The following is a 54,854-nucleotide window of genomic DNA, read 5'->3' on the forward strand; positions in this document are numbered from 1 at the left end:
TAAGAAGATTGCTCCCCTATCCCCTGAAGAAGCAGCCTTACGAAGGTTGCCCATACACGATGTGCGCACAGTGGAAGCCCTCTTTCAACCTCGACAGCTAGAGGAGGGAACAGCGCAAAGCGGGCAGCATCTAGAAGAGCTGAAACGGGCCTTACAGGCCAGAAGCCGCCTTGACCCCATCACGGTGTTTAAGATCGGTGGGGAGTGGGTGTGCATTGATGGGCACCATAGGCTAGAGGCCTATAGACAAGCTGGCCGAAAGCGACTCACGCACATACCTGTCAAAATCTTCATTGGGTCTCTAGAGGAGGCCCTGTGCTTTTCCATTGCGGCCAATGCCCCCGACAAGCTCAACCTCTCACGTGCCGACAAGTACGAAGCCGCTTGGCGTTTGGTACTGCTAGGTCGTTTTTCTGCATCACAAATCAGCCGGACTTCTACAGTCTCAGAGCGCACAGTACACAACATGCGGAACAATCTACAGCGGTTGAGACATGAATACCCAGCCCTGAAGGGGGAAGAATGGACGTGGCAGAACGTGAAAGAGGTGTTCAGAGGTGTGGGTAGTGAGTATGGCGAACATTGGGAGGAAACGAAGGCTAAAGAAATCGCCAATGAATTAGCAAGGCGTTTCCATGGGGTGCCAGCAAAGAGGCCCAGAGTATTTGCAAAGGCTCTGTATCAGTATGACCCTCTGACCGCTCAGGCAATCTGCCAAGAGTTAACGGTTTTGTGCCGCAACCACCAAAATACTGCAGAGGAGAACCCTGATTTCTAAGTACTGCAACCCATAGGGGGGTGCATTTGCACCTCCCGCCTCACCCCTGCCAAATCATTTAAAGCGTTGTTTTACCAACATTCTTGCATCATTTTTCGGCCCAATCGAGCGTAACAATTTTCACGCTGATTTCAGGCCCCTTTCGTCTCTCAAGGAGCATAGCTTATGGTTCATGCACAAACACACGGAGAACGCCTCTTGACCGTTGCCGAAGCAGCGGCCTATCTTGGCCTCGCTAAACTCACCATCTACGATTGGGTTAGCCAGAGAAAGATTCGACACGTAAAAGTCGGCAGATTGACACGATTCAAACAACAAGACCTAGATAGCTGGGTAGCCGCCCACACCATCATGCCTATACCGCACGCCTCAAACTCTTGAGTGGGGTACTTTGATCCATGGGACTTACCAAACGCAAAGACAGCTACTATGTGGAGTTTCCCGTTTTGGATGATGGAAAGGTATTGAAATTGGCGCGCGGCATCAAAGGCGCAAAGCTGAAGCGATGGAAGGTTGGCTGTCTCAACAAGGGCGTTGCCCGCAACATGGAAGCAAAAATCAGAACCGATCTTCTGTTAGGAAAGATGGAAAGCCAGGAAGCTAAGCCCATTCTCTTCGGCGAGTGGGCCAAGACCTATCTAGCATTGGAAGAGGTTTCACGCTTAAGAAGTTACCAGGATCGAGTCGAAATTATGGAGCGACAACTTGTACCGTTCTTTGGGAAGCGGCTATTGACCCAGATCAAGCCAGAAGACGTGCGGGCATTCCGCGCCCAGCGTAAGCGCAGGGACGGAAAACCGGCTAGCCTTCAGACTGTGAACAATGACCATATTGTGTTGAAACACTGCCTCAATGTGGCAGCAAAACGCGGCCTCTTGGTCAGTAATCCCGCCGCTCTCGTGCCTCTACCCAATCCGCACAATGAGCGAGATCGCGTACTGAACGATGAAGAGTGGCAAAACCTTTTTCAAGCTGCTAAGCCCCATCTTCGGCCCATCCTCCTCGTTGCCTATCACCTAGGACAACGGCTGGGGGAAATCGTTCAGCTGACGTGGGATCGTGTGGATTTGAAAAGAGGGTTCATTACCTTGCGGGGAATGGACACGAAGACCAAGAAGCCGCGCCAGGTGCCGATGACTCCCGATGTGCGGACTACCCTACAGCAGCTAGCGCGGTTGAGAAGCCTTGCAACAAAGCATGTGTTCTTGTACAAGGGAAAGCCGATCAAGCGTATCAGTCGGGCTTTTAGAACTGCGATGGAAGGCGCAAAGGTGGAAAACTTCCGCTTCCATGATCTCCGACACTGCGCGGCAACCAATCTCAGACGCGCTGGGATAGACACAGCAACGGCTATGAATATCGTGGGGCACCAATCAGAGAAGATGTGGAAGCGGTATAATGCCATTCAAGAAGCCGACCTGGTGAAAGCTGCGCAAACCCTTCACAGTTACTTGCAGACTGCGGAGCTTAACACCTCTTTAACACCACGGACTGAAACGAAAACGGGTTAACCAACTAACCCATTGAAAAATAGGATCGCCCCCGTAGCTCAGTTGGATAGAGCAGCGGTTTCCTAAACCGCGGGTCGCACGTTCAATTCGTGTCGGGGGCACCAATTTTTCAACAGGTTAGCGAAACCTGCTCTGGTCGAATCCCCGCTTGTGCTAAATTTGTGCTAAACGGCCTTCCCGCATCGAAAATCGCCACCCCATCCCGCAAACTTTCCGGATAATGGTGCGCATACCGCTGCGTCATCATCGGCGACTTATGCCCCAGAATCCGTTGGACCTTGTACAAGTCCACACCCGCCTGCACCATGCGAGTCGCACAGGTATGGCGCAGATCATGGAACCGGAAATCCGACACCTGGCCATGCTTCAGCGCCAATCGGAAACTTCGGCGTAGGTTGGGAGCATCCAACGGTGTGTGAGCTGCGCTCGTAAACACTAAATCCGAATCCATACGCCGACCACGGGCTTTGTTCTGAAGCGCCTGCACGAGCGTGTGACTGAGTGGAATCGTCCTCCGCTCCCCGTTCTTCGATTTAAACACCGTAGCGGTTCGTCGATTAAGGTCCACACCGGCCCATGTGAGATTCAGAATTTCCCCACATCGCATACCAGTATGGAGCGCGAACACAATCACTTCCTGTAGCCACGGCGCTGAAGCCGCAAGGAGACGTCGTTCCTCCTCACACGTCAGCCATCGATCCCTCGTATTGTTCTCCCGTTCCATGGACACCCGGCACACCGGATTGTCCTTGGTCCATTCCCATTCGCGACACGCCAAATTGAAGGCCTTCTTCAGGAGCGCCAATTCGCGATTGATCGTGGCCGGTGTAACCCCATCCGCATACCGTTTGTTCTTAAAGGCTACGATCGTTTTGGGTGTCACTTGTTCCAACTTGGGATTGCCAAAATGCGCGGTCAGATTCGTGACCATGTTCACATAGCGCCGGTAGCCCGACCGTCGGCTGGCATGCTCGCGCAAATACCGATCCATCAACTCTCGAAATGTCCTGGCTTCCTCTTTGGGCTTGTCAAAGTACTTTCCTTCCACAATCTGCACCCTGACTTTACTGAGGATAGCTTCGGCCAACTTTTTGTCCGAGGTTTCGGTCGATCGGCGCACTTGCTGCCCTTGAAACGTAAATGACATCCACCAGATATTGTTCCGTTTAACGAGCCCCATGCTGCTCCTCCTTCGTGCGTGGGCTCGGTGTGATGGTTTCCCCGCCGCGAGTATAGACCTCGGATTTGGCCGCTTCAATGAGCTGGTCCACGTCGCGGGTGTCGTCATGAGTCGGCCCTGGGAAGGGCTTTCCAGGACTGGCCTCAAAACTGTTTAGCCAGGCCTCAATCGCCTCAGGTTCAAACCTGACGAGGCCATGAATGCGACGGCACGGAATCTTATTTTTGGAAACCCAGAGATAGAGTGTGGATTCTTTGATGTTGAGCCAAGCCGAAAGTTCTTTGACGGTAAGCATGTGCAGATACACCGGGGGAGTCTGCCGACACCCCCAGTCCCCCTAACATGGGCTGCCCGCGTGACCGCCGGCAGACCGGTGAAACCGAGTGGGTTGCTTGAGCAAATTGCGGTGTCGGTCTTTCCACCGAGCAATGCCCCTGACAATTTCGTTCAGTAGCCATTCTTCCCCTCCAGGGGTGGCACAAATGACCGCCAACATCGGCGTCAGGGTGTCACTCACCCATCGTTTCACGTTCTGCAGGGTCTGCACCTGCTGCTCCTGGGCTAATCGCCCCTTCTGAAATCCCTCCGTCAAGAGGGCGTACCACTCCAAGACTGGAGCCCGGTACCGTTCTTCATCCTCGGCATCCTTCGGGATCTGCCGGAAATCCACATACGATCTCAGTAAGCCGACCACCAACTCCTTCCAGTCGGCTTCGTCTAACGTGGCCAATGCTCGGGCACACTGTTCCGCCCGATCCTTCTTGAGCTCTAATTCCCACCGTGTCCCGTAGTCCTGCCAGTTCTCCTGGCCTTTGCTCTGGAGTTCCAATCGTTTGTCATAAATCCGCAACAGGGTCTGACTCTGTGGACTCCCGAAGTACATCGTCTCGCCAGTCGTGGCCCCTGTCCCGTGCGTCAGGTTCGAGACGATATGCCGGACCTGAGCCGCACGTGTGACACATTGGCCTATCGATACTGCTTCACGAATTGTCGCTACCGGCACCGTACCTGCTCGGTCATCCAAAGCACAGTCAATGCGTGTGACATGCCCCTGTTGGTCATGCACCCACTGCAGGAGCCCTCGGATTTGATCCAGTGTCAGGGCGGACGCCAGGCCGCCCGACAGATCCACATGGATTTCATTCGGACGCCGAGGGGCATTGGTGCCCAGTTTGCCGACCCCGCGCAGACCGTCCACCCTCATCCACGACAAGGGATAGCCTCGGAAGCCGCCTTTGGCTTTACCCCAATCACCACCGAGGACCTTCATGGTCTCTTGCGGATTGCTGGCCAGGACCGTAAACGCCAGCCAATCAATCGTCAGGGTGAAGCCAGAATCCATGGAACCTATCGAACTCCTGTACGGAGCGCTGTAGGTAGCGCCCCCGTGTTACCAAGACGGGGGCCATTCCGCTCCGCCCCGCAGCCTGTCGGCATGCGGCGCGGACCGGCTTTGCCTCCCACAGACGGACGACAGTGTTGCTGTGTGACGCGCTCCAACTCGGACATCGTTTCCTCTGTTTGGCCCTGTTTCCGTTCGTCTCACCCTATGCCAATCACCAGACCGAAGCAAAGGCCCCGGAAGGGGTCAGTAAGGGTCACGAGGGGACAGGAGAGGACAGATTTTCGAACAGATGAGACACGAAAGGAAGTAGGCATAAGGAGGCGTATGTGGGCTTTACTGCGCTGGTGGCGGCAATTGTGTGCATGGTCCTGAGCCGGAACATGCAGCAATCAAAAATCGACTGGTTTTGGGGCCGTGCGCGAAAAAAATTTCGGAGGGCATTGCCGTCGTTCTGGGAAAGGATCAAAGGAGAGGGAAGCCGTGAATTCAGCTCATCGTAAGGAAGCAGGATCGCTTGGTTAGGCTGACCGTTTCCAGCTTTCGACGATGAGGCCAGGAATGCGCTGGAAGTGCGCGAGGTTGTTCGTAATCAAAGGACGCTGCGCGTCCAAGGCGGTAGCGGCAATGAGCAGGTCTGCATCGGGCAACAAGGCCCCCTGTCGATGGAGATCGCCGTATAACGTCGCCGCACGCTCGACGACTTGGTCAGTGATCGGGAGAATGAGACTGGCTTGGCAGAGCAACGTGAAAGCCGCCTCTTGAGTCCGTGCCTGTTTCGCCTTCAGTCCCCGCAGGAGTTCGTAGCGCGTGATGATCGAGAAGGCCAGCCGCTGGTGCTCCCCCAGATAGTTCCGTACCCGCTGCACGACGAGGGGATGTTGTTTGAGAAGTTCGGAGAGAATATCGGTATCAAGGAGGACAGCCGGTTGCGGCATCAGGCAGCCGGCTCACGGAAGAAGTGTTGCCGATCTAACGCGATGGACTCGACCTGCGTGATCTCGTCGGCGCTCAGCCCTTGATAGACCAGCGCCGCACGCCGCAGAATTTCGTCCGCACCGAGCGCAAGGTCGGTGTCGACGGTGACCTGCACTTCGGCGTCATCAGCCAACGCAAGAGGTTCCAACGGCTGTAACACTCCGTCATGATAGCGGGCCTTGATTGTTTGTCGCATCGGAAAACCCTCCCCCTGCATTCGCCCATTGGCGGCAGTGCATCGGTAGATGCCTATTCTACTCAAACGGCGTCCAAATCTCACCACTTGTCGCAAGAACGCCCATTAGCCTGCAAAATGAGTTGGGCCGTCGCTGGCCCTGACTGACGGTCTCAGGGAAGGGAGGCACTCCAAATCCTGTGCTAAATTTGTGCTAAATAGTTTCAAGAAAGGATTCAATTTCTTGCACCAACTGACGGGACAGAATCTCCTCGAAGCGTTAGAAGCACCAAGAGTCCCCCAAATGTTCTTTCTCGATTTCTAATTCCAGCAAGTCAAATGAACGCCATGAATTACAAAGGTGCATCCCCGATTTATTGGAAGGCCTTTTTGATCCTTTTGACGATAGGCAGTCTTTTTAACATTGGAGGCTGTGTTGCGATTGGCCATGGCACATACAGCTGGCCAACTTTTGTTGGAGGTAGCGATGATGATGATGATGGGAAAAAGTATCCCATTCTCAATCTGCCAGGAATAGCGATTCAAGTAGTTGCTCACAATGGTGATTCATTCGGCTTGGTCGGACCTGTGGTCCCTTTCATTCCCATTTGGGAGCACACTGGTGGTTCTCCATTTTGGATAGGCGTCCATCTTAACCCGGAGGTTAAGGAATTCGTTTTCGATCCATTTCAGGTCGGTCTAGAGCTGGAGGGAGGGCAACTATTGCTTCCTGAAAGATTCACCGGACCATTCATGGCCACAGAAGACGATCCTACGATGTTTTGCTCCGGAATTTTTAATCCTGAATTTCACAAAAGCGAGCACGCCACTTTTTTCGTGATCGGCGAGATGTGCTTTGGGATTGCGTTCAACATCATCGCTCCAAAACCAGATGCCAAGTTTTCTGTGCTAATTGACGGTCTTGAGCAGAAAGAACGGTCTGTGAGTGTCCCGAAAATTACATTTGGCAAGAAGGAGCGAGGAGGCTGGTCCGTTTGCCTCAACGGCTCAATTTGCACAGAGCATTGGACAATGAGATGAAAGCCATTTGAGCAGTAGCAGCCTGAAAATTCGATTCGCATGCTGTGCTAAATTTGTGCTAAAAATTTTCAAAACCCACCTATACTCCTCGAATCCATCGAATCAATGGAAAGCGTCCAAGCACCTGTTTTCGCAGTTAAAATTGGGGAAACCATTGATACACCGAGCGTTTCAAAAACTGCCCAGGCCTGTTTCCTAAACCGCGGGTCGCACGTTCAATTCGTGTCGGGGGCACCAACTCCCCAATCTGTTCGCAGCTATTCCTTCTGTGCAGGAGTGGCCAGCCTGCGTCCAGCAGAGCCTCTCCTCATCTGATCTTCCAGCATGGTCAGCCGCCGTTCAAGGCGTTCGATGATGGTCAACAACTGCCGGTGGGACTGGCTGACGCTGTCTGGGGTGGGTTCGGTGGCGACGCTTTCCCTGTTCGAAAGCGTAGATTGTGTTGAGACCTTCGATTGTTCCAATTCCGCAATACGGCGCTGCAACTCCGCAATGACCTTCGCGGCATCCTGTCCAAACGCCTCCTGTTGGGCCGAACGTGTCACCTCTTCGACCCGTCTCTTCAGATCGGGGTGTGACGCCAGAAACGCCGGATAGTCGATCTCCAAGCTTCGTTCAGCATACCCGAACAATTCGCCTCGACGGGTTTGGTGTTGATGAGCCGGATCATCGAGGAAGATGGCAAAGTCCTGCTCACCGACGCTCTCCTCTTCACCCTATAGCCCTTAGGCCTTCCGGCTCAGCGCAAATTGTTCAGGCTGCACAGTTCTTTCCCCGTCCTTTCACCGAAGCTAGGAGGGCCGACGAAGCCCTCACCGCTTCCAACTGGTGAATCAACAGGTTAGCGCCGCCGTTTCCATCGCCCCAGCAGGTACTGGGCTTGCACTACCTGCCGTCCATAACAAAGGAGTGGCTGCCATGATTGAAGTACCTCTGATCCTTATAGCCTATGCGGTTGTGCCGTTCATTGCCATCCAGTTGATGGTGCAAGTTGACCGCCCGCATTCAAACGCGGATCAAAACGCATTTCCTCAGGTTGAAATCCTGTAAGCCGGCAGCGGCCGCCTTCTTCCCCTCACGTCTCCCGCTCCGGCCTCCATCACGAGACCAAGGTGATGTCCATCGGGCGTCTTACTGGGCTGCCTCTCTGGGCAGCCTCTCTGGAAGCTGCAGACGCGCTAGAAGGCTTCCTGTATAATGCAACCGTCCGATAGGCTGTGACGGTTCACGATATTCATCTCCGTAGTCTTTGACAACCTCTATGCAGCACATGCGCACGCAATCGATGACTTGGACGAAGGCCTTCTCCATCATCTTTCTCTGTATGGTCTTTACAACAGGCTGCCGAGGCTATGCCTTCACAGAGACGCCCATTACGGACGGCTTTCATGCGAAGCTTCCTGCTCCCTATACACGCGCGGTGGTGTGGGGTGGACGACCCGATACGGTCCAAAGTGTCAGCACTTGGCTCTTGAAGCGGGGTGTCTTGGTCGTGGACCAAACCAAGGTCCTGCAGGCGGCTGCCGATCAGAAGGTGAGTCTGTCGGGTTACCAATACATTGAAACCGACGTCTTGCGTATGGCGAAGTCGGTCGGGGCACGATTGGTCGTATTCACTAACGCCGATGTAGGTTCCTGGGAAGCCGTCAATTGGAGTTCGGGCCTGCCGCACGGGCAACGTGTCTATTCAGCGACAATTGCTCTTCGGGCCGTCGACGTCAATACCGGTGAGATCGAATGGAGCGGCAAGGCGCAGTCCACCGAACGATTCGGCAATCTGGAAGAAGGCATCGGTCTTCTGGCCTGTCACGCGTTGGCCACATCCTGGGGCCTGCGCAATCCCGGGTCGGTTGCCCCGGAAAGTGTCTGTCCGCCCGGCTCCGGCGTTATGGTGGTGCAAGGGGGCGCCACGAAATCCCAGTCTCCTGCCACCGGGCAAGCCAATCCGAACGCCACCCACCCCACAAACTACTGATCCACTCTCCGATCCGTATCTCCTCGCTCAAACTCACTCTTTTCTCGATTTCGCCGATCCGCGCGATATACTGATGAAGGTACGTAGATCATTCTCGACTATCGTCGCCCATCGGATCGATCCATGCGTTCTCCCTTGGCAGCAGTAATCGTGTGCCTCACGGTCTCCGCCGCGATGGCTTCGATGCCGGCCGACACCCGCCCCTTCTGGACGGAGCAGGCCCTCTTCCATTTCGGCGATGATGTGTTTTTTACCGGCCGGGCATCCTGCGCCCCCAGCGTGGAAGACGGACGGCAACGTGCGTTTGTGGCCGCCGTTCAAGAAATCAAAAACTTCACCCGTGCGCAGGAAATCAGTGGTTTCCCGCTGACCACCCAGATGATCTTCGAGGATCCTCATCCGTCGGATTGTGCGGCAGGTTCAGTGACGGTCTGGCGCCTGGTGCGCGCCCCCCAGGCAGCCTTAGAGTCTCTGGCAAAACGGTCCGGCCCTCGTCGACAAGAAGACCTTTCGCCGATCGTCGCGCAGATCCGCGCCATTCGAAACCTCACGCCCAGGATCGGCATGCTGCGAGACGAAGTCTGGCATCGTTATGGCCTCCCCCGCTCCATTTTGGCTTATCCCGACCGCGGCGAACTCGTGTGGGACTACTCGCAATTCGGACTGACCGTCGTCTTCAACCAAGAAGACGTCCTGACGCGCTGGCGTCTGCATGGCCCCAATCCACGCTCCAGCGACGACAAGGCAACTGACGCACAGGAGAAGGTCCACGGCGAGCAGACCTTGCCGACCATCGACCTCACCGCACGATTGCAACAACTTGAGGAGCAATTAGACCTCGATCGCCAACATCAAGCGCAGCGCTATTGCGCCCTCCGCTTTGCGAACGTACCGGACCAATATCGCCCTAAAGAAGGCAGTTGCGAGCAACGGGAATATGAACGGTTGAAAACGACCCCTCGCCCATACTAGCGCCCCTATCGAAGCCCGGGGCGGTCACGCCCTCAAAACCGCACGGAGGAATGCCATGGCCCCGACACCTGAGAAACCCACCACCATTCTCCTTGTCGACGACGATCCGACCACGCTCCTGCTCTGCGCAAAACCCTTGCAGCAGGCCGGATATCATGTACTGCAGGCGCCGGGAAGTGCCGAAGGCCTTAAGCTGTATGCCCAACATCCCTCGCCGATCCACCTGGTACTGGCAGATATTTTTCTCCCCCCACCGGGCTTCCAGCTCTCACGCGACAAGAACCCTTATCCCCGTGTGAACGGCCAGGAGATGGTTGAGCGCCTGCTGGATGGAAAACGTGAGGTGCGCATCGTTCTCATGTCCAGCACCCCGGCCCTCACGCTGATCGATCGCGGACTCATGCGCAGCGGTTTCTCCTTTCTGAAAAAGCCGTTTAGCAGCGAAGCCCTGCTGACGGCCGTACGAGAGGTGTTGGCCGGTCCACCCACCGCCGTTGCGGCCCCAAAGAAGGCGCCATCCGGAGGCGGAGAGGTTGAGTGGGTGGGATAAGTCCATCACCGGCACCCGGTTCAAACAGAGGGTAATAACCATGGCCCGAGCCAAATCCGCCGAGCAGTCACGTCAGCGAGTGAAACCGACCCTGGTGGAGGAGCTGTCGCGCGGGATCGACAAACTGCGTGAGCTGAGCACCCAAATCGACGATCTCAGCCGCGATGGGTTTCCTTACGGCGATGCAGTTCGTAGCCGGACGGAGTTATCCCTTCGAGAAACCATTCGGCGGCTGTTCGGCGAAAAATCGCCCGAATATCAAGCCCACAGACAACATGTGCTGCGCGTGGGAACACAGGCGGAGTCGAGCGAAAGCCTCGCGCTGTTGAAGGAATTGATCGGCCGACTGGAGCGGCAAAAAGCCGAACTCCTGGGCCTGACGCCTGACGTTGCGCCCTTGCCTCCTGCGTCCCCCCGGCTGACAGTCGCCACAGCCACGTCGGACGCTCCGCTTTCGACAGCCAACACGCCGACGGCGGAAACACAATCCTCCTCTCCACCCCGCTCATCCGATCTTCATTCCAATCTCGACACACCGCAACCCGCGCAGACGGACAAACCGGCTCCGTCACCAGCCCCCCCATCGTCCAACGCAGCACCACCTGCGCCCCAACCTCCTGCCGCGCCTGAACCCCTTGCGACAAGGGACACGCCTTCCCTTTCCGTCATGCCGCCCACGACCACACCTGCGGCTCCACCTGCTTCCACCTGTGAAGCAGCCACGCGCGCATCTGCACCCATTGCCCAAGACCTCAGCACACCTCCTTCCCTTGAGGGTTCGGCTACAACGCCCTCGGTCGCAACCGTCGTCGCCACTCAGCCGCAGTCAACGGCGGCTGCAGAAACCACCGAAAGTCCCTCACGGATTTCCCCTCCCCCCTCAACACCTCTCGCATCCCCACCTCCCATTACTCCTGCTGGAGAACCGCCTGACTCCACACTCGAACTGCTTCGAAAAACCTGCGGACGCTTCCATTTGATTGCACGGCAACTGCGCTTGCGAGGTGAATACCGCCCCACGTTAGAGATCAATGACGAATACGACCTTCAAGATCTCTTTTACGCCCTGCTCCGATTGCAGTTCGACGAAGTCGGCACGGAAGAGTGGAGTCCGCCCTACGCCAACGGTACGCAACGGACCACGTTTTTGTTGGATTGGGGGCAAACGGCCGTGGTCGTGAAACAAACACGTTCGGGGTTGAGCACGAAGGAACTCGTGGAACAGGTCAAGGCTGATACCGCTCAATATGCCGCTCGGCCCAACGGTCGGACGCTCGTCTGCTTCATCTACGATCCTGAAGGACGTGTCGGTAATCCGCGTGGACTGGAGGCGGACCTCACGAAGACCACCGATCGATTCACGGTGGAAGTCATCGTGGCCCCTAAATAAGCGATTCTGTTGACAGGCCTCGAACCAATCCGCTAGGTTGCTGAAGCTTACGGGAGATTTCATCCATGTCCGATCGAGCCTATGTCCTGATCAATGTTCATCCCGGACGAACGGTCGATGTCGTCAAAGCGCTCGGCGCGATCAAAGAGATCAAGCAGATCGATCCCTGCTGGGGCAAACCCGATATTTTTACCATCGTCGAGATTCCCCATCAGGATGCGTTGACTCAATTGGTGATCGACAAGATCCACGCGATCCCGGGCGTCGAACACACGGACACGCATATGGTGTATCGCCTCCAAGAAGGGAAACCCAAGTGAGACCGATCGCCTCTACCGGTCTGGCTCTCCTGGCCGTCTCCTGGATCACAGCCTGCGCCGGGGCTCCCGCTCATTCCGAACCGGACCTCATGGAAGTCACGCTCCCGGTTCCGGCTGAGCGCGTATCAACCGCCGTGGTCGATGTTTTGACGGAGGGAGGCTATCGGGTCGAGCGGGACGACGCCGGCAATATCACCACCGGGATGCGGCGTGAAATTCGGAGCCCCTGGAACGGGCTGTTGCGTTGGCGCTTCGGGGTCGGCAAGAACCGCGTGGAGGCGAGAGTGATTCCGCAAGATGAGGCGAACACTCGGTTACGACTTCAGGTCTTTCACCGCGGGAAAGACGGACTCTTCGATTCCTGGGAAGAGGCGGAAACGCCCCTCCCGCAAAGCGCCGAGAACGAAATCCGCTTGATCAAGAAGTCCCTTCGGCTGCTGTAGCCGTTCTCACTTCTCCTCGGCCTCCTCCCCCAGATCCAGTCCAAACCGTTCCGCCATCCGATAGAGGGTCCGCCGATCGATGCCCAAGATTTTCGCCGCCTTGACCTTGTTGCCCTTGGTCTCTTTGAGCACCCGCGCCAGATGGCGCTTTTCCACTTCATCCAACGTCAGGAGCACGTTCTGATCGGTGCCGACAAGGGAATCCTGCGAGACCGTCGTGGAGGCTGATTCGTTGCGAACGGCCTCAGGCAAGTCTTCCGGCAGCAACAACGGGCCGTGGCTCAGCGACACCGCCCGCTCAACCGCGTTTTCCAACTCTCGCACATTGCCCGGCCACCGATATCGCTTCAACAGCGCCATCGTTTCCGGCAGGAACCCTTTCACATGAAGCGATTGTTTGGCGTACTTCTGTAAGAAATGCTGGGCCAGCATGGGAATGTCCTCACGGCGCTCCGCCAAGGACGGCAACACGATACGCACGACATTGAGGCGATAATAGAGGTCGTCGCGAAACTTTCCCTCTTTCACCAGCGTGGCCAAATCCCGGTTGGTGGCGGCGATGATACGGACATCGACCTTGACCGACGCGGTACTGCCCACCCGACGAACCTCCTGCTCCTGCATGACTCGGAGCAGCTTCACTTGAAGCGAGGGTCCGAGATCGCCGATTTCATCCAGGAATAGGGTTCCCCCGTTGGCCGCCTCGAACAGACCGGCTTTCGACCCGACTGCGCCCGTAAACGCGCCCTTCTCATACCCGAACATTTCCGACTCCAACAGATGGTCTGGTAAGGCTCCGCAATTGACCGGGATGAAAGGTTTGTCGCGGCGAAGGCTGTTCGAGTGGACGGCCCGCGCAATCAACTCCTTGCCCGTGCCACTTTCTCCTTCAATGAGGACCGTACTTCGCCCTTCGGACACGCGGGCCACCAGCTTATAGACCTCCAGCATCGCCGGACTGCTGCCCACCAGCTGCGACCAGGGCTCACGCGAACGGGCCTCGTCGCGATAGCGCGCGTTCTCCCGCACCAGACGAGCATGGTCGAGACTGCGTTGCACGACGAGGCGGATTTCTTCTTTCTTGAACGGTTTGGCCAGATAGTCGTAGGCACCCTGCTTGATGGCCGCGATGGCACCTTCCAACGATCCGAACGCGGTCAGCAGAACGATGGCAGTATCGGGACTGAATCGTTTGAATTCCTTGAGCAGCATCAGACCATCACCCTGCTCCATCCGGAGATCCGTCAACACCAGATCGGGCGCCACCTGCCGACCTCGCTCCACCGCCGCCTGGCCGCCGGAAAAGGCTTCGACCTCATACCCTTCCTTGACCAGCGCCTCCACGAGCAACGTCCGCGCAGCCTCGTCGTCATCAACCACGAATATTTTCGCCCGATTTATCGGCCTCATGCTCCTCGGTTGCTTCGCCGTTCGTCCGCAGGCCTGGTAGGGCCACCGTCACGGTCGTTCCCTTCCCGATGTCGCTCTCCAACGTCAATCGTCCGCCGTGGGCGGTCACGGCCTCTCGACTCAAGAACAGCCCCAACCCGCTGCCTTGCCCCACCGCCTTCGTCGTGAAGAACGGCTGCATGGCTCGCTCGACATCCTCCGGCGGCATGCCGCAGCCGGTGTCGTGCACCGTTACGGTGACCATCAACTCGATATCGGAGCGCCCGGTACAGGCCGCCTGTTCGGTCTCCTCCGCGGAGGCCTGCCGGGTCGCCAAAACCACGGTCACCACCCCACCGGCCGACGTCGCCGCCAAGGCATTCGCCAGCAGATTGACCAGCACTTGGTGAATTTTTTCAGGATCAGCCCACACAAGCGCCGCCGGCGCTTCCTGCTCGCGATGCAGGTCCACTCCTTTGGCCTGATAGGCGGCTTCCATCAACGCCACCACCGGCTCGATCAACCGCTCGACGGGGTACCAGGTCGGCTCAGGCTTCCGTTGCCTGGTCGACGACAACAGATCCTGAATGATACGCACCACCCGATTCAACTGTTCGTTGATGATGCCGATTCGCCGCTTCATCTCCGGCGTGACTCCCGGCTCCTCCGCCAAGGCCTCCACGTGCCAGGCAATCGAATGCAACGGCGTCCCCACCTCGTGGGCCACGGAAGCCACCAGCTGTCCCACGGCCGCCAGCCGTTCGGAGCGCGCCAGCTTGTCTTTGACCTCCACGAGCTGGGTATTGGCACGGAGCAAATGCTCGGTCTGCGTGGCCAACGCCGCTCTCGCCGCCTCCTCCCTCGCCTTGCGCTCTTCCCACGTCATTCCGATATAGGCCACCCCGGCCAGGACACAGACGACCAAGGTCCGGTTGACCACGACGGTCGTGAAGCGTTCCTTTTTCTTCCCCGGCTGAAACAGCCCCATGAAGGTCACGACAATGCAGAGAGCCAAGGTCACGAACATCAGCGGCCGACTCCGGACGGTCGCCACCATGAGAATCGGCAGGACGAACCCGAACGCTCCCACCACATTCAATGGGAACATCCATTCCATGACGGCGATGAGAAGGAAGAGGGCGGCGGCGAAGGCAAGAACGAGATGGTTGCGGCTCTTCATCGCATTCCCGCGGCCGGCTCGCACCGCAGCCTAGGACCCGGCGGCCGGAGGGCGAAGGGTCCGCAACGCCGCCGCGAGTGCGTGCACCCGTTCATCTTGTTGCAGGTCCTCCAGCGACAGCGACAACTTCCTGGACCAGTTCGGATAGGCGTCCAGCGTACCGGGCAGGTTCATTTGTGTCACTTCCCCGATCATGTCGTCAAGGTTGGCCATCACAATCCAGGCAGGCGATGACGCCAGGTAAGCGTGGATGGCTTGGGCCAGATCGGCCGTCATAACCGGGACCGCTTCAGGACGATCAGCCGTACCCGGGGGCAGTTGCCCGGCCTGCCGCAGCGCGGCAAGAATATGGGCCTTGTCGCCTGTTCGTTCCTCAAAGGCCCGCCGCACGGACGTCTCGTCGGAATAGAGGCCCAAACCGGCCCGAAGTCTGATGTCCTCCCCCGTCCAATACCCGGCAAGGGTGGGGAGATCGTGGGTGGTAACGACCGCCAACGATTGCGTGGGATAGTCGGAAGGCGGCTTACAGGCTCCATCCCACTGGCGCTCGAAATAAAAGACGCGATAGGACAGGATCTTGTACCGCGCCAATTGCTCGCGCACGTAATCGGGAACGGTACCGAGATCTTCCCCGATGACCAGCGTCCCGGCACGTACGCTCTCCAGCGCAAGAATCTTCAACAGGTCCTCTGCCGGATAGTACACATAGGCACCGGCTGCTGCGCTCATTCCACGGGGCACCCAAAATAGCCGGAACAGCATCATCACATGGTCGATCCGAATCGCCCCGCCTTGGCGAAATGTTTTTCGAATCAACTCGATGAACGGACGGTAGCCCGCCGCCTTCAGCCGCAACGGATGGAACGGCGCGAATCCCCAATTTTGACCTTGCGGAGCAAACGCATCCGGCGGAGCGCCGCAATCTGCCTCCAACGCCAAGACCTCTTGCAACATCCAGGCTTCGGCGCCATTACGGTCGCTCCCAAGCGCCAAATCAGGGTAGAGGCCCACGGCCATGTCGGCTTTCGCGGCCTTGGCCTTCGCCTGCCCCAGCTGCTCGGCCGCAACCCACTGCACGTACTGCACAAACCGAATGCGGTCGCGATGCCGTCGGTAATAGTCGTCCGACGCCGGTCCGTTGGGACGGCGATACTCAGCCTGCCACGACGGCCACAGCGCGGGCGCAGGATCGAGACGACTCCGCTCTTCTTCCAACACGTGAAACAGCGCAAACTGCTTCAGCGGTTCTCCCTCATCCCGAATAAAGGCTTCCAGCAACCGCCCACGCTCGCTCGAAGGTCTCCAGATGCCGTCGACCTCAGCGTAATTGTCTTGCAGGAATTGCCGATAGGCGCAGTGGAGGAGCCGGCGCTTTACTTGCACCACCGTTTCCGCATCCACGCGATCGGAACGGCGCGCACGTTCCACCGCCTCTTGGACCTCCGGGCTCTTCCGTAACGCTTGCGCCTCGTCCGACCGGAGATATTCCGGCAACTGCTCCAGATCGATGTACAGATCATTCAAGAATAGGCGACTGTTCGGGGAATAGGGACTGAGATGATGCGGCCGGGTGTTCTTGAGGGCGTGGAGGGGGTTGAGCCCGATAATGCCGGCTCCCAGGTCGCGACCGGCCCATTCCACAAGGCGCGAGAGATCGCCGAAGTCACCCACCCCCCAATTGGTTTGAGAGCGCAGAGCATACAACTGTACCGCGAGGCCCCAGACTCGCCCGCCGCGTTGCAGCGACTCAGGCACATAGCATTGCGTGGGAGCCACCACCAGGCGAAGGGCGCCCGTGATTCCTACTCGATGACCGGTCGTAACGACCGCCAAGTCGTAGTACCCGAGCCCCAACTTCTCACGGAGCGGCAACTCCAGCCGCACCATACGTCGTCCATCGACCTCGCGGACTTCCCGAATCGGCAGATGGGGACCGACCTCGTCCCGATGTACAACAGTGCCCTGCTCGTCCACGATACTCCAGGCCACGACCACCCTCTGCTCTTCCTCGACCTCCACCGGAACGCGGAGTGACCAGGAGACCGCTTGATACCCCTCGTGGAGCAGCAGAATGGGATCGCAGGGTTGTTGCCAAGCGGCATCATCCAAGGCACGCAGGGAGGCGACCAGGCCATCGCGCGACCCCGCGCGAAATCCCATCGCCGAGAGGATTGCCCGTGCGGTTTCGTCACCGGTGACGTGATGGGTGCCGGCGATGTCGTGATAATCAGGAGCGATTCCAACCCGAGACGCGAGGAGGCGGAGGAGTTCTGGCTCTGTGCCGTCATACATACGTAGCGTTCGAGTGTGAGTGAAGACCACCATCAAGTCAAGGCATCCTGGGGTTTCTCACAGAATTGCGGTAAAATTCCGGCGCAACGGGCGTAGCTATCGCCTGCCTCATGGCTTCGTGGAGTCACTGGTGCCTCAGACCTCTCTGTTTTCGCTGCTCGAACCGGAACGGCCTCCCGACAACCGGACACTTGTGCGGTTCGGGACCAGCTCTTGGGCTTACGAAGGGTGGCGCGATCAGATTTACCGCCGCGCCTATACCGCCAGCCGATTCTCCAAAGACAGCCTCGCTGAATACGCCGCCTATCCGCCGGGGCAGCCTCCGTTGTTCCGAACCGTCGGCATTGATCACACCTTCTATCGACCGGCCACCGCCGCGCAACTCGCGCATTACGGCACGCAGGTACCGGCCCACTTTCGGTTTTGCTCAAAGGTGTGGGAAGAGTTGACCATCCCCACGTACGCCGCCCTTCCTCGCTATGGGGCCAAAGGCGGAAAATCCAATCCCCATTTCTTGGACGAGGCGCTCTTTCGCGACCTGGTGCTGACGCCCTTCGTCGAATCCTTACCCGATCGCATCGGCCCCTTCATTTTCGAGTTCCAGCAGTCGGGGTTGGAAGCAGCCCGCTTTCTTGACGCCCTGGATCGATTTCTGGGCGGACTCCCTTCGGGCTACCCCTATGCAGTGGAAGTCCGAAACCCCGCAGTGCTCGGGCATCGCTATCGCGACACCCTTCGCGCGCATAGGGTGGCCCATACCTACAACCACTGGACAGGCATGCCACCGCTCCTCACGCAGCACAACCTGCTGGGGCAGGCTTTCACCGCTCCCTTTCTCGTCATGCGGCTCCTCACACCGCTGGGACTCCCTTATGCGATGGCGGTGGAACGGTACGCGCCGTATAATCGCATCGTCCTGCCGCAACCCCAAATGCGCCGTGAAGCGGCAGACCTCATCCACCGGGCCTCATCCGAAGAGGTCGAATCCTTCGTGCTCGTGAACAACCGGGCGGAGGGCAATTCTCCCCTAACGATTCAAGCCATCCTCGAACAATTGGCCCAATTGCCCGCCTGAGCCTGTTTGTTCGCACCCGACGCGCGTGGTAGCATAGATCATCCCGATACCGCCGACGAAACCGTCTCTGTGCCCCTCCAAGCGGTGAGGAAAGGGAGGAATGCTCCATGATCCCGCGACTTGCCATACCTGGAAGCAGCCTGTTGCTGCTGGTGACCGCTCACGCCTTCGTCTTCGCAGCCCCGCACATGACCGTCGGAAACAACGGCCCTACCGAAATCAGCGGTGACTACCGCTACGCCTACCATGAGCCTGAGACGGCAGCGGAAGCCCGAGAAACGGCTTGCACCGAAGCGCTCTTTCAAGCGCTGAGCCGCCACCCCACCGTCCGTGAACAGACAGCGCCGATCGTCGACTCACGCCTAATCCGCAGCGTCATCCAGACCCTTGCCAAACAGCACGTCCACGATCAGCGCATCGTGCAGCAAAGTGAACAGGGGCGTACCATCTACTGCAAGGTCAGCGGGCGCTTTGACGTCGACGACGTCCAACGGGTCCTCCTCGCGCACACGACCGGGAGCGGCGAACAGGCTCTGGACCAAAACCGGGCACTAAGGATCATCAGTGCGCGTGAAGCCCCGGATGGGACGGTCGTCGTGGTCTACCAAGCCCTCAAACGACTCGATTGGTTGGGAACGGCGTATCAGGGCAGCTTGCGGGAAGCAGCCGACGTGATGGTGGACTTTTACGATGAGCAGGGCACATTGCTCCGCAGCACGCGGCATCCGGCGAGGAAAACGCCCGGCGGGGAAGACATCATGAACCCAGGAGAAATCGCCACGCTGAAAATCGCGAAGCCGCTTAACGCGAAGACCTACCGCGTGTGGCTCGTGAAGTAACCGAGCACCCCGGAAGGGGCCGACAGATGCCGGCCTCTTCTACGGTCTCTATCTCGACAGTCTCTCTCCAGCCTCATCGATCGGTGGCAAGCGGAGGCATATTGATGCCCACCCGTTCCAGCCCCATGATCACGGTCAAGGCGGACGGCGAATGCTGCACGATTTCCTTCTGCACTTCGATGCGCCGCAGATCCACGAATTCCGGCGCGGTCAGCCCCAGTGATTCCCGATAGGCCCGATCGGCGATACCCCGCTGCCGCTCTGCCTTTTCCCTCGCCTCTTCCGCCTTCTGAAACTCGACCATCGTGATCTTGCGCTGTTCTTGCACGATGGTCTGAGTCGTCTGTTCGACGACGCCCTTCGGCGGCAGTATGCTGCCGACGACCACCCGATTGAGGCGGATAGGCAGATTCTGTTTCTCGATGAGTTTATTTTGAACCTCTCGGGCGATGGCATCCTGCAGCTTGGTTCTGGTCGTTGGGTCGGTCGTCAATTGGAAGAGGGGATACTTCTGCACCTCTTCGCGAACGAAGGTTCGAAAGGCCTCCTTCACGTTGTTCTGGTACCAATTGGAGCCGTATCGGCTGATCAACTCCGGTGAGCGGCCTTCGATCACATTCGCGATGAGAAAGGCATCGAACGAGACGGGGGCGTTTTCGGCCGAGATGATGTCAAAATGCTCCGAATACTGCACCGGTCGGATGTCCACTTCCTGCACCTTCGTGGTCGGTGCGATCCAGACCCGGCCGGTTTTCGCCGGCACCTCGTCGACGCCGCCATGACCGAAAAAGAACGGTTGGACGATCAAGACTCCCTCATGCCCGGCCTCAATGGCCGCACAGCCTGAGGTCAACAGCCAGGTAGCCGCCGCTAGGCCCCTCACCACACACCAGGTTCCCTGTCTCATAGGTTCCTCCTGTGATTAGCTGGGGCCAACGAGCGCGGCGCCACCCGAGGCAAGCGTTCCGACGGGCCCGTCGGTCCACGCCTGTACCTTACGAACCGCAGAGGCGGGTTGTCAAACAACAGGTAGAGGGGGCTCCGGAAATTCGGACAGTGTGATCAGTGGTAGCCTGGCTTCAGCAAAGCCACCGCGAGGTGGCGACACAAAGGAGCGAGGTAATGAAGAGGACGAGACGGAACCACGGAGCGACCTTTAAGGCCCAGGTGGCCTTGGCCGCAGTCAAAGGTGACAAGACGGTGGCCGAGTTGGCCGAGCAGTTCAGGGTCCATCCCACCCAGATCACCGAATGGAAGCAACAGCTGCTGGCTCGGGCGGCGGATGTGTTTGGCGGCTCAAAACCGCCGTCGGAGGCGCCGGATCTCAAGACCCTGCATGCCAAGATCGGGCAACTGACCCTCGAGAATGATTTTTTAGAAGGCGCGCTCACCAAGGCGGGCTTGCTGAGCGCAAAGCGATGAGTGATCGCACCCATCCATTACCGATCGGGCGACAATGCCAGGTGCTGCAGCTGGCCCGGTCGACCGCGTACTACCAATCGAAGCCTGTCTCCGCCGCGACGCTGGCACTCATGCGCCGGATCGACGAGCTCCATCTGCAGTATCCGTTTGCTGGCGCTCGCATGCTGCGGGATTTGTTACGGCAGGAGGGCCATGCCATTGGGAGACGACAGGTCGCGACGCTGATGCGACGGATGGGCATCGCGGCGATCTATCGGAAGCCGAGGACCAGCCAGCGGCATCCTGCCCATCGGATTTATCCCTATCTGCTGCGTCAGCTGACGATCACGCGGCCGAATCATGTGTGGGCGTCTGATATCACGTACATTCCGATGCGGCGTGGCTTCGTGTATTTATGCGCGATTCTCGATTGGGCCAGTCGCCGGGTGTTGGCGTGGCGGCTGTCCAACACGTTGACCACAGACTTCTGCGTGGAGGCGGTACGGGAGGCAGTCACCCGGTATGGCACACCCGAGATCTTCAACACGGATCAAGGCTGCCAGTTCACCAGCCAGGAATTCACCGGGTTTCTCAAAGACCAGGGTATCCAGATCAGTATGGATGGGACGGGACGGTGGCGGGACAATGTGTTTGTCGAACGGCTGTGGCGGAGCCTCAAATACGAAGAGGTCTATCTGCACGCGTACGAGACCGTCCGAGACGCCCAGGACGGGATGGTACGGTATCTGACCTTCTATAATCAGCTCAGGCCGCATCGCGCGCTTGACGGACGCACGCCCGATCGCGTGTACTGGGAGAGCGTGCCTGCACGGCCTACGGCCGCGTAGGCGTACACCGCCCGGCACCACTTAGGAACTGAAAGATTCTGTCCAAAGAAGCGGAGCCATCTCAGGTGGGACGTACAACTACGGACGATCGGGAGGAGGATGGAAGCAAGTCTCTCCGGTTAGAAGATACCGGCCTCGCGCTGCAGCCAGCGCACATACTTAATGATGTGGTCGACGTCATCCGCCGTCACGGCATCGATCTTCGGCATGTTCCCAAACTCCCAATGATGGGCGCGTACGCCATTGGCGGCTGCCCGTTGGAAAGCGACGTCGGCATGATGATTGGGCTCATAAATCTTATGCACGAGGGGAGGACCCTGCTTGCTACCGGTCCCGCGCGGACCATGACAAGCCGCGCAATTGGCATTGAACTTGGCCTCTCCGACTTGGACGTCCGCGGGCGCTGCGCCGGCGGACGGTTTGGTCGTTTGGGGATCCGTCGCGCTGGACTCGCAGGCAGCCAGCCCCGCCACAAGCATCCCCACGCCCAGGCCCAGGAGCCAGGGTGTCGATCGCATTCGTTTCATTGAGGTCTCTCCGGCGGAACCGAGGAGCCGCCTTTCGGCGCCTGTTGGAGTTGTTCGCGCAACAGCTCTGTCGTTCGACTCAAGGTCAACCGCCGATACAGTCTCGCGGCGATCGGCACTACGATCACCAACGCGATCGTCAAGTACATGAAAAACTCTTCCGGCGACATACGAACCATCCTCTCCCGTCTCGTTCGGTTTAGGGTACCGCATAGGGAACCGGATCCACAACTCCCAGCCGACGAAACGCCTCCCGGCGAATCAGGCAACTGTCGCAACGACCACAAGCCACACCCGTTTCGCCGGGATCATAACAACTGTGCGTCAACTCAAATGGGATCCTCAGATCCAACCCTCGCCGGATAATGTCCGCCTTCGATTGCATCAAGAGCGGCGCCCGCACGTCGATCGTTCGACCGGCAACCCCCATTCTAGTGCCGAGGCGAGCGACCGTTTCGAACGCATGGATAAATTCAGGGCGGCAATCGGGGTAGCCGGAATAGTCGAGGACATTGGCGCCGAAGTAAATCGCCTGGGCCTCCAGCGTCTCGGCATAGGCCAAGGCAAGGGAGAGGAAGATAGTGTTCCGGGCCGGTACGTAGGTCACCGGGATGGTAGTCGACCGCTCCTCGTCCGAACGGTCCTTCGGTACATCCAGGTCCGCCGTCAACGCCGACCCGCCGAACGCCCTCAGGTTCACCTCGACCACGATATGGCCGGCTGCGCCCAAGGCGTGAGCCACGGCCTTGGCCCGATCCAGTTCGATGCGGTGGCGCTGACCATAGGCAACGGTCAGGCAGTGGATGGCGTAGCCCTCTTGCTTGGCAACCGCTGCCGTCACGGTGGAATCCAATCCCCCGCTCAGCAGCACCACCGCATTGGATCGCGTCAGCGTCATCGGAACAGGAGGGTGATGGGCCACGAGGATCAGGGCAGGGACACACTGCGCCGTGTTTCGGATGCGGGCACAGGAGATCGACCGAGCAGAAAAGACGCCGCGCGCTTAATCGCGATCTTCTTCCTTTTCGATCTTTTCCAGCAACTCAAGTCGAGACTGGCATTCCACGCACAACTTGGCGAACGGCACGGCTTCCAAGCGCTTCTCGCTCACTTCCACACCGCATTCGGCGCAGATTCCGTACGTACCTTCGTTCAAGCGCGTCAAGGCCTCGTCGATCGCTTGGCGCTTCCGGTTACGCATTTCCATCAGAGAAATACCGAGTTCGCGCTCCAGATCCATGAGGGCCTGATCCCCCACATCCCTGGCTGATTCCAACCGCCGCTGTTGGTCTTCCGTGAGGGACTGTCCCAGGTTGCCCTCGATCTCGCGGATGATTTCCTGGCGCTTGCCGAGCAGCATCCGCTGCAAGGATTCGCGTCGTTGCTGACGCTCTTCTCGCTCCTTGGGGGTTTCCTTGGTCGTGAGGGCCGCCACCACTCGCGCGGCTACACTGTCTTCGTCTTTTTCTGCCATAGATGGTTCCGTCACCGGACGCTCTTTTGAAGAAGCAGGCTTCTCAGAAGCGGCGGCCTTTGGTTTCGTCGTTGATGATTTCTTCTTCGCGTGAACTTTCGTCGCCATAGAGTCTCATAACCTTTCGTGATGAGTGCAAGGCGAAAAAGTTCGGCAGGTATACCACGCTACACATCGTTTGACAAGTACTTAACTCCCCAAGATCTTGGGGTTTACGGATACACGATCATGGAGTGCACGTCGAAGCCGGCCAACCGATCCCTTCCATTCAGGTCTTTGAGTTCGACGAGAAAATCGAGCCCTGCGATCTCCCCCCCCAATTGACCGATCAGATCGACGGTCGCCGCCGCCGTTCCCCCAGTAGCCAGCAGATCGTCCACGATGAGCACGCGCTCCCCCTTCGTCACCGCATCACGATGGATAGACAACACGCTCGAGCCGTACTCCAGATTGTATTTCACTTCGAAAATGTCGGCCGGGAGTTTCCCCGGCTTCCGCACGGGCACAAACCCAGCCCCCAGACGAGCGGCCAGCGTCCCGCCCATGATGAAGCCGCGGGATTCGATGCCCACTACCTTATCAATGCGGCGCCCTTCGTACCGTGCAGTCAATTCGTCGGCGATCGCGCGGAAGGCCTGGGCGTTCTTGAGGAGCGTCGTGATGTCGTAGAACAGGATGCCGGGCTTAGGAAAGTCGGGAACTTCGCGGATGAGGGCTTTGTAGTTCATGAGGATGACCGGCGCAGGACGTTCTCATAGGAGATCCGCCCTCTTCATAGTTTTCCGTTCGATGGTGCCCCGGAGCCGAACCAGCGCCGCAGTTTCGATCTGTCGCACCCGCTCACGCGTCAGCCCCATCTCTTGGCCGATCTCTTCTAACGTCCGCGCCTCGGCGCCGTCAAGCCCAAACCGCGCCATGATCACCCTCCGTTCCTTTTCCGGCAACTCCTTGACCCAGGACATCAGCTCCGCCCGCCGCAGAACGCCTTCCGCCGTATCGGCCGGTGAGAGGCACAGGGGATCTTCGATGATGTCGCGCAGAAAGGTATCTTGGTGGTCGCTGATCGGGCTGTCCAGGGAGCAGGTCGTCCGAACCAACTGTTTGAGGTCGGCAACATCCGCCTCGCTGACTTTCAACTTGGCGGCCACTTCGTCGATTCGCGGTTCCCGGCCAAGTTCATGCACCAGCTGTTCGACCTTGGTCAAGTACCGATTCAGCCGCTCCACCACATGCACCGGCAGCCGAACCAACTTCCCCTGATTGATGATGGCTCGTTCGATATATTGCCGGATCCACCAAGACGCATAGGTGCTGAAGCGGAACCCCCGTTTGTAATTGAATTTCTCCACGGCCTTGATCAGGCCCAAATTGCCCTCTTCGACGATGTCGGCGAACGGAAAGCCCCGGTTCATGTACCGCTTCCCGATGCTGATCACGAGCCGCAGGTTGGCCTCGATCATCTCTTGACGAGCCACCTCGTCTCCGGCCATAACGCGCTTGCCTAACGATTGTTCCTGCTTAAAATTGAGCAACGTCGAGCGGCGCACCTCGCGCAAGTAACTCTTGATGGTGTCGAGACCTTCGGACCGTTCCGACTCCTCCGTCCGCGCTTCGGCTTCGGATCCCTCGGACTCAGGACTTGCGGCCGCCGACGCCTCCTCTTCATCCTCGTCGCGCACGACGCGCAGCCGACGCGCCGGAGTTGAAGGAGCCATCTCACCGTCTTGCCGAACTGTTGCCCGTCGCGCCATAGTGCTCCCTACTACCAAATCGCAAAGTCGATATAACGTCCGGTGGCCTGACTCCACTCCACCTGTACCTGGACGACTCGCGCGCCCACCGGCCCCTTTTTGAGGTCCGTGATCAAGTCTTCGAGCAAAGTCTTCTTGCCTTCCACGACTAACGCCACCTGGCCGCTGTCTAAATTTTCAACCCCGCCGGTCAGGCCACGAGAGATCGCCATGCGACGCGTAAACGCACGGTACCCTACGCCCTGCACATGACCGCTGACCAGGATTTTTGCGCGTACCTGTTCGGCCGGCTCGACCATAATCTTCCGTCCCTCCGCCTGGCAAGTGGATACGGAGACCGAGGTCTGCGCACCACACGGGATATTCTCATAGCTATCGGAGAGCGTCACGCGATTTACACCTTCAGGCGGCTCATTCGCCGCTGATATGCCATATCGGCAGGTGCAGAAAAAAAGATGAGCAGGAACAACCTTGGAAGGAGCCGACAAAACCGTCGGATATGGAGTGGTCGGGGCGAGAGGATTTGAACCTCCGACCCCTGCGTCCCGAACGCAGTGCGCTACCGGGCTGCGCTACGCCCCGACCGAGTGGAACCGAAATGAAGTGCGGATTGTCTTACAACAGGGGGGTAAAACGCAAGCCGTGCGCCTCGGCCACTCCCTGACACGTCACCTGACCGTTGAAGACGTTCACGCCTTTGGCCAAGCCAGGGTCTGAGCGAATCGCTCGCTCCACCCCGTCGGACGCCAGGCGGACTATATAGGGCAATGTCGCGTTGGTCAAGGCCAAGGTCGAGGTATGCGGCACAATGCCGGGCATGTTCGTCACACAATAGTGCAGCACCCCGTCGACACGATAGACCGGATCCGAGTGGGTCGTGGGTCGCGTGGTCTCGCAACAGCCGCCTTGATCGACCGCCACGTCGACGATGACGGATCCAGGCTTCATCCGGGCGACCAGCCCTCGCGACACGATTTTCGGAGCACGCGCCCCCGGCACCAGCACCGCCCCGATCACGAGGTCGGCCTCGAGGACCGCCTGTTCAATGGCAGACTCCGTGGCCGCGCAGGTGGCGATGCGCCCACCGTACAAATCATCCAACAACCGCAAACGCTCGATATCCAGATTGATGACCGTCACCCTCGCGCCCACCCCCACGGCAATTCTTACGGCCGATGTCCCGACGACGCCGGCTCCCAACACGACCACGTGGCCAGGCTGGACTCCGGGCACCCCAGCCAGTAACACCCCTCGTCCTCCTTGCGCCATTCCCAGGTAATGGGCACCGACCTGCACCGACAGACGTCCCGCGATTTCGCTCATGGGCCGCAACATGGGCAGACTCCGGTCGCGCGCCTCCACCGTTTCGCCTCCACCGTTTCATAGGCAATGGCGGTCACATGAGACGCCATCAAGCTCTTCGTCAACTCCGGCAGGGAAGCCAAATGCAAATAGGTGAACAAGATCTGGCCGGCTCGCAGAAGGCCGCACTCGCTCGCTTGCGGTTCCTTTACTTTGACGATGAGTTCGGCTCGACGAAACACCTCGTCTTTCGAAAGGCCGGCCTCGGCGCCTGCTTGCCGGTACTCCTCATCCGAAAAACCGCTCCCCTGGCCCGCCGATGCCTCGACCAGGACCTGATGCCTCGCTTGCCGCAACACTCGCACGCCAGCCGGCGTCAGGGCGACCCGATGCTCTTGATCCTTGACCTCTTTTGGCACCCCGATAAGCATCCTCGCCTCCTTCCCACACCTCGATGGACTTATGGGTTCATTATACATGGAACAGCCTCAGCGCTTGGCGCCCGTCGGCCACCTTGCGACGGCAAAGATCAGTGCGGTAAGATCCGCCCTCCATCGATCACCCTGTCGGAGAGGAGCACTGCACGCATGGATGCCGGATCCTGCAACGCTTGTCATGCCACGGGCACGCCCCTGATGAAACTGTCGTTGGGCAAGGACTTTTTCGGTCGCACCTATGATCGGCTGTCGCCCGCGTCGGATCAGAGCCCGAAGTGGTATTGTGCCCCCTGCTCGATGATGAAGCATCTCCAGCGAGACTTCCGCGATATCCGCGCCGAGTTCGACAAGCTGAGCGCAGGCCAGGCCTCGGCATTATCGGAGCCGGAAGCGAAGCAACGGGCTCAGCTTCGCCTGCAGGAAATCGCCGCCATCGCGCACGCACAAGCCGCGGCATCTCCGCTCCTCAACTCAACGGATGTTGCGCAGTTGCTCGTGCAGTTCCAGGCCCGGACTTGACTGCCAACGCCTCCGACGATCCGTACGGGACAGGTTGCATGACGGGCTATCGACGACACATTTTCATCTGTACCAATAAACGAGAGCCGGACGATCCTCGGGGCAGCTGCTCGAAACTCGGTTCCGAGTCTCTCCATGCCTGCTTCAAACAGGAAGCGAAGCGTCTGAACCTGAAAGGGCTCGTTCGCGCCAACAAGGCCGGCTGCCTGGACTATTGTGCTCAAGGGCCTACGGTCGTGGTGTATCCGGAGGGCATCTGGTATCGCGTCACATCAGAGGCGGATGTGAAGGAAATCATGGATCGCCACATTCTGCAGGGTCAGGTCGTTCAGCGGCTGCTGCTGCCGGACCAATCTCCACCGCCGCTGCTTTCCCCGCTGAAGGCCTGAATCAATCACCCCGTCCTATCGTGTGAGGTTTTCATGCCGGCCGACGACAAATGGAAGGCCAACATGGCAAAGGTGGCTCACATGAAGGCCTTCCCGGGACTGCTCACCCAATGGCACGAGCTAGCGGGGAAAACGCTCGCCACCGTGACGCCGCTTAAAGGCAAGGCCGGGTCCTCGCTCTTAATCTGCACCGACGGCTCCTTTGTCGTGGCACCCCCTCTGACGGTTGAGCCCCATCTCCTCGGTGAGGCCCTGCACACCGGCCGCCTGCAGTTGGAAGCACGACACTCCGCGGCCTACCTGCAGTACGATCGACTGATCGAGCAAGACAAGGCGGCGCAACGGTCGGCGCGCTTGGAGAACATCCTCGGCGCGATTCGCAATAATATGGAACAGATCCCGGAACTGAAGGACCGACTCAAGGAATTGGTCAAGGAGTGGAGGTGAGCAGTCTGCCGCCGAAAAACATGTTCGAGATCTTCTCGCAAGGTCTCTTCGAAGGAGTCAAACCCATGATGCTCATTCGTGATCACCTCGTTCGCCATCCCGATCGGTGTACCCACCAGGCCATTTGTATGCCCGTCTGTCCGACCAGCGCCTGGCTATCGACACCACCCTATAAGTTCGACCCCTCACGCTGCCTCGAGAGCTGTCGTCTCTGCTTGGATGCCTGCCCGTCGCAGGCGATCTACGCCGTATTCAAGAAGGGAGACAAGTTACTGGAGCCGCAGAAGAAGCCGTAACCGGTGGGCCGTCCCCTGCTCGCAATTTACCAAACCCGTGGTGCGTCACCGCTTGGTCGAGCGGTGCTATGCTTGAACGCCGGCAGAAGAATTATCACGCTCAAGAGTACCAATCCAAGCGCCAGCCCAACCGCCCCTCCGTACAGACCGAACGCTGCGGCCCACCCCACATTGTAGATACCAGCAACGCCAAGCCCCCATCGGCGACCGCGCCACAGCCCGACCGCCGCAAGTGCGGCACCGCCGGACTGCAGAGATACCGTCACGGCGCCCAAGAGCAAGTGCTTCACGCCGATCATGTAGGGATTCACCAACAGACCCAGAACGGCAGCCAATGCGAGGACCAGGTCGAGAGCAAACCAGGCGGCCACCGCTCCATACCCTATCCCGAGGCCACGCATCAGCCTGCGGGCAGCAGTCGTATTCATCAGCTGTCGCCCTCATGATCGTCCGATTCGACCGGTACTGCGATCAGACGATCTGTTTCCGCAAGCGGGCCCAATAGGCCGTCCCCGCATACCCGCACGCGCCGGTCAGGGTGGTCAACGCCATGACGCGATACACCACAGTGCGCGGAGCCTTGACGTTCACAGTGGGATCGAGCAGGTCTGGTGCGGACGCGACCCGTTGCAACGTTTCGCCGGCCAGCAGGATCGGCCACATACAAGCCAGTCGTTGACGGATTTCGAATCGCGGAATGGCCATCGTGTACACCCAGCCCTGATCGAGATGTTCCATGGCCGCCTTGATCAATCGAAGCAGGATCGGCCTCAACTTCGGCAGACTCTCACCGTGCAACAGGTCGGCCGGCTTCAGCCCAACCTCATCGAGCAACTGTTCCGGCACATAACAGCGACCATGCTGGAGATCACGTGCGATGTCCTTGACGATGTTGGTCAATTGGAGGCCCTTTCCGAACCGGACTCCGATCGCCGCCATCCGTTCGACATCCCATCGCACCATGGCCGGACAGTGCGCACACACCATCCTGGTCCAGAATTCCCCCACGCACCCCGCCACGTAATAGGTGTATTGGTCCAGTTCGTTCATGGTCGTAAGGGCAGTGAGTTTCTGCGTCGATTCGGCATGAAACCGCGTGAGATCCATCACCATGCCGTTTGGCAAGACGCTCATGAGCCAACGGATCCGCGCCTGGTCGGCCGTCTCGAATTCATCGAACACCTGCAAACAGTCGGGCAATCGCTGCAGAAGCACGCGCTCCGCGGAATCGGCCTGGTGAGGCAAGAGCGCCGTTCGGAGATCCTGCACATCCGTCCGCTCGACTCCGCCGAGGAATTGCTGTTGGAACCGCCGCAGATACTCGAGCCGCTGCTCGCGGCTGATCAGATCCGTATCGGCGATGGTGTCCGCGGCCCGTGCAAACAAATAGGCCAGTCCCATTTGATCGCGCACGGTCGCCGGCAGCACGTTGAGGGTCAGGTAAAACGACCGGGAGACTTGCTTGAGGATGCCGTGAAGCAGTTCGTGTCTGACAGCGTGGCTAGTCGTGGCAGGCCCTTTTCTTACCGGACTTCCAGCACCCCTTCCATGCCCTTGTCGCGATGACTCGGCAGGAACAACAACCGTTTGTCGCAGAAAAAAGGATACGTGCCCGGTTTCGTGGGGGTGAATTGGACGGTCACCGTCCGTCCGGCTGAGACATCGCGCTCGATCGACAGACCAGCGTCCTTCTCCATCAACACAAAATTGTGTGGGGTCAAGGTGGTGATACTGGTCAAAATCAATTCGACCGGCTTTCCCGCCTGCACGATCAGATGGTGTGGGGTATACGAATAGCTGTCCAACACCACGGTGGCACGCTGCATCCCGTCCATCTGGTCCATGGGCACCAAGAGAGGAGGGACCTGTGGGGCTGCGTCACTCCCCCAAGCCCCGATTGGATTGGACAATGCCCACAAGATAAGCACGGCCGCGCAACCAATTCGCCGATATCCGACAGGGATTCCCATGAAGGAGTATCTAACAGAAGCAGGAAGAAGCGGTCAACGGCTGCCCGGAACGACCAAGGCCCATCTTGACCCTCTCTGAAATGATATTATCTCTGGAAACCGAGAAGGTTTGCGTCCGGGATTCGGTATAATGCATCCAAGGTCCGCGACCGAACTGTCATCCAGAAAAGCGTCGACAGAAAGCGGATCCTCAAGGAGGAAGCGATATGAAGTGGTTGAAGGGTATCGGCTTGTTATTGATTTCGAACATTCTTATCTATCTGACCCTGTCGTTTACGGTCAGTATCCTGGTCAACGCCGTCCTGCCGGCCTTCGGCATCGACGTGCGGGGAGCCTTCAACCAGGAACTGCTGGTGTGGTCGTTGGTGATCGGATTCGGCGGCGCGTTCATCAGCCTGCTGTTCTCGAAACAGATGGCGCGTGCGATGTTGAATTGCACCCAAATCACCCACCCGCGCACCCATGCCGAACAGGTGATCTATGGTTCGGTGCGCGAGATCGCCGAGCGGCTCCACATTGCGATGCCGGAAGTCTGGATCTATGAATCTCCGGATCCCAATGCGTTTGCAACAGGGCCCAGCAAGAACAACGCTATGGTGGCGGTTTCCACCGGCCTCTTGGCCAACCTTCGCGAAGACGAAGTCAAGGCGGTGTTGGCTCACGAGATGGGACATGTCTTCAACGGCGATATGTTCTCCACTACGGTCCTCGCCGGGTTGATGAACACCTTCGTGCATTACATCAGCAACTTTGTGTACCACATCGTGGCGCAACCTCAAGGAGACCGGGAGGAAGGCCAGAGCGGAAGTCCGATTCTCGGTTTCGTCGTCTACATCTTCCTCCAAGTGATTCTGTCCGTCCTGGCCATGCTGGTGGTCAGTTGGCATTCTCGGAGGCGTGAGTATGCGGCGGATGCCTTTTCCGCAAAGGTGTACGGCAAAGAGTCGATGATCAATGCCTTGCAGGCGATCAATCGGTGGGTCAACCGCGCTCAGTTCGAGTACTCCACTCAGGATGCGTTGGCCACGATGAAAATTTCGGGCAACACCTCGGCTTTCATGCACCTGCTTGCGACCCATCCTCCGATCGAGGACCGCGTCGCGGCGCTACAGCGCCTATAACCAAGGAGTCTTTCCATGCCGTGTTCAAGACCGACTTGTGGATGGCAGGTCATCGTACTGGGGTTGGTCTTAGGGATTGGGCTCGGCGCTCTTCTGGGCGCCGAGCAGAGCGGTGCCGCAGAACAAGGAGCAATTCGCATGGCAGCCAAAACGCCGACCATCTATGACTTCACGCTGAGCGATATCGACGGGAAGCCCGTCTCGCTGAGCCAATTCAAGGGCAAGGTGTTGATGCTGGTGAACACCGCCAGCTTTTGCGGCAACACGCCGCAGTACGCGGATCTCGAGAAAATGTACGAAACCTACAAGGATCAGGGCTTTGAGATTCTGGCCTTTCCTGCCAACAACTTCGGGCAGCAGGAACCGGGCACGAACGAAGAGATCAAGGGGTTCTGCCTGACCAAGTACAGCGTGGCCTTTCCCCTCTTCAGCAAGATCAGCGTGAAGGGCAGCGACAAACATCCGCTGTACCGCTACCTCACAGAACAGAGTCCCTTCCCTGGCGAAGTCGAGTGGAATTTTCAGAAGTATTTGGTCGACCGCTCGGGCAACGTCGTGGCCCGGTATCACCACGGCACCAAACCCCTCGCGCAGCAGGTGGTGAAGGACGTGGAGCGGTTCATCGCCGTGCAGTAACCGGCGTTATGTCTTTTTTACGAAGCTGATGTGATCGCGATACTCCTGGATGGCCGCCCCCAATGCGGCCTTTCCCAGGGGAATGTTGGCCTCCAGGGCATCTTCCACCGCGTGGTCATCGATCACGACATCATATCGATCTTGCAGGTTGGTCCGAACCGGAACGCCGTCTTGAAACGTTCGCGGCATATAAATCTCTGTCCAGACTTCCTTCTCGACCAGGCATACGTCGCAAAAACGCTCATATAATAGGGTCAGTTTTTCCTGATCGGTTTCTTTCATCGCCCTACTCCCATATCCAGGTTCCATCTTTAAGCGGCTGTCCGGCCCGAAGGCGAACAAGCAGACGCTCCGCATGCATCTGCGGAGTCGCAGCAAAGTAGACCAACAGGAACGACCTTTTCAACGTGCAGAAGCGTCCGGCGCAGGGGCGGGCGCGGTTGCAGCCGGCTGATCGGCTACGGTAAATCGCATCGTGCCGACCTGGTTCACCGCATGAAACGGCTGTTGTCCTAGAGAGGTGATGTAGATCTTGACGAGGTAGTTGCCCAGCGGCCATTGGTCCGCCGGCTTCTTCAATTCCAAAAACCCGTACCGCTCGTGCCCCGGAACTTCCAAACTATCGCGCACAACGACCCGATCCGACGTCTTGCCGTCGGCGCCGACCGGAAAGACCTGGGCGCCAAACTGTGCTGGGTCTTCTAACGGCGCCACCTCAAAGACGATATAGACGGCCGGTGTATCCGGCGTGAATACAGTCGTTCCAGGAGCAACAGGCTTGAGGCGAGGATCCTGGGTATACCAGCCTTTTCGGCCGAAGGTGTCCCATTCCACTTCATACCCACGGGCCATCCTGATCCAGGTGAACAGTGATTGTGGGACTCCTTTCTGTTGCACGTCCATGGAAGGGGTCTCGGTGGGCTCGAACTCGGTGGTGGCCTGCTCTTTCGGCACCAAGAGATCACGCCCTTCTCCGGTGCTCGGAACTAACCCCAGCCCCGTCACAAGGCACAGCACCGCCCCCATGCGAGGCCACTTCCACCTCTTTGTAAGGTGGGCTATCGGCTGCCACACTGCCTTGGCAATGAGGATATGCATGTGTTTATGGTACCGACTGTCAAGAAAGGGGTCAACGGGTGCGGTCCCCGGAAAACAACCGAGTCTGTTTCAACCGACGGCCTGGTATAATTTTCGAACCAGTGTGAGTGCATGAATGCTTCGGGTGCGCCTCTCCAGTCAAACACCGCCCTCCCGCCCCTCTCATCGGCTGCGGCACTTGCGCCGGACGAAGACCAGACCTTTCCCGACCTCATGAGTCGTCGATACGGGGTTCGTGATGCGGCATTTCAAGCTGTGGCCCAGGGTGGGGGAGAGCACTATTTCTCCGCCTTCGCCTTGTACCTACATGCGACACCTCTGCATATCGGCATCCTGGCGGCCCTGCCGCAATTCGTTGGAGTCATCGCACAGCTGGCATCCGTCAAACTCGTCCAGCATTTCGGCCACCCTCACCGGCTCCTCCTTACCGGAGGCTGGGCACAAACTCTCTGCTGGGTACCGTTGCTGGCGCTCCCGTTCCTCTTCCCGCAGATCGGCCCCTGGCTCCTCGTCGGCTGTGCCATGCTGTATTTTGCCTTCGGGCACGGGACCGCTCCTGTCTGGCACAGTCTGCTGGCCGGGCTCGTCGAGCCGGAGGACCGAGGCAGTTATTTCGCCAAACGGGCTCGCATGACGGCCCTGGCAAGTTTTGTCGCCCTCGGAGTAGCGGGCAGCATCTTGACGCTCGGACAGAGTTGGGAGATCGCCTGGCTGGGATTCGTGGTCGTCTTCCTTGGGTCCGCCGCGGCCCGGCTCGCTGCCCTGCGCTGCCAGATGCGCATTTCAACATCGGGTTTGGTGCAAGGACTCGAGGCCCCGAAAGGCTTCCGGCATTTTCTCTTTCAGACTGCCACCCTGAACTTCCGAAATTTTCTCCTGTTCTCAGGATCCATGCACTTTGCGGTGCTGTTGTCGGGCCCCTTCTTTGTGGTCTACTTGCTCCGAGATCTGCACTGGACCTACCTCCACTATGCGGGGTGGATGGCAAGCAGCCTCCTCGCACAATTCCTGACCCTGACTCCGTGGGGGCAATTCGGCGATCGGTACGGCAACAAACTGCTGCTCACCATGACCAGCCTGGCCGTCCCATTGCTCCCCTTGGGCTACGTACTCAGCGAGAACTACCTGTTTCTCCTAGGATGGAATTTCGGCGGCGGGGTGATCTGGGCCGGGCTCTCGCTCGGACTGCAGAACTATGTCCTTGATTCAGTCCGCCCCGAGGAACGCACAAGAGGCATCGCGCTGACCAATGCGATGAACGCGGTGGGATGGGGTCTGGGTGCCTTGACCGGAAGCTGGCTGGCCACGGTGATGCCGGCCACCCTCGCGATTGGATCGTGGGAATTGGCGCCGGCCTCCAACCTGCCCCTGCTCTTCGCATTGTCAGGAATCTTACGCCTGACCATTAGCGTGAGTTTACTGCACCGTTTCACCGAACCCAGAGCCGTAGGGCGCCCGCCCCACCAGCAACTCTTCCGAGAACTGCCGATCATCAAACCGCTTGCGGCACGACTGGATTGGCGGAGTCCTCGCGTGGCTCAATAGAACCGGCTGGCCGCGCTACATGCCGGACGGTTTGTGCTCCCCCTCTTCTTGCTTTAGTCTGTCGAAGGCACGATCCGCATTCCCCTTGACCTGATCGGACGACGGTTGAGCCATTGGTTTCGGCCGCTCTTCGGCGCAACTCGTCGTCAACAGTCCTACCACAAGCAAACCGTCCAGCATCATCGCCAATCGCACGCCGCCCGTCATCCCCTCTCTCCGGTTGCCCATCATGCTCCTCCTTGGCTCACGATCATGCCTTGGGTCTCGATGCGTCATTATGGGGAACTCTCCGGAGACTCTCAACCCGTCGCCCCCCTCATTGACTGCCTAGAACAAAGGCGATATTCTCCGGCATTGCTCTTTCTGGAAAGGAACACGATGTCGCTACGTGACCGTCTGAGCGAGGATCTGAAATCGGCGATGAAGTCCAGAGACCAGCTGCGCATGGACGTGATCCGCATGATCAAGGCCGCCGTGCTGAATAAGGAAGTCGAGCTGAAGCAAGATCTTGACGATGCCGGCATGAGCCGGATCATGACCACGCTTATCAAGCAGAGACAGGAAGCAGCCGAGCAATACGAGAAGGGCCAACGACCTGACTTGGCCTCCAAGGAACGACAGGAAATCACCATCATCCAAAGCTACCTCCCGGCCCCCGTCGCAACTGAGGATCTCGCTCGAGTCGTCGCCGCCGTCATTACGGAAACCGGTGCCTCATCCCTCAAAGACATGGGACCGGTGATGAAGACGGTCCTGGCTCGTCTGGCCGGCCAGTCTGTCGACGGGAAAATCGTCAGCGACCTCGTCAAGGCGGCACTCAACCGGTAAGCCCCGCTGTCCCACTTAATCTTCCCTGCCATTTCACCGATAACGTGTCACCGGACCTCGGGCGTCTACGCCGCGTAAGTCCCATGAAGGGCGGTCCTCTCCGGGCCCCATACGGTATTCCGGCAGGAGGTTCCTGATGAGCATTCTGATCGTGGACGACTCACCGGATCAGCAGATCTTGCTGAGCGCCATCCTCAAAAAAGCCGGACACCGGGACGTAGTGGTCGCGGACTCAGCCGCGATCGCCTATGGCCACCTCGGCCTATCCGGCCACGCGACCGCTCCATCGACGGCGCCCATCGACCTGATCTTGATGGATTGCCTGATGCCCGGCACCGACGGCGTGGCCGCGACCCACCATATCAAGAGCCTCGAACACCTGCGTGATATCCCGATCATCGTCGTCACGGCCAAGACCGATCTGGACAACCTCCAGGCTGCCTTTACGGCCGGCGCCATGGACTTCATCACCAAACCGGTCAACAGCGTAGAGCTGCTCGCCCGTGTGAAATCGGCGCTGACCCTCAAACAGGAAATGGACTGCCGCAAGAGCCGCGAGCAGGAACTCCGCCGCAGCAATGAAGAACTCCAACGAGCCCTCCGCGAAGTGAAGGTGCTCAAAGGACTGGTCCCGATCTGCGCCTCGTGCAAAAAAATCCGGAACGATCAAGGCTTCTGGCAACAGTTGGAAGAGTATATTCAACAACATTCGGAGGCGGAGTTCAGTCACGGCCTCTGCACCCCCTGCATCAAAAAGCTTTACCCTGGCGTTTATACGGCCTAGCTGCTAGCATCCCCCCTACGACACATTCTCACGGAGGCCCCCTGCCATGGGTATCTTGATCGTCGATGATTCGGCGGACGATCGCCTGCTGATCCAATCCATTCTCGCGAATGCCGGCTACGAGGAGACGTTCGTAGCGGAATCCGCCGCAGCGGCGTTTCGCCTGTTGGGACTCGATGGCGGCCGCCAGATGACCAGCCGGATCGACCTGATCCTGATGGACATCCTCATGCCCTCGACCAGCGGCATTGAGGCCTGCCGGCAGATCAAGGCAGTCGAGCGGTATCGTGACGTGCCGATCATCATGGTAACGGTCAAGACCGATCCGGTCGATCTACAACTTGCCTTCGCGGCGGGCGCCGTCGATTATGTCGCCAAGCCCTTGAGCAAAATCGATCTCCTGACACGCGTCCGTTGCGTCCTGCGTCTGGTCCATGAAATCGAACGCCGCCGGGCACGCGAACAGGAATTGCTTGAAGTGATGCGCCAATTGCAGGAAGCCAATCAAATGCTGCTGCGGCTCTCGTGTCTCGACGGCTTGACCGGGATCACCAACCGACGGCAGTTCGACGACTTCCTGGATCAGGAATGGCGGCGCGCGGCGCGTGAATCGACGCCATTGTCCTTGATCATGCTCGATATCGATTACTTCAAAACCTATAACGACAGCCACGGCCACCAGGCTGGAGATGAGTGTCTGCGGCAGGTCGCGCATCTCATTTCCAGCCACGTGAACCGGCCAGGCGACTTGGTCGCGCGGTATGGCGGCGACGAGTTCGTGATCGTGCTGCCCGGCACGACGGTGGAAGGCGCCGGACAGGTAGCTGACACACTCAGGCGAAAGGTGGGCGAAGCGGAGATCACGTATTCCAAAGGAGATACCCTCACGATCAGCCTTGGATTCGCAAGCACGGTCCCCAGCCGGGTAGCGTCACCGACCGATCTCATTCGAGCGGCGGACCAGGCGCTGTATCAAGCCAAGCAAGAAGGGCGCAATCGGATCAAGCAAGCCGGCGTCCTTTCACTCGTCCATCACACCGACAAGGACTGAGGCACACGCGTTTGCAAGACCCGCATGCGCCGTAGACGATTGAACTCTACATGGCCAAATCAACGGCGCGCTCCCGGCAGGCCTCCCTCCCCGCTTCAAAACAACGGTCGACTCACCCTCCCTCAGCTTCCACCAGGCTCAAACAAGAGCAACTCGCCCGCGCTCGAGCGGAACGAGCGCTGCGGCGCGTCTCCCGTGAGTTAGAGCGTCGCGTAGCAGAGCTGCAGCGCGCAAAAGAGGCGGCCGAAGTCGCCAACCGCGCCAAGAGCGAATTCCTCGCGAGCATGAGCCATGAAATCCGCACCCCCATGAATGCCATCATCGGAATGGCCGACCTGTTGTGGGAAACCAGCCTGACGCCGGAACAGCGCAAGTATCTGCGGATTTTCCGCCGGGCCGGCACAAGCCTGCTGACCCTTATCAATGACATCCTGGATCTCTCGAAGGTCGAATCCGGTCGGTTGGACCTCGACCGCATTGAATTCGACCTCGCCGAATTGATCGACAAGGCTCTGGAGATGCTCGCGCTGCGGGCCGATGAGAAGAGCCTCGAACTGGTCTGCCATCTCTCGCAACAGGTACCCTGCCGGCTGATCGGTGACCCGAACCGCCTGTACCAGATTTTGCTCAACCTGCTCGGCAACGCGATCAAATTCACGGACAAGGGCTCGGTCGTGATGACCGTCACCAACGATCCGGACCACCAGGCCCCAGGCACCATTCGCTTCTCCGTCCAAGACACCGGTATCGGCATCCCCCCGGATAAGCTCACAATGATCTTTGAAACCTTCACGCAAGCTGATGGAGCCATCGCCCGCCGATACGGCGGAACCGAATTGGGGTTAGCGATCTCGCAACACCTGGCCAGGCTCATGAAGGGGCGGATCTGGGCCGAAAGTAGGGTTGGTGAGGGCAGCACCTTTCATTGTGTCGTTCGGCTGGACGTTCAGCCCCCCCACATGGACACAGCCGTAGCCGATACGATCGATCTGACGGGACTCTGCTGCCTCGTCGTGGATGATTACCCCACCAACCGGCTGATCCTCCGAGAGATGCTCTATGACTGGGGTGCGTCCGTGATCGAGGCTGAAAGCGGAGAACAGGCGCTGGAGCAGCTAGAAGGGGCACGGACTGCCCAGGCCCCGTTCAATCTCCTGCTGCTGGATTGTCGGATGCCGGGGCTCAGCGGTTTCGACGTGATCGAACGGATTCGTGCCGATGCAACCCTCCACGATCTCACCATCATCGTGCTGACGTCGGACCGGTGGGCCGACGACATTGCCAGAACCTATGATCTGGGACTAGGGGGTTACCTCGTCAAACCGATTCGACGCTCGGATCTCCGGCAAACCATCGGCATCGCCCTGGGACGCAACAGGCTGACCACACCGACACCGGCCGTGAACACCAGCCAGGTCCCCGCTCCCACAGTTCCTCTGCGGATTCTGTTGGTCGAGGATTCGCAAGACAACCAGGTCTTGATCCAGTCCTACTTGAAGCAGACGCCCCATCGACTGGAGCTCGCAGACGATGGCCACATCGGCGTGGCAAAATTCCAGAACGGCCACTACGATGTGATCCTCATGGACATGCAGATGCCCGTCATGGACGGATTGACGGCCACCAAGACCATCCGTCGATGGGAACGCGCACAGGGTCTTCCTCCCGTCCGCATCATCGCACTGACCGCCTTGGCGCTCAAAGAAGAGACCGCTCGCATCCTCCGGGCAGGCTGCGATGCCCATATGACCAAACCGGTCACGAAAGCCACGTTGCTGGAGACCCTCGCTGCGCAGGAAAGGATGCGGCCACGATGAACAACGGCCCGACCGAGCAGAACGAGGGAACGTCTATCGTACGGATCGACCCGGACCTGCAGGCCATCGTGCCGGGCTTTCTCGACAACCGGCGGCGGGACGTGGTCACGATCGAGCACTGTCTCAGGACGAAAGATCTCGAGACGATCCGCCTACTGGGCCACCGCATGAAAGGTGACGGCGGCGGCTATGGCTTCCCGCTCATCAGCGCCATCGGCCACCGGCTGGAACAGGCCGCTCTGAGGCAGGACCTCGTCGCGCTTGAAGCCACTCTGGCCCGGCTGCGGGATTTCCTTGCCCACGTCACCGTGATCTACGGGGCATAACCCCTCAACCGACTCCGTTCCAGAGTCTCACCCCTCGGAGAAATCGGCGAGTCAGGCTGTCAACGGGTGATGAATGTCTGGTTCGAACGGACTGACTATGAGCAGGAAAGAAAAAGAGTTTTATGCAGATTGAACTTTGGTGGAGGGCAGGGGAGTCGAACCCCCGACCCCTACGTTGCGAACGTAGTGCTCTCCCAACTGAGCTAGCCCCCCACGATATGTAGGCTGCGGACGGTTGTTACGAGGAAGGAGAAGGCGAGCGCCGTCTGATTAACCGCAGGCAAACCTGGGCGCAAGTGCACAGGTGTTCATTTCTGCGGAGGAGACGGGGAGAAAGGCCGACGCTCGCCCTCGCATCACTCAGGCGGCATTATACACAACACGCGCCCAGGTCTCCATACGAAGTTATGAATTTCCATAGGCCTTACGTCGGATAACGAAAACCGGTGGTTGCTTCTCCGATCCCGGCGACCGTGACCCGCCGCCCCTCCACTTTCAACCTACCCTCCGCGTAGAGCTGGATTGCGCGAGGGTACACCTGGTGCTCTTGCTCCAAGATTCGAGCTGCCAGACGATCCGGCGTATCCCCTTCCAAAACCGGCACGGCCGCCTGGATGATAATGGGGCCTTCATCGACCCCTTCGGTCACGAAGTGCACGGTGCAGCCTGCGATCTTGCAGCCATGTTCGATGGCCTTCTTCTGCACGTCGAGGCCCGGGAACGACGGCAACAACGACGGGTGGATGTTCATCATTCGGTTTTCGTAGGTCTTCACCAACACCCCGGTGACGATCTTCATGTAACCGGCCAGGAGCACGAGGTCCACTTCATATTTCTGCAGGATCTCCAGCACCGCCCGGTCATAGGCTTCGCGGCTGTCCGGACGTCCTGCGAAGGGCTTCGGGTCAAGCCACAGGGCCGTCACCCCATGCTTCCGAGCTCGTTCCAGACCGGCTGCATCCTGTTTGTTACTGAGCACGACGGCGATCTCCGCCGAGAGCGTGCCCCCCTCGATAGCATCGATGATGGCCTGGAGATTGGAGCCGCGCCCCGACAGCAGTACCGCAAGACGCAGCAGACGCGGCGACTCAGCCGACATAGTCCACTACCCCCTCTTCGGCCGCCTGGGTCACGATCTCTCCCATCCGATAGGCCCGATCGCCCAATTCAATCGCCTTCGCCATCACCTGGTCAGCATGTTCAGGCGCTACGACGAGAACCAAGCCGATGCCCATGTTGAACACCCGAGCCATTTCCTCCGCCGACACTCCACCCCGCTCTTGGATCAGGTGAAAGACAGGTAACACCGGCCACGCACCACGCTGAATCCGTGCTCCGCAATGCGGCGGGAACACCCGCGGCAGATTCTCCGTAATACCGCCGCCGGTGATGTGGGCAATGCCTTTGATGGGATAGGCCTCCGCCAGCGCCAAAATTTGCTTCGCGTAAATCCGCGTGGGGGTCAGGAGCGTGTCGCCCAAGGTTCCGCCCAGCTCCGGCACCTGGCTGTCGACCGTCAATCCGCTTTTTTCGAACAACACCTTCCGCACCAAGGAGAAACCGTTACTGTGGACACCCGTCGACGCGAGCCCGATGACGGCATCACCCGGCACGATGCCGCGCCCATCGATCATCTTGGAACGATCGACCACCCCGACGGCAAACCCGGCCAAATCGTATTCGCCGGCGGCATAAAACGACGGCATCTCCGCCGTCTCCCCGCCGATCAACGCGCAACCGGCCTGGCGGCAGCCTTCCGCAATGCCGCGCACGACGGCTTCGGCCGTCCCAAGCGACAGTTTCCCGGTCGCAAAGTAGTCGAGGAAAAACAGCGGCTCAGCGCCGCTGACCGCAATGTCGTTGACGCACATCGCAACCAAGTCAATGCCGACCGTGTCGTGCTTGTCCATGAGGAAGGCGATTTTCAGTTTGGTGCCGACGCCGTCGGTCCCTGAGACGAGGACCGGATCGCGATAGCGGTCGGCTTGAAACCGAAACAACCCTCCGAACCCGCCGAGATCGGTCAGGACTTCAGGACGGAAGGTGGCCCGCACATGTGGCTTGATACGTTCGACGAAGGCATCGCCGGCATCGATGTCGACCCCGGCCTCGCGATAGGTGGTCATAGGCGCCGCATCTTAGCGAGCCGACGGAGGGTGGGTCAATAAGAGTCTCACCGGCTTACTCAGCTTTCCGGACGCATCTCGACATCCAGCAGCTTGATTTTCCGATGGAGGTGACTGCGCTCGATTTTGAGGTCTTCCGCCGTGCGGGAAATGTTCCAATGGTGCTCGCGGAGTTTGCGGGCGATGAATTCCTTTTCAAAGGCATTACGAGCATCTCGCAAGGACTCATACGACCGCGTGAGTAACGAACTGGCGGGCTGGCCGCCGGAAACCGCCTGCGCCGCCGAGGGAGGACGGACCTGGAGCGCCAGCGACGCATGCGAGGCCTCGATCACGGGACCCGGCACCATGATCATGAGCCGTTCGATCAGGTTACGCAGTTCTCGAATGTTGCCCGGCCACTCATACTGCATAAACACATCCATGGCGTCCGGGGAGACCTGCTTGAGCTTGAGGCCCTGTTCCTCCGCATGGAGACGCAGGAAATGCTTCACCAACAGGGGAATGTCTTCGCGGCGATCTCGCAGGGTCGGCACCACGATCGGCACGACGTTCAGCCGGTAGAACAGGTCTTCCCGAAAGGTGCCCTTCTCGATTTCCTTCAGCAGGTCTTTATTGGAGGCCGCCAACACGCGCACATCGACCTTGCTCAGCTTCGTCCCTCCGACCCGCGTGAATTGCTGCTCTTGCAGGGCGCGCAACACCTTGGCCTGCGTACTCAGGCTCATATCGGCGATTTCATCGAGGAAGAGCGTCCCACCGTCGGCCTGTTCGAATTGACCGCGCTTCATCGAGGTGGCTCCGCTGAAGGCCCCTCGCTCATGCCCGAAGAGTTCGCTTTCGATCAAGGTTTCGGGAATTGCGGCACAGTTCACCGCCACGAACGGTCGCGTCGCCCTGGGGCTTTGTAGATGAATGGCTCGGGCCACCAGCTCTTTCCCGGTGCCGTTTTCGCCGCCGATCAAGACTCGACTGTTGGTCGGCCCCGCCGTCGCAATGATCTGTTTCAACTGCTGCATGGCCGGCGAGTTCCCCACCAGTTCGAATTTTCCCTCCACCTTGGTCCGAAGCCGACGATTCTCCTGCTCCAGCCGATGCTGATCTAGGGCATGTTTGACGCGGAGAGTCACATTCTCAAGCGACAGCGGCTTCTCGATATAGTCATAGGCGCCGAGCTTGATGGCCTTCACCGCGGTTTCGATAGACCCGTGCCCGGACATCATCATGACCTGCGTCTGCGGCACCAACTCGCGCAACCGTCGGAGCGTTTCCAGCCCATCCATTTCAGGCATCCAAATATCGAGCATCATCAACTCGGGGGGATTCGCTGCACAGAGCTTGAGCGCTTCGATGCCGCTCTTGGCCACGGTCACCTCATACCCTTCATCCTCCAGAATACTGCTCAAGGAATTCAGGATGGAGACTTCGTCGTCGACAATGAGAATAGAAGCAGCCATGTCTTCTCCATACTCCGTTCAGACCGGCAATTCGAAGGTAAACGACGCGCCCTTGGGCTGGTGATTTCCGGCATGGATCTGGCCGTCATGATCGGTCACGATGCGCCGCACGATCGCTAAACCCAACCCCGTACCCGTCTTCTTGCGGGAGAAGTAGGGAACGAACAGCCGCTCCTGATCCTCCGGCGCGATTCCCGTCCCCTCATCCGCCACCGTCACGACTGCCCGGCGCTGTTTCGTGTCGTACCGGGTGGTGATCCACAGACGCCCCTTGTGGTTCATCGCATGGATCCCGTTGTCGCACAGGTTCACCAGCGCGCGCTTGATCTGCTCCCGATCGAAGTTGAAGGCGGGTAGATCGGGATCGAGTTCCACGACGCAGTCGATCTCGCGATGGGCGCTCTGGTACAGGGCGACCACTTCCTTCACGACCTCATCCAGCGAGTTCAGCGTCATGTGGGGAGCCGGCATGCGGGCGAACTTTGAAAATTCGTCCAGCATCTGCTTCAGACTGCCGACTTCGTTGACGATCACCTGGGTGGATTCGTCGCAGATCCGGTCGAAGTCGGGGGCCTTGTCCTGAAATTTTTTTCGCAACCGCTGGGCCGAGAGCTGGATCGGCGTGAGCGGGTTCTTGATCTCATGGGCGATCCGTTGCGCCACCTCCCGCCAGGCCGCGGCTTTCTGGGCCTTGATCAGTTCAGACAGGTCTTCAAAAATCAACACGAAGCCCAAATCCTTGTTGGCTTCGTCCTTCATGCGCGAACAATGGACGCCGATCGTCAGGAACCTGCCCTGCAAGTCCAATTGGCCTTCGAGGGCGAGGTTGTCCCGATTGTCGGCCTGCATACGATCGTAGACGGATTGAAACAGTTCCAGCTTATACTCTTTGAAGACCTCGTTGGCCGGCCGTCCCCGAAAACGATCGGCCCAGAGGCCGAGGATGCGCTCCGCTGAAGGGTTGAAGGTGGTGATGATGCCCTGCCGGTCGATCGACAACAAACCCGCTGCGATCGTATCGACCACGGTTTCGATGTAGGCCCGGCGACGATCCAATTCCATGTTGGACTGCCGTAACGACACGTTGGCCTCTTCCACCTTGGATTTGCTGCTCTGCAGATCGGCGGTCATGCGGTTGAAGGATTCGACCAATGTTCCGATTTCATCCGTCGCCTTGACCTCGATGCGCACCGATAGGTCCCCCTGGGCAATGGCCTCCGTCGCCTCCGCGAGACGGTGAATGGGCACGGTAATGCCGCGCGCCACATAAAAACCGAACCAGGTGGCGCTGAAGAGGATCATGACGGTGATCACGGCGACCAGCAGGTAGGCGCCCGCCTTGATGGGATTCTTCATCGCCTTCATTTGCTTGTACTCGGCATACTGGCGGCCGATACTTTCCATCTTGCCGAGCAAGGATTCCGGCACGTAGGCATCCACCACCACGACGCCGTCGATCTCGCCGCGCCGGATGCTGGATGCGATCGGCACGCCCGCCCGGACCAACCGCCCGGTCTGCGCCTCCTGCACGGAGGTGAGTTCCTGCTTGCCGTTGATGACCTGCAGCACCAATTGGCCGATCGGCAGATCGAGCACCGAAACAGGCACTTCTGGATCCAACGCCTTTGTCAAGGTTTCCATCTTCGCGGAAAAGACCTCGATACCGGCCGTGGCATATTCCGCCCGTTTCCGGGTGATGGCGGCCACCAGGAGATCGCGCTGCTCCGGCGCCAACAGCTCCTCGCGAAAAATCTCGTGGCTGATGGCTCGCGCGCTGTTGATCGCCAGGGACACATGCCCGGCATGGTGCAGCCGGGCCACCTCGTAGGAGTCCTTCATCACATGTTCGATTTGGTCGTTGAACCAGACATCGACCGCCTTGTTGACCAACCCGCTGGCCACCAACGCCAGCAAGACGGTGGGGATGAGCGAAAAGCCGATGAAGGCGGCCACGAGCTTGGCACGAAACCCGGACCCGACAAGCCGATGGCGACGTTCGAAATAAGCCTTGATGAGGTTGCGCGAGAGCAGGAGGGTGAGGACCACGAAGCCGATCAGGTCGAGATTGACCAGCAGGAGGACGAAGGCATAGCCGGTGCTGGGGAGAAATGAATCGGACTCTTCGCCAAGCGGAATGGCTGTTTGAGCGTAATAGACGGTCAGGGCGAGGCAGGGCAGCAGGAGAATCAGGACGATCCAGACCGGCCGGACATGGCGTTTGCGCCGCTCGCTTTCGGCCGTCGCCGTTGCGGCCCCCTGCTTCTCGCGCACCACATCGGGCGGGACCAGCTTGGTCATGTCCATGGAATCCGGCACCGGCGCCCCCAGACTCGTATCGTGGCTCGTGAATCCTGCACCACTATAACCAATTCTTTGGAGAGTCTCAAAAGACGGATCGGGATGGTACGGGGGACAGGGGCTCGATGCGCGACAAGTCGTCGGCGAACGCAGGGAAGCTAGGGAGTGCGCAACGTCGACTTGCCCGAGGTGAGGGAGACGAATTTCATACGCAAGGCGTACAACATGTCGGTGATGACCGTCTGCTCATCCGCCGTGAGGTTCCCGCGCGTCTTCTCCTCCAACATGGACAGGATGTCGATCATTTCCTTGGCCTGCGGAAGGTTCAATGGCATCGCCGCTTGCTGGGGATCCAGCTGCTCCCCCATGAGCATGAGGGCCGAACTGCCCATGGAGATGACGAAGGAGGAAAAATTGACCGGCAGATGGCCGGCTGCGGCACCGGCATCGTGCCGTTCGTGAGCCTGTGGAGAGGAGGCGGGAGGAGGCTCGGGTTGCGGCGGCGTGGCCTCTTCACTCCGTCCCCGACGGTCACGAACGACGAATCCCTGTTCCTTCTCGTCACCCATGAAAGCGCCTCCATTGCTCAACTGGTAAAGCGGCCCGTACCCTACCATAGGGCCTAACCCTACGCAAGACAGGATGCCCGTTGAAGGTGTCCGCGAACTCAGCTAGAGTGCACCCTACCAGCCTGAAGGAATCATCGATGTCCGAACGGTTCGACCGAGTCGTCTCCATCATGGCCGCGTTGCGCGCTCCCGGAGGCTGCCCCTGGGATCGCAAGCAAACGCACGAATCGCTCAAACCCTATCTCATCGAAGAAACCTACGAGGCGCTCGACACGATCGACCGTCACGACTTCGCCAAGCTCAAGGAAGAATTGGGCGATGTCTTGCTGCAAGTCCTGTTTCACAGCCAGATCGGGTCTGAAGAGGGCACCTTCACCATCGACGACGTCCTCCAGCATTTGAGCGACAAATTGGTACGCCGCCATCCGCATGTGTTCGGGGAAGGAGCCGTCGGTCAGCCGGCGCTCAACGCCGATCAAGTCGTTCACCGCTGGGAAGACATCAAACGGGCCGAACGCCAAGATGCAGGTAAGCCGCAGTCCGTCCTGCACGACATTCCCCAGGCCCTCCCGGCCTTGCTACGGGCCTACCAGACTCAGGTCCGTGCCGCCCGCGCCGGCTTCGATTGGCCGGATAGCCCCCAGGGCCTGGCTGCGGTGCTCTCCAAAGTGGAGGAAGAGATTGCCGAACTGCGGGAGGCGGTGCATGAGACGGACACATCCACACAGCCGACGCCCCAGACCAGCGCGGAGCTGGGCGATCTTCTCTTTTCATTGGTGAACGTGGCTCGACATCTGAAGGTGAACCCCGAAGAGGCGCTTCGACAAGCGACGAACCGTTTCAGCAGCCGGTTTCGCCACATTGAAACCCAAGCGGAGCGGAACGGTCGCACCGTCGACGCACTCACGCCGGAGGAGATGGACCACTGGTGGGAAGAGGCCAAACGCCTTGAGCACAATGTTCAGCGGGAACTCCCGTCGCCCCACCCTGCGGCGGCGAGACAGGCAGAAACAGAGTCATGAGCGACGAGAATCCCTACCAAGAAGGCAAGCGGGCCGGCCTCCACCCCATGCTGGTGCTCTTCGGCGTCATTCTGGTGATGTGGCTGGTGATCAACTTGGCGGTGCCCAGCGGCAAACAGAAACAGGCGGCGGGCCCGGAAATTTCCCAGATCCCGATGGAGGATCCCGACGCCGCGCCGGTCATGTACAAGGCATCCGTCACCTTGACGGAGTTCAATGCGATCGGCATTCTCGTCCCCGCGCAGGTCACGACGAGCCAAGTCGTGAACCTGCTGAACCAATTCAAGCAGGCACGGCTGAATCAAACCCTACCCGGCCTGTTACCAGCGACCAGCCCCGGCCATAAACTCGGCGACCAGGCCGTGGGCGACCTCTACATCTTCTCCGATCCGAAGTATGCGACGGAGGAAGTCGTTCGCACCCTCGCGCGGGGAGCCCATGCCCCGGGTGACCTCTACCCCCAGGCCATTCCCTTCGAAGAGGCGATGGAACATGTACGCGGCCACTACCGCATCGACCTCAACGACACCAGCAACCCCGATACCGGCTCGGTCGGCTTCGCAGACGATTCGGGGGTCCACAGCCGTCAATACCGTCGTATTTTCTGACCTTCCCGGCCCCTACTATTCTGTTCAATTCTGAACCTACTATCCCCAGGCTCCATTTGGCCCTAAAGAATGACCCTAGGTGTTTCCCGATTCCACAATATATAGTGGATTATTTTCCATGACCCCCAATGCCTAAAACTTGTGCAGGCCGCTGAACAACCTTTCTCTGCAAGGCGGAAAGCCGCCATGCCTGAGTTGTTCACACATTTATCCACAGATTCTGTGCGTGGAGGAAGGGACTCAGAGGGCGAGCCCGACCGTCGCCGCGATCTCAGCGCGCAGGGTATCACGCTCCGCTTCGACCCAGGCTTCCAATTGCGGAAAGTATTGCGCAAGGGGTCCCGTAAAAGGCGGCAACAATACATCGCCGCGTTCCTGGAGAAACCCTTCGGCCTCGGCAATACGAAGCTTTTGATCACCGATCTTCCTGGAAAGCAATTTGTTGAGCAGCAGCTGCTGACCCGGGCTACCCGTCACATTGCCCACCAGCTTGGCTTTGACATAGTCCAATTCCTCGGCGAGTGCGATCTTCACCCGGACCGCATGCGTCGCCGCCCAGGTCGCCCGTTGAATGGAATAGTCATAGGACAGGACCGGCTCCCGAGGCTCGCGAAAGGGACCGGTCACGGTTGAAATGACGAGTTGATTGTTCATCATGAGTCGCTTCCTTTTCTTCGCTGTGCCGACAGGCACGCAGTCAGTACAGAGTTTCCAGATAGCGGAGCATCCGCGTCGCGGTCTCTGTCCCGTCACGGATACAGTCCGGAATCCCCACACCGCGATAAGCCGCGCCGGTCACCGCCAGTCCGCCGAATCGTGACAGGGCCGTCTCCAGTTGGGTCAGCCGATCGAGGTGGCCGATCGTGTATTGCGGCATGGCACGGTGCCACCGATTCACCTCGACATAGTGTGGGGAGGCCTGCAACCCTACGATGGAAGCCAGGTCGTCGCGCACGCAACGAATCAGGGCCTCGTCGTCGCGCTGTAAAATGGCCTCTCGTCCCACCCCACCGAGATAGCAACGCACCGACACCTCACTGAGCGGCGCACGATGCGGCCATTTCAGCGAGGTCCAGGTCGCCGCGATCAAATCCCGGCCTTCGATGCGCGGCACCACGAAACCGAAGCCCTCCAACCGGTCGCCGACCGCCTTGCCGTCATAGACCAACGAAATGGTTGCCGTCGAGGCATAGGGAATCATGTCCATCAAGCCGGCAGCCAAGGGCGTGAGCGGTCGGATCAACTCGGCGCTGATATAAGCCGGCGTTGCCAATACCAAGGCGTCCGCCGCGAGCGCAGTCCCGTCGCCGCAGATCACATCGTACTTCCAGCGCCCAGCGTGAGTCGATCGCACCCGCAAGGCCTCCGCTTGCACACCGGCCTTCAGCACACCACCCACCTGCCCGATCCTGGCAGCCAGGGCCTCCACCAAGTCGGCCAGCCCGTTTTTCAGCGTGACGAACATGGTATGCTGCGGGCCCTCGCCGGACGCCTGCTGCCCCCTGGCGCGCCGGGCCGCCATCATCCCCCGAATCACGCTGCCGTATGCCTGCTCCAACTCGTAAAATCGCGGAAAGGTTGCCCGCAGGCTCATCTGCTCGGCATCGCCTGCATAGATCCCCGCCATGAGCGGTTCCATGACTCGCTCGCAGGCATGGCGTCCGAACCGTCGGCGGAAAAAGGCCGCCAGCGACTCATCCTCGACCGCTCGGCGAGGCGGAATCAAGATATCGCACCCCATACGCGCGAGGTCGAGCCAGGACAACAAACCGCTGCGAAAGAATGGGCCGAGTTGGCTCGGCGTAAACGTCACCAGCCCTTCCGGCAACTCGTGCAACTGCCCACCCCACAGAACGCTGGCTTTCTTGGAAACCGGGTTGGTGTTGATCAGCTGATCGGCCAGCCCCAGCCGACGACAGAGGTCCATGGCCCAGGGTTTCTGGGAGAGGAAGGAGTCCGGCCCCGCTTCCATAACCAATTGCGCGACCCGGTGGGTCACGATTTTTCCACCCCACACTGGCGCCGCATCCAACAGCGTACAGGTCACGGGCAGATTCGCGGTCGCCGCCTGCTCCACAAGCGCGAGGGCCATGGAGAGTCCTGAGATTCCGCCACCGACGATGACGACTGACTTTGGGGTACGCGCCACAGGTGGTGCCGCTACTGGACCAGGGAGGACTCGTGAGCCTCCACCACCGACGCCAGGATGTCGATCAGCGGAGCCGAGGCATTCAACATGGGAATGCGCTCCAGATGCAGGCCCTTGTCGCGGGCCAGTTGCTTCAACTCGATGTCGATATCGAAGAGGGTTTCCACATGGTCACAAATGAACCCGATGGGGGCAATGAGCACATCACGCTGCCCCTCCCGCGCCAACTCATCGACCATCCCTTCCACCGCCGGCCCCAGCCACGGTTCGCCGGAGCGGCCCTGACTCTGGTAAGCAAAACGCGTCGGCTGATTGCCCAGTTCCCGGGTGACCGCCTGTACGGTTCCCGCCACCTCCTGTGGATAGGGGTCCCCCATCGCCACCACGCGTTCCGGCAGGCTATGCGCCGTGAACAGGACGGGGACCGTCGCTCGCACGTCTTCCGGAAATTGCGCCAGCACGCGGCGGATGTTCTCAACGATCGCCGCGATCAGCAAGGGGTGCCGATGCCAACTGGTGACATAACTCACGGGAAGCACACTCCCGAGCTCGACCCGCGCGTCCTCCACTTTTTTCATATAGGCGCCGATGCTGAGCGAGGAATATTGCGGAGCCATGCAGAGGCCGATGACGCGGTCCGGTTCGTCTTTGAGCAAGGCGGCATAGGCTTCTCTGATGTAAGGGTGCCAATGCCGTAAACCGACATAACAGCGATACCGCGTCCCACCCAGGCTATTCAGTCGGTCTTCCAGCGCCGCGGCCACCGTCCGGGTGATGTCGAGGACCGGCGATTTGCCGCCGGTAGCGCGATACCGCGCCCGAATCTCCTCCACCAATTCAGGCGGTGTAGGTCGTCCGCTTCGAACGTCCTTGAGGTAGGGTTCGACATTATCCAAGCAGTCCGGCCCCCCCATGGCCATGAGCAACAGAGCCACCGATTCTTGGGATCCAGCCATCCGACCCATCGTCATCGTCACTCTTTAACGCGCGCTGAGCTTGTGGACGAGATCGATGGCGGCAGCCACATGCTCGACCGGGGTACTGGGAAGAATGCCGTGGCCCAAGTTGAAGATATGCCCCGGGCGACCGGCAGCCCGACGGAGAATCTCCCTCACCCGCCGCTCGATTTCAGGAATCGGCCCGAACAGTGCGACCGGATCGAGATTCCCCTGCACGGCCCGGTCATGCCCTATGATGGCCCAGGCCTCGTCGAGGTGCACGCGCCAATCGACGCCGATCACGTCCCCCCCGGCTTCCCGCATCGCCTTCAGGATCGCCGTCGTACCGGTCCCGAAGTGAATGAGCGGCACCCCCTCGTGTTTCAGCCCGTCGAAAATCAGCTGCACGTGCGGCATGACATATTCGGCATAGTCGCCTGCGGAGAGACAACCTACCCAGCTATCGAATACCTGCACGGCTTGGGCCCCCGCCTTGATCTGGCGCCGTAAGTAGCCGGTGATGACGCGTGCGAACGTGTCCATCAACCGGTGCCACGCGGTCGGATCGACATACATCATCTGTTTCGTCCGAATGTAATTGCGGGAGCTTCCGCCTTCGATGGCGTAACTGGCTAGGGTGAAGGGCGCGCCGGCAAAGCCAATCAGCGGAACACGACCGGCCAAGGTGCGTCGAGTCAGACTGATCGCATCCATCACATACTGCAGGTCCTCGTCGCCGAGCATCCTGAGCCGCTCCACCGCCGCCCTGTCTCGGACGGGATTGTGGATCACCGGCCCCTCGCCTTCGGCAAACTCCAGCGACAACCCCATCGGTTCAAGCGGCAGCAAGATGTCGGCGAAAATAATCGCAGCATCAAGGGCGAACCGGTCGATAGGCTGGAGCGTGACCTCCGCCGCCAACTCCGGAGTCTTGCACAACTCCAGAATCGAATGTTTCTCGCGCAACCGCCGATACTCGACCATGTATCGGCCGGCCTGGCGCATGAACCACACGGGGGTGCAATCGACCGGCTCGCGCCGGCATGCTTTGAGAAATCGATCGTTCATAGTGGGGCGCATTGTAGTGGGGCAGTCTGAATGGAGTCAAACCATCGTCGGCACATCTGCGAGAATCACCCCCTTCCCTCCCTCTGCGCTCGTTTCGTAGGCAGGACTGCCGGCGAACGAAAAAATCTCAGGACATTTTCCCCGCGAAGTGTGTATAATCTTATCTCGTGTCGTCCACCCTGAGTCCTCTCGATCAGCCAACGGCACAACGACTGTCTGACAAGCATTCAGCGGCCTTCTCCGTCTGCCCGTCACGAGCGCCGCGATGAGACCGTAACGTCAGTGGGACCACGGCGCGACACCCTGTAGCTCCTCGTCGATTCCCACCCATGCAAATCTGGAGGTGGCATGAGTAGTGACCTGCATCCGCTCACCCTACCCGAAACCGGTGAGCTTTCAAATCCTGTCGGTGAGGTCTCGAAACCCGAAGTCCCGACAAAGGGTACGGCTCCCTGGATTTCCGTCATGCGCTGGTTCGACTCGTGGGCAGGCCTCGAAGAGGCCCGTACCGATGCCCCGGCGACCGTCGACTGGGTCAGGGCCATCCCGCTCATCACAGTGCACCTCATCTGCCTGGGTGTGTTCATCGTCGGCTGGAGTTGGACGGCGGTCGGGGTCGCCGCAGCGTTCTACTTCGTCCGCATGTTCGCCATCACCGGCTGGTACCATCGCTATTTCTCGCACCGCACCTTCAAGACCTCGCGGGCCTGCCAGTTCGCCTTCGCGTTACTCGGCGCCTCCTGTGCACAGCGCGGTCCGCTGTGGTGGGCGGGGCACCATCGTCACCATCACATCTACTCGGACAAGCCGGAGGACGTACACTCCGTCCGCCAAGGCGGCTTCCTCTGGGCCCATATCGGCTGGATCACGTCGGAGAAGTTTTTCCCGCCGCGACTCAAGAGCATCGGCGACTTCGCAAAGTTCCCGGAGCTGCGATTCCTGGACCGGTTCGACACCCTCGTCCCGATCATCTGTGGGTTCGGCATGTTCGGCCTCGGCAAGCTGTTGGAAACCTATGCGCCCGGCCTGGGCACCAACGGACCGCAAATGCTCATCTGGGGCTTCTTCGTCTCGACCGTCGCGCTGCTGCATGGAACCTGTACCATCAACTCCCTGTCCCATGTCTATGGCACCCAACGGTACAAGACCGGCGACGACAGCAAGAACAACTTCATCCTGGCCCTTATCACGTTGGGCGAGGGCTGGCACAACAATCACCACTACTATGCGGCGTCGACCCGTCAGGGGTTCTACTGGTGGGAGATCGATATTACCTACTACATGCTGCGGGCGATGCAGGCGGTCGGGTTGATCTGGGATGTCCGAGACGTGCCGGTGCACGTACGGGAAGGCAAGAACAAAATTCGCTAAGCGTGATGGAACGGGCGGGCGCTTCACGCCCGCCCGTCGCTCGCACTCACCCCCACTCTGCTGCGTCGTCTCTCCGCTCCGTCCGACCATAGCGCGACGCTAACCGCGCCCGAATGTCCCGACTGATCGGATCCAGTGTCGCCGCTTCTTCCGCCGTCACGATCCATGCATCCTCCGACGCCAACTCGATACGGTAGTGCTGCTTTCTGATCGAGAACCATTCGATGTAGGGATGCGGCACCAGGTTCGGATGCGGATCGAATGAAATGAGACTCACATCGCCGATCTGCGGAATCTCGACCTCACTCAGGACGTGGCCGGCCAGGTCTTCATCGGCAAACCGGCTGTTCGTGAAACGAATCATCGTGCCAGCGATTTCCCCACGACAGTTGCCGACGAGATAGAATTCGACAGGGCCCAACACCGCAAACGTCATACGTCCCACCACAGTGCCTTCTTCCCGGTTATCGAGGAACCCCTCCTGCACCCATCGTCCATTGCCGAATTTCTGAGCCACCTCATCCTCCCTTAGCGCGTCACGGCTCAGGCTCGCTCTTTGCCCAGGATCCGAACAAGACCCCTCCCAGGATCATCGCGCTGCCGAACCAGCCCTGCACATCCAACGATTCACCCAGAAAATACCAGGCCAACCAGGCGGCGATCGCCGGCTCCGCGGCAAACAGCAAGGCCACCTGCTGAGCCGGCAGAAGCCGCTGCACCCACATCTGCACGGCGAAGGCCCCCGTCGCCAGCAACCCCGTGACTGACAACCCGACCAACAGGGCCCGCGTCGGCTCGAAGGCCGCACGCGACGGTACTTCCCACCACATAGCCGCAAAGAGCGCGACTGTCATGAACAGCAATTGCCACAGGAACAGGGATACTGAATCGGCCACCCGCGTATACCGCTCCAAGCAGGCGATGTGGGCGGCGAACGTCGCCGCGCTTCCCAAGGTCAATAGGTCACCGAGGTTGGCGGATGCCGTCGGCCGGACCAAAATCCAGAGGCCGACCATCGCGATAGCGTTGGCCAGCCACGTCCGCGCGCTCAGTCGCCGCAGATAGAGCGGCACGAACACGACGTACAGCACCGTGATGAAGGCGGAATTGGAAGCCGTGGTCCACTTCAGCCCGACCGTTTGGAGGACATACCCGAGAAAGAGCCACCCGGTCGCGATCAAGCTGGTGCGGAGCGTGAGGGCGTCCAGCACCAGACGACGCCGCACGCCCCACAGCACCAACGAAACGGCA

62 protein-coding genes, 4 tRNA genes and 1 pseudogene (2 of these 67 running past the window's edge) are annotated in these 54,854 nt (G+C 59.3%); 30 read left to right on the plus strand and 37 right to left on the minus strand.

Features of this window, described 5'->3' with window-relative positions; translation table 11 throughout:
• The 4 genes from HRU82_05365 to HRU82_05380 form a co-directional block, all read left to right on the plus strand.
• Positions 1 to 778, plus strand: the 3' portion of a protein-coding gene (locus HRU82_05365) for a ParB N-terminal domain-containing protein (protein QOJ34413.1). The gene continues 44 nt to the left of window position 1, outside the view; the window shows 778 of its 822 coding nt (coding positions 45-822); its start codon lies beyond the left edge, outside the window; it ends in the stop codon at positions 776 to 778.
• A 165-nt stretch (positions 779 to 943) separates the two neighbouring features.
• Positions 944 to 1,159, plus strand: coding sequence for a helix-turn-helix domain-containing protein (locus HRU82_05370; protein QOJ34414.1), 216 nt, complete (start codon positions 944 to 946; stop codon positions 1,157 to 1,159).
• 17 nt (positions 1,160 to 1,176) lie between these two features.
• On the plus strand, positions 1,177 to 2,289 hold the full coding sequence (locus HRU82_05375) for a tyrosine-type recombinase/integrase (GenBank protein QOJ34415.1): 1,113 nt from the start codon (positions 1,177 to 1,179) through the stop codon (positions 2,287 to 2,289).
• Between the two features lie 27 nt (positions 2,290 to 2,316).
• Positions 2,317 to 2,393 (plus strand) — tRNA-Arg (locus HRU82_05380).
• Between the two features lie 5 nt (positions 2,394 to 2,398).
• Here HRU82_05380 and HRU82_05385 read toward each other — a convergent pair.
• The 5 genes from HRU82_05385 to HRU82_05405 all read right to left on the minus strand — a co-directional run bounded on the left by HRU82_05385 (position 2,399) and on the right by HRU82_05405 (position 5,985).
• Positions 2,399 to 3,469 carry a tyrosine-type recombinase/integrase gene (locus HRU82_05385; GenBank protein QOJ34416.1) on the minus strand — a complete coding sequence of 357 codons (1,071 nt, stop codon included), beginning with the start codon at positions 3,467 to 3,469 and terminating at the stop codon, positions 2,399 to 2,401.
• Positions 3,456 to 3,764 (minus strand): helix-turn-helix domain-containing protein, encoded by a 309-nt coding sequence (locus tag HRU82_05390; protein ID QOJ37117.1) that lies wholly within the window; start codon positions 3,762 to 3,764, stop codon positions 3,456 to 3,458. Before HRU82_05390 ends, HRU82_05385 begins: the two co-directional genes overlap by 14 nt.
• A gap of 42 nt (positions 3,765 to 3,806) precedes the next feature.
• Positions 3,807 to 4,811 carry a replication initiation factor domain-containing protein gene (locus HRU82_05395; GenBank protein ID QOJ34417.1) on the minus strand — a complete coding sequence of 335 codons (1,005 nt, stop codon included), beginning with the start codon at positions 4,809 to 4,811 and terminating at the stop codon, positions 3,807 to 3,809.
• A 521-nt stretch (positions 4,812 to 5,332) separates the two neighbouring features.
• Positions 5,333 to 5,749: a type II toxin-antitoxin system VapC family toxin gene (locus tag HRU82_05400; GenBank protein ID QOJ34418.1), complete on the minus strand. Its 417-nt coding sequence runs from the start codon at positions 5,747 to 5,749 to the stop codon at positions 5,333 to 5,335.
• Complete coding sequence (locus tag HRU82_05405; protein ID QOJ34419.1) at positions 5,749 to 5,985, minus strand: antitoxin family protein; 237 nt, start codon at positions 5,983 to 5,985, stop codon at positions 5,749 to 5,751. Before HRU82_05405 ends, HRU82_05400 begins: the two co-directional genes overlap by 1 nt.
• 327 nt (positions 5,986 to 6,312) lie before the next feature.
• Here HRU82_05405 and HRU82_05410 point away from each other — a divergent pair, with 327 nt between their 5' ends.
• Both HRU82_05410 and HRU82_05415 read left to right on the plus strand, forming a co-directional pair.
• On the plus strand, positions 6,313 to 7,005 hold the full coding sequence (locus HRU82_05410) for a hypothetical protein (protein QOJ34420.1): 693 nt from the start codon (positions 6,313 to 6,315) through the stop codon (positions 7,003 to 7,005).
• A gap of 120 nt (positions 7,006 to 7,125) precedes the next feature.
• Positions 7,126 to 7,242: transfer RNA gene (locus HRU82_05415), tRNA-Leu, on the plus strand.
• Between the two features lie 20 nt (positions 7,243 to 7,262).
• Here the strand turns inward: HRU82_05415 and HRU82_05420 are convergent.
• Positions 7,263 to 7,613, minus strand: a complete 351-nt coding sequence (locus HRU82_05420; protein QOJ34421.1) for a hypothetical protein — start codon at positions 7,611 to 7,613, stop codon at positions 7,263 to 7,265.
• A gap of 662 nt (positions 7,614 to 8,275) precedes the next feature.
• On the opposite strand from HRU82_05420, the gene HRU82_05425 reads away from it, so the two are divergent.
• The 6 genes from HRU82_05425 to HRU82_05450 all read left to right on the plus strand — a co-directional run bounded on the left by HRU82_05425 (position 8,276) and on the right by HRU82_05450 (position 12,655).
• A complete protein-coding gene (locus HRU82_05425; protein QOJ34422.1) occupies positions 8,276 to 8,980 on the plus strand; it encodes a hypothetical protein in 705 nt (234 codons plus the stop codon).
• 135 nt (positions 8,981 to 9,115) lie between these two features.
• Positions 9,116 to 9,952 carry a hypothetical protein gene (locus HRU82_05430; GenBank protein ID QOJ34423.1) on the plus strand — a complete coding sequence of 279 codons (837 nt, stop codon included), beginning with the start codon at positions 9,116 to 9,118 and terminating at the stop codon, positions 9,950 to 9,952.
• A 55-nt stretch (positions 9,953 to 10,007) separates the two neighbouring features.
• Positions 10,008 to 10,502 (plus strand): response regulator, encoded by a 495-nt coding sequence (locus HRU82_05435; protein ID QOJ34424.1) that lies wholly within the window; start codon positions 10,008 to 10,010, stop codon positions 10,500 to 10,502.
• 40 nt (positions 10,503 to 10,542) lie between these two features.
• Entirely contained in the window at positions 10,543 to 11,892 is a 1,350-nt protein-coding gene (locus tag HRU82_05440) for a hypothetical protein (protein ID QOJ34425.1), read from the plus strand.
• Between the two features lie 65 nt (positions 11,893 to 11,957).
• Positions 11,958 to 12,212 (plus strand): Lrp/AsnC ligand binding domain-containing protein, encoded by a 255-nt coding sequence (locus HRU82_05445; protein QOJ34426.1) that lies wholly within the window; start codon positions 11,958 to 11,960, stop codon positions 12,210 to 12,212.
• On the plus strand, positions 12,209 to 12,655 hold the full coding sequence (locus tag HRU82_05450; GenBank protein ID QOJ34427.1) for a hypothetical protein: 447 nt from the start codon (positions 12,209 to 12,211) through the stop codon (positions 12,653 to 12,655). The genes HRU82_05445 and HRU82_05450 overlap by 4 nt, the downstream gene beginning before the upstream one ends.
• A gap of 6 nt (positions 12,656 to 12,661) precedes the next feature.
• Here the strand turns inward: HRU82_05450 and HRU82_05455 are convergent, their stop codons facing one another.
• From HRU82_05455 to malQ, 3 genes are read right to left on the minus strand one after another with little or no spacing between them, the layout of a single operon-like run.
• Positions 12,662 to 14,056: a sigma-54-dependent Fis family transcriptional regulator gene (locus tag HRU82_05455; GenBank protein ID QOJ37118.1), complete on the minus strand. Its 1,395-nt coding sequence runs from the start codon at positions 14,054 to 14,056 to the stop codon at positions 12,662 to 12,664.
• A complete protein-coding gene (locus tag HRU82_05460) occupies positions 14,028 to 15,224 on the minus strand; it encodes a hypothetical protein (protein QOJ34428.1) in 1,197 nt (398 codons plus the stop codon). The genes HRU82_05455 and HRU82_05460 overlap by 29 nt, the downstream gene beginning before the upstream one ends.
• 30 nt (positions 15,225 to 15,254) lie before the next feature.
• On the minus strand, positions 15,255 to 17,516 hold the full coding sequence (malQ, locus tag HRU82_05465) for a 4-alpha-glucanotransferase (GenBank protein ID QOJ34429.1): 2,262 nt from the start codon (positions 17,514 to 17,516) through the stop codon (positions 15,255 to 15,257).
• A gap of 130 nt (positions 17,517 to 17,646) precedes the next feature.
• Here malQ and HRU82_05470 point away from each other — a divergent pair, with 130 nt between their 5' ends.
• Positions 17,647 to 18,591, plus strand: coding sequence for a DUF72 domain-containing protein (locus HRU82_05470; GenBank protein QOJ34430.1), 945 nt, complete (start codon positions 17,647 to 17,649; stop codon positions 18,589 to 18,591).
• A gap of 107 nt (positions 18,592 to 18,698) precedes the next feature.
• Entirely contained in the window at positions 18,699 to 19,430 is a 732-nt protein-coding gene (locus tag HRU82_05475) for a hypothetical protein (GenBank protein QOJ34431.1), read from the plus strand.
• A 73-nt stretch (positions 19,431 to 19,503) separates the two neighbouring features.
• Here the strand turns inward: HRU82_05475 and HRU82_05480 are convergent, their stop codons facing one another.
• The gene (locus tag HRU82_05480; GenBank protein ID QOJ34432.1) at positions 19,504 to 20,337 is read right to left on the minus strand and encodes a hypothetical protein; all 834 of its coding nucleotides are present in this window, start codon (positions 20,335 to 20,337) and stop codon (positions 19,504 to 19,506) included.
• A 215-nt stretch (positions 20,338 to 20,552) separates the two neighbouring features.
• Between HRU82_05480 and HRU82_05485 the strand changes: the two genes are divergently transcribed.
• A protein-coding gene (locus HRU82_05485; GenBank protein ID QOJ34433.1) for an IS3 family transposase occupies positions 20,553 to 21,679 on the plus strand; the annotation gives its coding sequence in 2 pieces (ribosomal slippage) (positions 20,553 to 20,808 and positions 20,808 to 21,679; 1,128 coding nt in all).
• Positions 21,680 to 21,798: 119 nt separating this feature from the next.
• On the opposite strand, the gene HRU82_05490 is transcribed toward HRU82_05485, so the two are convergent.
• The 9 genes and pseudogenes from HRU82_05490 to ald all read right to left on the minus strand — a co-directional run bounded on the left by HRU82_05490 (position 21,799) and on the right by ald (position 27,164).
• Entirely contained in the window at positions 21,799 to 22,206 is a 408-nt protein-coding gene (locus HRU82_05490) for a cytochrome c (GenBank protein QOJ34434.1), read from the minus strand.
• Positions 22,203 to 22,376, minus strand: coding sequence for a hypothetical protein (locus HRU82_05495; GenBank protein QOJ34435.1), 174 nt, complete (start codon positions 22,374 to 22,376; stop codon positions 22,203 to 22,205). The genes HRU82_05490 and HRU82_05495 overlap by 4 nt, the downstream gene beginning before the upstream one ends.
• 29 nt (positions 22,377 to 22,405) lie before the next feature.
• Positions 22,406 to 23,104, minus strand: a complete 699-nt coding sequence (gene queC, locus HRU82_05500; GenBank protein ID QOJ34436.1) for a 7-cyano-7-deazaguanine synthase QueC — start codon at positions 23,102 to 23,104, stop codon at positions 22,406 to 22,408.
• Positions 23,105 to 23,209: 105 nt separating this feature from the next.
• A complete protein-coding gene (locus HRU82_05505) occupies positions 23,210 to 23,680 on the minus strand; it encodes a TraR/DksA C4-type zinc finger protein (GenBank protein QOJ34437.1) in 471 nt (156 codons plus the stop codon).
• Positions 23,681 to 23,892: 212 nt separating this feature from the next.
• Positions 23,893 to 24,408 carry an adenine phosphoribosyltransferase gene (locus tag HRU82_05510; protein ID QOJ34438.1) on the minus strand — a complete coding sequence of 172 codons (516 nt, stop codon included), beginning with the start codon at positions 24,406 to 24,408 and terminating at the stop codon, positions 23,893 to 23,895.
• A gap of 24 nt (positions 24,409 to 24,432) precedes the next feature.
• Positions 24,433 to 25,431: a sigma-70 family RNA polymerase sigma factor gene (locus HRU82_05515; protein QOJ34439.1), complete on the minus strand. Its 999-nt coding sequence runs from the start codon at positions 25,429 to 25,431 to the stop codon at positions 24,433 to 24,435.
• Positions 25,432 to 25,442: 11 nt separating this feature from the next.
• The gene (locus HRU82_05520; protein ID QOJ34440.1) at positions 25,443 to 25,730 is read right to left on the minus strand and encodes an acylphosphatase; all 288 of its coding nucleotides are present in this window, start codon (positions 25,728 to 25,730) and stop codon (positions 25,443 to 25,445) included.
• Between the two features lie 206 nt (positions 25,731 to 25,936).
• Positions 25,937 to 26,013: transfer RNA gene (locus tag HRU82_05525), tRNA-Pro, on the minus strand.
• 33 nt (positions 26,014 to 26,046) lie between these two features.
• Positions 26,047 to 27,164 (minus strand): annotated as a pseudogene (ald, locus tag HRU82_05530) (alanine dehydrogenase).
• Between the two features lie 156 nt (positions 27,165 to 27,320).
• Here ald and HRU82_05535 point away from each other — a divergent pair.
• The 4 genes from HRU82_05535 to HRU82_05550 are packed head-to-tail and all read left to right on the plus strand — an operon-like array spanning position 27,321 to position 28,821.
• Positions 27,321 to 27,689, plus strand: a complete 369-nt coding sequence (locus tag HRU82_05535) for a hypothetical protein (GenBank protein ID QOJ34441.1) — start codon at positions 27,321 to 27,323, stop codon at positions 27,687 to 27,689.
• Positions 27,690 to 27,727: 38 nt separating this feature from the next.
• Positions 27,728 to 28,078, plus strand: a complete 351-nt coding sequence (locus tag HRU82_05540; GenBank protein ID QOJ34442.1) for a (2Fe-2S) ferredoxin domain-containing protein — start codon at positions 27,728 to 27,730, stop codon at positions 28,076 to 28,078.
• A gap of 33 nt (positions 28,079 to 28,111) precedes the next feature.
• A complete protein-coding gene (locus HRU82_05545; GenBank protein QOJ34443.1) occupies positions 28,112 to 28,525 on the plus strand; it encodes a hypothetical protein in 414 nt (137 codons plus the stop codon).
• Complete coding sequence (locus HRU82_05550; protein QOJ34444.1) at positions 28,522 to 28,821, plus strand: 4Fe-4S dicluster domain-containing protein; 300 nt, start codon at positions 28,522 to 28,524, stop codon at positions 28,819 to 28,821. The genes HRU82_05545 and HRU82_05550 overlap by 4 nt, the downstream gene beginning before the upstream one ends.
• A gap of 26 nt (positions 28,822 to 28,847) precedes the next feature.
• Here HRU82_05550 and HRU82_05555 read toward each other — a convergent pair whose 3' ends face one another.
• Genes HRU82_05555 through HRU82_05565 form a run of 3 tightly spaced genes read right to left on the minus strand, consistent with a single transcriptional unit; the run spans position 28,848 to position 30,665 of the window.
• The gene (locus tag HRU82_05555; protein QOJ34445.1) at positions 28,848 to 29,249 is read right to left on the minus strand and encodes a hypothetical protein; all 402 of its coding nucleotides are present in this window, start codon (positions 29,247 to 29,249) and stop codon (positions 28,848 to 28,850) included.
• A gap of 43 nt (positions 29,250 to 29,292) precedes the next feature.
• Positions 29,293 to 30,303 carry a squalene/phytoene synthase family protein gene (locus HRU82_05560; GenBank protein ID QOJ37119.1) on the minus strand — a complete coding sequence of 337 codons (1,011 nt, stop codon included), beginning with the start codon at positions 30,301 to 30,303 and terminating at the stop codon, positions 29,293 to 29,295.
• Between the two features lie 41 nt (positions 30,304 to 30,344).
• Positions 30,345 to 30,665, minus strand: a complete 321-nt coding sequence (locus tag HRU82_05565; GenBank protein ID QOJ34446.1) for a cupredoxin domain-containing protein — start codon at positions 30,663 to 30,665, stop codon at positions 30,345 to 30,347.
• Positions 30,666 to 30,997: 332 nt separating this feature from the next.
• On the opposite strand from HRU82_05565, the gene htpX reads away from it, so the two are divergent.
• Both htpX and HRU82_05575 read left to right on the plus strand, forming a co-directional pair.
• Positions 30,998 to 31,912, plus strand: a complete 915-nt coding sequence (htpX, locus tag HRU82_05570) for a protease HtpX (protein QOJ34447.1) — start codon at positions 30,998 to 31,000, stop codon at positions 31,910 to 31,912.
• Between the two features lie 138 nt (positions 31,913 to 32,050).
• Entirely contained in the window at positions 32,051 to 32,548 is a 498-nt protein-coding gene (locus HRU82_05575) for a glutathione peroxidase (GenBank protein ID QOJ34448.1), read from the plus strand.
• 6 nt (positions 32,549 to 32,554) lie between these two features.
• On the opposite strand, the gene HRU82_05580 is transcribed toward HRU82_05575, so the two are convergent.
• Entirely contained in the window at positions 32,555 to 32,830 is a 276-nt protein-coding gene (locus HRU82_05580) for a hypothetical protein (protein QOJ34449.1), read from the minus strand.
• Between the two features lie 120 nt (positions 32,831 to 32,950).
• Entirely contained in the window at positions 32,951 to 33,646 is a 696-nt protein-coding gene (locus HRU82_05585; GenBank protein ID QOJ34450.1) for a hypothetical protein, read from the minus strand.
• Between the two features lie 111 nt (positions 33,647 to 33,757).
• On the opposite strand from HRU82_05585, the gene HRU82_05590 reads away from it, so the two are divergent.
• Entirely contained in the window at positions 33,758 to 35,191 is a 1,434-nt protein-coding gene (locus tag HRU82_05590) for an MFS transporter (protein ID QOJ34451.1), read from the plus strand.
• Positions 35,192 to 35,206: 15 nt separating this feature from the next.
• Here the strand turns inward: HRU82_05590 and HRU82_05595 are convergent, their stop codons facing one another.
• Positions 35,207 to 35,422 carry a hypothetical protein gene (locus HRU82_05595; protein ID QOJ34452.1) on the minus strand — a complete coding sequence of 72 codons (216 nt, stop codon included), beginning with the start codon at positions 35,420 to 35,422 and terminating at the stop codon, positions 35,207 to 35,209.
• Between the two features lie 147 nt (positions 35,423 to 35,569).
• On the opposite strand from HRU82_05595, the gene HRU82_05600 reads away from it, so the two are divergent.
• The 5 genes from HRU82_05600 (at position 35,570) to HRU82_05620 (ending at position 39,997) form a co-directional block, all read left to right on the plus strand.
• A complete protein-coding gene (locus HRU82_05600; protein ID QOJ34453.1) occupies positions 35,570 to 36,019 on the plus strand; it encodes a GatB/YqeY domain-containing protein in 450 nt (149 codons plus the stop codon).
• Positions 36,020 to 36,155: 136 nt separating this feature from the next.
• A complete protein-coding gene (locus HRU82_05605) occupies positions 36,156 to 36,803 on the plus strand; it encodes a response regulator (GenBank protein ID QOJ34454.1) in 648 nt (215 codons plus the stop codon).
• Positions 36,804 to 36,849: 46 nt separating this feature from the next.
• Complete coding sequence (locus HRU82_05610) at positions 36,850 to 37,854, plus strand: diguanylate cyclase (GenBank protein QOJ34455.1); 1,005 nt, start codon at positions 36,850 to 36,852, stop codon at positions 37,852 to 37,854.
• 50 nt (positions 37,855 to 37,904) lie between these two features.
• Positions 37,905 to 39,671 carry a response regulator gene (locus HRU82_05615; protein QOJ34456.1) on the plus strand — a complete coding sequence of 589 codons (1,767 nt, stop codon included), beginning with the start codon at positions 37,905 to 37,907 and terminating at the stop codon, positions 39,669 to 39,671.
• The gene (locus HRU82_05620; protein ID QOJ34457.1) at positions 39,668 to 39,997 is read left to right on the plus strand and encodes an Hpt domain-containing protein; all 330 of its coding nucleotides are present in this window, start codon (positions 39,668 to 39,670) and stop codon (positions 39,995 to 39,997) included. The genes HRU82_05615 and HRU82_05620 overlap by 4 nt, the downstream gene beginning before the upstream one ends.
• A gap of 137 nt (positions 39,998 to 40,134) precedes the next feature.
• On the opposite strand, the gene HRU82_05625 is transcribed toward HRU82_05620, so the two are convergent.
• From HRU82_05625 to HRU82_05650, 6 genes are all read right to left on the minus strand, one after another.
• A tRNA-Ala gene (locus tag HRU82_05625) sits at positions 40,135 to 40,210 on the minus strand.
• Positions 40,211 to 40,421: 211 nt separating this feature from the next.
• Positions 40,422 to 41,096, minus strand: coding sequence for a phosphoribosylglycinamide formyltransferase (locus HRU82_05630; protein QOJ34458.1), 675 nt, complete (start codon positions 41,094 to 41,096; stop codon positions 40,422 to 40,424).
• Positions 41,086 to 42,123: a phosphoribosylformylglycinamidine cyclo-ligase gene (locus tag HRU82_05635; GenBank protein ID QOJ34459.1), complete on the minus strand. Its 1,038-nt coding sequence runs from the start codon at positions 42,121 to 42,123 to the stop codon at positions 41,086 to 41,088. Before HRU82_05635 ends, HRU82_05630 begins: the two co-directional genes overlap by 11 nt.
• Positions 42,124 to 42,182: 59 nt before the next feature.
• The gene (locus tag HRU82_05640) at positions 42,183 to 43,580 is read right to left on the minus strand and encodes a sigma-54-dependent Fis family transcriptional regulator (protein QOJ34460.1); all 1,398 of its coding nucleotides are present in this window, start codon (positions 43,578 to 43,580) and stop codon (positions 42,183 to 42,185) included.
• 18 nt (positions 43,581 to 43,598) lie between these two features.
• The gene (locus tag HRU82_05645) at positions 43,599 to 45,878 is read right to left on the minus strand and encodes a HAMP domain-containing protein (protein QOJ34461.1); all 2,280 of its coding nucleotides are present in this window, start codon (positions 45,876 to 45,878) and stop codon (positions 43,599 to 43,601) included.
• A gap of 158 nt (positions 45,879 to 46,036) precedes the next feature.
• The gene (locus HRU82_05650; GenBank protein QOJ34462.1) at positions 46,037 to 46,447 is read right to left on the minus strand and encodes a DUF1844 domain-containing protein; all 411 of its coding nucleotides are present in this window, start codon (positions 46,445 to 46,447) and stop codon (positions 46,037 to 46,039) included.
• 137 nt (positions 46,448 to 46,584) lie between these two features.
• On the opposite strand from HRU82_05650, the gene mazG reads away from it, so the two are divergent.
• Complete coding sequence (gene mazG, locus HRU82_05655; GenBank protein QOJ34463.1) at positions 46,585 to 47,469, plus strand: nucleoside triphosphate pyrophosphohydrolase; 885 nt, start codon at positions 46,585 to 46,587, stop codon at positions 47,467 to 47,469.
• Positions 47,466 to 48,077: a hypothetical protein gene (locus tag HRU82_05660; protein ID QOJ34464.1), complete on the plus strand. Its 612-nt coding sequence runs from the start codon at positions 47,466 to 47,468 to the stop codon at positions 48,075 to 48,077. The genes mazG and HRU82_05660 overlap by 4 nt, the downstream gene beginning before the upstream one ends.
• A 240-nt stretch (positions 48,078 to 48,317) precedes the next feature.
• Here HRU82_05660 and HRU82_05665 read toward each other — a convergent pair whose 3' ends face one another.
• The 4 genes from HRU82_05665 to hemE are packed head-to-tail and all read right to left on the minus strand — an operon-like array spanning position 48,318 to position 52,232.
• Positions 48,318 to 48,734: a hypothetical protein gene (locus tag HRU82_05665; GenBank protein QOJ34465.1), complete on the minus strand. Its 417-nt coding sequence runs from the start codon at positions 48,732 to 48,734 to the stop codon at positions 48,318 to 48,320.
• A 40-nt stretch (positions 48,735 to 48,774) separates the two neighbouring features.
• The gene (hemG, locus tag HRU82_05670) at positions 48,775 to 50,226 is read right to left on the minus strand and encodes a protoporphyrinogen oxidase (GenBank protein QOJ34466.1); all 1,452 of its coding nucleotides are present in this window, start codon (positions 50,224 to 50,226) and stop codon (positions 48,775 to 48,777) included.
• Between the two features lie 11 nt (positions 50,227 to 50,237).
• Complete coding sequence (locus tag HRU82_05675) at positions 50,238 to 51,182, minus strand: ferrochelatase (protein ID QOJ34467.1); 945 nt, start codon at positions 51,180 to 51,182, stop codon at positions 50,238 to 50,240.
• A gap of 24 nt (positions 51,183 to 51,206) precedes the next feature.
• On the minus strand, positions 51,207 to 52,232 hold the full coding sequence (gene hemE, locus HRU82_05680; protein QOJ34468.1) for a uroporphyrinogen decarboxylase: 1,026 nt from the start codon (positions 52,230 to 52,232) through the stop codon (positions 51,207 to 51,209).
• A 348-nt stretch (positions 52,233 to 52,580) separates the two neighbouring features.
• Here hemE and HRU82_05685 point away from each other — a divergent pair, with 348 nt between their 5' ends.
• The gene (locus tag HRU82_05685; protein ID QOJ34469.1) at positions 52,581 to 53,603 is read left to right on the plus strand and encodes an acyl-CoA desaturase; all 1,023 of its coding nucleotides are present in this window, start codon (positions 52,581 to 52,583) and stop codon (positions 53,601 to 53,603) included.
• Positions 53,604 to 53,649: 46 nt separating this feature from the next.
• Here the strand turns inward: HRU82_05685 and HRU82_05690 are convergent, their stop codons facing one another.
• Positions 53,650 to 54,120, minus strand: coding sequence for a hypothetical protein (locus HRU82_05690; GenBank protein QOJ34470.1), 471 nt, complete (start codon positions 54,118 to 54,120; stop codon positions 53,650 to 53,652).
• A 19-nt stretch (positions 54,121 to 54,139) separates the two neighbouring features.
• Positions 54,140 to 54,854: the 3' portion of a DMT family transporter gene (locus HRU82_05695; GenBank protein ID QOJ34471.1), read on the minus strand. 125 nt of this gene lie beyond the right edge of the window; 715 of the gene's 840 nt are visible here — the last part of the coding sequence; the start codon falls outside the window, past its right edge — the gene reads right to left on this strand; the stop codon is at positions 54,140 to 54,142.

This window comes from Nitrospira sp., assembly GCA_015709715.1.
GTDB lineage: Bacteria > Nitrospirota > Nitrospiria > Nitrospirales > Nitrospiraceae > Nitrospira_A.

Coding starts and splice junctions, on each gene's coding strand:
- HRU82_05600 (QOJ34453.1), top strand. CDS start 35,570: ATGTCGCTACGTGACCGTCTGAGCGAGGATCTGAAATCGGCGATGAAG.
- HRU82_05685 (QOJ34469.1), top strand. CDS start 52,581: ATGAGTAGTGACCTGCATCCGCTCACCCTACCCGAAACCGGTGAGCTT.
- HRU82_05595 (QOJ34452.1), bottom strand. CDS start 35,422: ATGATGGGCAACCGGAGAGAGGGGATGACGGGCGGCGTGCGATTGGCG.
- HRU82_05585 (QOJ34450.1), bottom strand. CDS start 33,646: ATGCATATCCTCATTGCCAAGGCAGTGTGGCAGCCGATAGCCCACCTT.
- HRU82_05445 (QOJ34426.1), top strand. CDS start 11,958: ATGTCCGATCGAGCCTATGTCCTGATCAATGTTCATCCCGGACGAACG.
- HRU82_05475 (QOJ34431.1), top strand. CDS start 18,699: ATGATCCCGCGACTTGCCATACCTGGAAGCAGCCTGTTGCTGCTGGTG.
- HRU82_05375 (QOJ34415.1), top strand. CDS start 1,177: ATGGGACTTACCAAACGCAAAGACAGCTACTATGTGGAGTTTCCCGTT.
- HRU82_05460 (QOJ34428.1), bottom strand. CDS start 15,224: ATGAAGAGCCGCAACCATCTCGTTCTTGCCTTCGCCGCCGCCCTCTTC.
- HRU82_05440 (QOJ34425.1), top strand. CDS start 10,543: ATGGCCCGAGCCAAATCCGCCGAGCAGTCACGTCAGCGAGTGAAACCG.
- HRU82_05665 (QOJ34465.1), bottom strand. CDS start 48,734: ATGATGAACAATCAACTCGTCATTTCAACCGTGACCGGTCCCTTTCGC.
- HRU82_05405 (QOJ34419.1), bottom strand. CDS start 5,985: ATGCGACAAACAATCAAGGCCCGCTATCATGACGGAGTGTTACAGCCG.
- HRU82_05395 (QOJ34417.1), bottom strand. CDS start 4,811: ATGGATTCTGGCTTCACCCTGACGATTGATTGGCTGGCGTTTACGGTC.
- htpX (QOJ34447.1), top strand. CDS start 30,998: ATGAAGTGGTTGAAGGGTATCGGCTTGTTATTGATTTCGAACATTCTT.
- HRU82_05620 (QOJ34457.1), top strand. CDS start 39,668: ATGAACAACGGCCCGACCGAGCAGAACGAGGGAACGTCTATCGTACGG.
- HRU82_05425 (QOJ34422.1), top strand. CDS start 8,276: ATGCGCACGCAATCGATGACTTGGACGAAGGCCTTCTCCATCATCTTT.
- HRU82_05575 (QOJ34448.1), top strand. CDS start 32,051: ATGGCAGCCAAAACGCCGACCATCTATGACTTCACGCTGAGCGATATC.
- HRU82_05435 (QOJ34424.1), top strand. CDS start 10,008: ATGGCCCCGACACCTGAGAAACCCACCACCATTCTCCTTGTCGACGAC.
- HRU82_05615 (QOJ34456.1), top strand. CDS start 37,905: ATGGCCAAATCAACGGCGCGCTCCCGGCAGGCCTCCCTCCCCGCTTCA.
- HRU82_05640 (QOJ34460.1), bottom strand. CDS start 43,580: ATGGCTGCTTCTATTCTCATTGTCGACGACGAAGTCTCCATCCTGAAT.
- HRU82_05660 (QOJ34464.1), top strand. CDS start 47,466: ATGAGCGACGAGAATCCCTACCAAGAAGGCAAGCGGGCCGGCCTCCAC.
- mazG (QOJ34463.1), top strand. CDS start 46,585: ATGTCCGAACGGTTCGACCGAGTCGTCTCCATCATGGCCGCGTTGCGC.
- HRU82_05385 (QOJ34416.1), bottom strand. CDS start 3,469: ATGGGGCTCGTTAAACGGAACAATATCTGGTGGATGTCATTTACGTTT.
- HRU82_05400 (QOJ34418.1), bottom strand. CDS start 5,749: ATGCCGCAACCGGCTGTCCTCCTTGATACCGATATTCTCTCCGAACTT.
- queC (QOJ34436.1), bottom strand. CDS start 23,104: ATGACGCTGACGCGATCCAATGCGGTGGTGCTGCTGAGCGGGGGATTG.
- HRU82_05535 (QOJ34441.1), top strand. CDS start 27,321: ATGGATGCCGGATCCTGCAACGCTTGTCATGCCACGGGCACGCCCCTG.
- HRU82_05650 (QOJ34462.1), bottom strand. CDS start 46,447: ATGGGTGACGAGAAGGAACAGGGATTCGTCGTTCGTGACCGTCGGGGA.
- HRU82_05555 (QOJ34445.1), bottom strand. CDS start 29,249: ATGAATACGACTGCTGCCCGCAGGCTGATGCGTGGCCTCGGGATAGGG.
- HRU82_05510 (QOJ34438.1), bottom strand. CDS start 24,408: ATGAACTACAAAGCCCTCATCCGCGAAGTTCCCGACTTTCCTAAGCCC.
- HRU82_05610 (QOJ34455.1), top strand. CDS start 36,850: ATGGGTATCTTGATCGTCGATGATTCGGCGGACGATCGCCTGCTGATC.
- HRU82_05480 (QOJ34432.1), bottom strand. CDS start 20,337: ATGAGACAGGGAACCTGGTGTGTGGTGAGGGGCCTAGCGGCGGCTACC.
- HRU82_05515 (QOJ34439.1), bottom strand. CDS start 25,431: ATGGCGCGACGGGCAACAGTTCGGCAAGACGGTGAGATGGCTCCTTCA.
- HRU82_05605 (QOJ34454.1), top strand. CDS start 36,156: ATGAGCATTCTGATCGTGGACGACTCACCGGATCAGCAGATCTTGCTG.
- HRU82_05410 (QOJ34420.1), top strand. CDS start 6,313: ATGAATTACAAAGGTGCATCCCCGATTTATTGGAAGGCCTTTTTGATC.
- HRU82_05520 (QOJ34440.1), bottom strand. CDS start 25,730: ATGGTCGAGCCGGCCGAACAGGTACGCGCAAAAATCCTGGTCAGCGGT.
- malQ (QOJ34429.1), bottom strand. CDS start 17,516: ATGTATGACGGCACAGAGCCAGAACTCCTCCGCCTCCTCGCGTCTCGG.
- HRU82_05545 (QOJ34443.1), top strand. CDS start 28,112: ATGCCGGCCGACGACAAATGGAAGGCCAACATGGCAAAGGTGGCTCAC.
- HRU82_05635 (QOJ34459.1), bottom strand. CDS start 42,123: ATGACCACCTATCGCGAGGCCGGGGTCGACATCGATGCCGGCGATGCC.
- HRU82_05370 (QOJ34414.1), top strand. CDS start 944: ATGGTTCATGCACAAACACACGGAGAACGCCTCTTGACCGTTGCCGAA.
- HRU82_05540 (QOJ34442.1), top strand. CDS start 27,728: ATGACGGGCTATCGACGACACATTTTCATCTGTACCAATAAACGAGAG.
- HRU82_05645 (QOJ34461.1), bottom strand. CDS start 45,878: ATGACCAAGCTGGTCCCGCCCGATGTGGTGCGCGAGAAGCAGGGGGCC.
- HRU82_05390 (QOJ37117.1), bottom strand. CDS start 3,764: ATGCTTACCGTCAAAGAACTTTCGGCTTGGCTCAACATCAAAGAATCC.
- HRU82_05505 (QOJ34437.1), bottom strand. CDS start 23,680: ATGGCAGAAAAAGACGAAGACAGTGTAGCCGCGCGAGTGGTGGCGGCC.
- HRU82_05590 (QOJ34451.1), top strand. CDS start 33,758: ATGAATGCTTCGGGTGCGCCTCTCCAGTCAAACACCGCCCTCCCGCCC.
- HRU82_05490 (QOJ34434.1), bottom strand. CDS start 22,206: ATGAAACGAATGCGATCGACACCCTGGCTCCTGGGCCTGGGCGTGGGG.
- hemE (QOJ34468.1), bottom strand. CDS start 52,232: ATGAACGATCGATTTCTCAAAGCATGCCGGCGCGAGCCGGTCGATTGC.
- HRU82_05630 (QOJ34458.1), bottom strand. CDS start 41,096: ATGTCGGCTGAGTCGCCGCGTCTGCTGCGTCTTGCGGTACTGCTGTCG.
- HRU82_05580 (QOJ34449.1), bottom strand. CDS start 32,830: ATGAAAGAAACCGATCAGGAAAAACTGACCCTATTATATGAGCGTTTT.
- HRU82_05675 (QOJ34467.1), bottom strand. CDS start 51,182: ATGGCTGGATCCCAAGAATCGGTGGCTCTGTTGCTCATGGCCATGGGG.
- HRU82_05495 (QOJ34435.1), bottom strand. CDS start 22,376: ATGTCGCCGGAAGAGTTTTTCATGTACTTGACGATCGCGTTGGTGATC.
- HRU82_05565 (QOJ34446.1), bottom strand. CDS start 30,665: ATGGACCAGATGGACGGGATGCAGCGTGCCACCGTGGTGTTGGACAGC.